Annotated in this window: 50 protein-coding genes and 1 pseudogene (1 of these 51 running past the window's edge); 37 read left to right on the forward strand and 14 right to left on the reverse strand. The window is 69.5% G+C overall.

Translation table 11 applies throughout. From position 1 onward, the window contains the following. The first annotated feature begins 311 nt into the window (after nt 1–311). From B116_RS27935 to B116_RS0120665, 5 genes are all read left to right on the forward strand, one after another. Nucleotides 312–1,706 (forward strand): Tat pathway signal protein, encoded by a 1,395-nt coding sequence (locus B116_RS27935; protein ID WP_188116052.1) that lies wholly within the window; start codon nt 312–314, stop codon nt 1,704–1,706. A 36-nt stretch (nt 1,707–1,742) separates the two neighbouring features. After that, the gene (locus B116_RS26990) at nt 1,743–2,234 is read left to right on the forward strand and encodes an SAM-dependent methyltransferase (protein ID WP_082312856.1); all 492 of its coding nucleotides are present in this window, start codon (nt 1,743–1,745) and stop codon (nt 2,232–2,234) included. A gap of 389 nt (nt 2,235–2,623) precedes the next feature. After that, complete coding sequence (locus B116_RS0120655; RefSeq protein WP_018720232.1) at nt 2,624–3,859, forward strand: MFS transporter; 1,236 nt, start codon at nt 2,624–2,626, stop codon at nt 3,857–3,859. 13 nt (nt 3,860–3,872) lie between these two features. Further along, nucleotides 3,873–4,613, forward strand: coding sequence for a MerR family transcriptional regulator (locus B116_RS0120660; protein ID WP_018720233.1), 741 nt, complete (start codon nt 3,873–3,875; stop codon nt 4,611–4,613). Next, nucleotides 4,610–4,801, forward strand: coding sequence for a hypothetical protein (locus tag B116_RS0120665; RefSeq protein ID WP_027661195.1), 192 nt, complete (start codon nt 4,610–4,612; stop codon nt 4,799–4,801). The genes B116_RS0120660 and B116_RS0120665 overlap by 4 nt, the downstream gene beginning before the upstream one ends. A 48-nt stretch (nt 4,802–4,849) precedes the next feature. Here the strand turns inward: B116_RS0120665 and B116_RS0120670 are convergent, their stop codons facing one another. Then, nucleotides 4,850–5,026, reverse strand: coding sequence for a thiazolylpeptide-type bacteriocin (locus B116_RS0120670; protein WP_018215603.1), 177 nt, complete (start codon nt 5,024–5,026; stop codon nt 4,850–4,852). 152 nt (nt 5,027–5,178) lie between these two features. Between B116_RS0120670 and B116_RS0120675 the strand changes: the two genes are divergently transcribed. Continuing rightward, nucleotides 5,179–6,459, forward strand: a complete 1,281-nt coding sequence (locus tag B116_RS0120675) for an amidohydrolase (RefSeq protein WP_027661196.1) — start codon at nt 5,179–5,181, stop codon at nt 6,457–6,459. A gap of 36 nt (nt 6,460–6,495) precedes the next feature. On the opposite strand, the gene B116_RS0120680 is transcribed toward B116_RS0120675, so the two are convergent. Both B116_RS0120680 and B116_RS0120685 read right to left on the reverse strand, forming a co-directional pair. Further along, complete coding sequence (locus tag B116_RS0120680; RefSeq protein WP_027661197.1) at nt 6,496–6,996, reverse strand: DUF421 domain-containing protein; 501 nt, start codon at nt 6,994–6,996, stop codon at nt 6,496–6,498. A 41-nt stretch (nt 6,997–7,037) separates the two neighbouring features. Then, on the reverse strand, nt 7,038–7,568 hold the full coding sequence (locus B116_RS0120685; RefSeq protein ID WP_027661198.1) for a MarR family winged helix-turn-helix transcriptional regulator: 531 nt from the start codon (nt 7,566–7,568) through the stop codon (nt 7,038–7,040). A gap of 39 nt (nt 7,569–7,607) precedes the next feature. Between B116_RS0120685 and B116_RS0120690 the strand changes: the two genes are divergently transcribed. From B116_RS0120690 to B116_RS0120715, 6 genes are all read left to right on the forward strand, one after another. After that, nucleotides 7,608–8,414: a potassium channel family protein gene (locus B116_RS0120690; protein WP_027661199.1), complete on the forward strand. Its 807-nt coding sequence runs from the start codon at nt 7,608–7,610 to the stop codon at nt 8,412–8,414. A 110-nt stretch (nt 8,415–8,524) separates the two neighbouring features. Continuing rightward, nucleotides 8,525–8,935 (forward strand): DUF1622 domain-containing protein, encoded by a 411-nt coding sequence (locus B116_RS0120695; RefSeq protein ID WP_018720239.1) that lies wholly within the window; start codon nt 8,525–8,527, stop codon nt 8,933–8,935. Beyond that, nucleotides 8,932–9,222: a hypothetical protein gene (locus tag B116_RS0120700; RefSeq protein ID WP_018720240.1), complete on the forward strand. Its 291-nt coding sequence runs from the start codon at nt 8,932–8,934 to the stop codon at nt 9,220–9,222. The genes B116_RS0120695 and B116_RS0120700 overlap by 4 nt, the downstream gene beginning before the upstream one ends. Before the next feature lie 67 nt (nt 9,223–9,289). Next, complete coding sequence (locus B116_RS0120705) at nt 9,290–11,188, forward strand: AMP-dependent synthetase/ligase (protein ID WP_050591899.1); 1,899 nt, start codon at nt 9,290–9,292, stop codon at nt 11,186–11,188. A gap of 145 nt (nt 11,189–11,333) precedes the next feature. Beyond that, a complete protein-coding gene (locus tag B116_RS0120710) occupies nt 11,334–12,191 on the forward strand; it encodes a slipin family protein (RefSeq protein WP_027661201.1) in 858 nt (285 codons plus the stop codon). 116 nt (nt 12,192–12,307) lie between these two features. Then, nucleotides 12,308–13,552 carry an MFS transporter gene (locus tag B116_RS0120715; RefSeq protein WP_018720243.1) on the forward strand — a complete coding sequence of 415 codons (1,245 nt, stop codon included), beginning with the start codon at nt 12,308–12,310 and terminating at the stop codon, nt 13,550–13,552. Nucleotides 13,553–13,638: 86 nt separating this feature from the next. Here the strand turns inward: B116_RS0120715 and B116_RS0120720 are convergent, their stop codons facing one another. Beyond that, nucleotides 13,639–14,847 carry an MFS transporter gene (locus B116_RS0120720; protein WP_027661202.1) on the reverse strand — a complete coding sequence of 403 codons (1,209 nt, stop codon included), beginning with the start codon at nt 14,845–14,847 and terminating at the stop codon, nt 13,639–13,641. 283 nt (nt 14,848–15,130) lie between these two features. Here B116_RS0120720 and B116_RS0120725 point away from each other — a divergent pair, with 283 nt between their 5' ends. Next, on the forward strand, nt 15,131–16,390 hold the full coding sequence (locus B116_RS0120725; protein WP_027661203.1) for a lycopene cyclase family protein: 1,260 nt from the start codon (nt 15,131–15,133) through the stop codon (nt 16,388–16,390). A gap of 34 nt (nt 16,391–16,424) precedes the next feature. Here B116_RS0120725 and B116_RS0120730 read toward each other — a convergent pair whose 3' ends face one another. Both B116_RS0120730 and B116_RS0120735 read right to left on the reverse strand, forming a co-directional pair. After that, on the reverse strand, nt 16,425–16,652 hold the full coding sequence (locus tag B116_RS0120730) for a hypothetical protein (RefSeq protein WP_018720246.1): 228 nt from the start codon (nt 16,650–16,652) through the stop codon (nt 16,425–16,427). A gap of 83 nt (nt 16,653–16,735) precedes the next feature. After that, nucleotides 16,736–17,605 (reverse strand): pentapeptide repeat-containing protein, encoded by an 870-nt coding sequence (locus tag B116_RS0120735; protein ID WP_027661204.1) that lies wholly within the window; start codon nt 17,603–17,605, stop codon nt 16,736–16,738. Nucleotides 17,606–17,840: 235 nt separating this feature from the next. Here B116_RS0120735 and B116_RS0120740 point away from each other — a divergent pair, with 235 nt between their 5' ends. The 6 genes from B116_RS0120740 to B116_RS0120770 all read left to right on the forward strand — a co-directional run bounded on the left by B116_RS0120740 (nt 17,841) and on the right by B116_RS0120770 (nt 25,719). After that, nucleotides 17,841–20,636 carry a WD40/YVTN/BNR-like repeat-containing protein gene (locus B116_RS0120740; protein ID WP_027661205.1) on the forward strand — a complete coding sequence of 932 codons (2,796 nt, stop codon included), beginning with the start codon at nt 17,841–17,843 and terminating at the stop codon, nt 20,634–20,636. A gap of 25 nt (nt 20,637–20,661) precedes the next feature. Further along, nucleotides 20,662–21,522: a carbohydrate ABC transporter permease gene (locus B116_RS0120745; protein ID WP_027661206.1), complete on the forward strand. Its 861-nt coding sequence runs from the start codon at nt 20,662–20,664 to the stop codon at nt 21,520–21,522. Next, a complete protein-coding gene (locus B116_RS0120750) occupies nt 21,519–22,844 on the forward strand; it encodes an ABC transporter substrate-binding protein (RefSeq protein ID WP_027661207.1) in 1,326 nt (441 codons plus the stop codon). Before B116_RS0120745 ends, B116_RS0120750 begins: the two co-directional genes overlap by 4 nt. Beyond that, entirely contained in the window at nt 22,841–23,896 is a 1,056-nt protein-coding gene (locus B116_RS0120755; RefSeq protein ID WP_027661208.1) for an ABC transporter ATP-binding protein, read from the forward strand. The genes B116_RS0120750 and B116_RS0120755 overlap by 4 nt, the downstream gene beginning before the upstream one ends. 68 nt (nt 23,897–23,964) lie before the next feature. Next, nucleotides 23,965–24,834, forward strand: coding sequence for a carbohydrate ABC transporter permease (locus B116_RS0120760; protein WP_018720252.1), 870 nt, complete (start codon nt 23,965–23,967; stop codon nt 24,832–24,834). Nucleotides 24,835–25,107: 273 nt separating this feature from the next. Beyond that, the gene (locus B116_RS0120770) at nt 25,108–25,719 is read left to right on the forward strand and encodes a YdcF family protein (protein ID WP_223874635.1); all 612 of its coding nucleotides are present in this window, start codon (nt 25,108–25,110) and stop codon (nt 25,717–25,719) included. Between the two features lie 6 nt (nt 25,720–25,725). Here the strand turns inward: B116_RS0120770 and B116_RS0120775 are convergent, their stop codons facing one another. Together B116_RS0120775 and B116_RS0120780 are read right to left on the reverse strand one after the other, a co-directional pair. Further along, on the reverse strand, nt 25,726–26,298 hold the full coding sequence (locus B116_RS0120775; protein WP_018720254.1) for a flavoprotein: 573 nt from the start codon (nt 26,296–26,298) through the stop codon (nt 25,726–25,728). Further along, nucleotides 26,295–27,632, reverse strand: a complete 1,338-nt coding sequence (locus B116_RS0120780) for a hypothetical protein (protein ID WP_018720255.1) — start codon at nt 27,630–27,632, stop codon at nt 26,295–26,297. Before B116_RS0120780 ends, B116_RS0120775 begins: the two co-directional genes overlap by 4 nt. 320 nt (nt 27,633–27,952) lie before the next feature. Here B116_RS0120780 and amcA (B116_RS29055) point away from each other — a divergent pair, with 320 nt between their 5' ends. The 6 genes from amcA (B116_RS29055) (at nt 27,953) to B116_RS28455 (ending at nt 32,047) form a co-directional block, all read left to right on the forward strand. Then, complete coding sequence (gene amcA, locus B116_RS29055) at nt 27,953–28,216, forward strand: multiple cyclophane-containing RiPP AmcA (protein ID WP_397540835.1); 264 nt, start codon at nt 27,953–27,955, stop codon at nt 28,214–28,216. Between the two features lie 349 nt (nt 28,217–28,565). Next, the gene (gene amcB, locus B116_RS0120790) at nt 28,566–29,702 is read left to right on the forward strand and encodes a cyclophane-forming radical SAM peptide maturase AmcB (RefSeq protein ID WP_018720257.1); all 1,137 of its coding nucleotides are present in this window, start codon (nt 28,566–28,568) and stop codon (nt 29,700–29,702) included. Then, nucleotides 29,699–29,881 (forward strand): multiple cyclophane-containing RiPP AmcA, encoded by a 183-nt coding sequence (amcA, locus tag B116_RS0120795; RefSeq protein WP_018720258.1) that lies wholly within the window; start codon nt 29,699–29,701, stop codon nt 29,879–29,881. The genes amcB and amcA (B116_RS0120795) overlap by 4 nt, the downstream gene beginning before the upstream one ends. Before the next feature lie 88 nt (nt 29,882–29,969). Next, nucleotides 29,970–30,632 (forward strand): pentapeptide repeat-containing protein, encoded by a 663-nt coding sequence (locus B116_RS0120800; protein WP_018720259.1) that lies wholly within the window; start codon nt 29,970–29,972, stop codon nt 30,630–30,632. A 102-nt stretch (nt 30,633–30,734) separates the two neighbouring features. Continuing rightward, on the forward strand, nt 30,735–31,367 hold the full coding sequence (locus B116_RS0120805; RefSeq protein WP_188116053.1) for a hypothetical protein: 633 nt from the start codon (nt 30,735–30,737) through the stop codon (nt 31,365–31,367). Between the two features lie 278 nt (nt 31,368–31,645). Continuing rightward, nucleotides 31,646–32,047: a helix-turn-helix domain-containing protein gene (locus B116_RS28455; RefSeq protein WP_223874630.1), complete on the forward strand. Its 402-nt coding sequence runs from the start codon at nt 31,646–31,648 to the stop codon at nt 32,045–32,047. Nucleotides 32,048–32,150: 103 nt separating this feature from the next. Here the strand turns inward: B116_RS28455 and B116_RS0120815 are convergent, their stop codons facing one another. Then, nucleotides 32,151–32,525 carry a RusA family crossover junction endodeoxyribonuclease gene (locus B116_RS0120815; RefSeq protein WP_018720262.1) on the reverse strand — a complete coding sequence of 125 codons (375 nt, stop codon included), beginning with the start codon at nt 32,523–32,525 and terminating at the stop codon, nt 32,151–32,153. Between the two features lie 103 nt (nt 32,526–32,628). On the opposite strand from B116_RS0120815, the gene B116_RS0120820 reads away from it, so the two are divergent. Both B116_RS0120820 and B116_RS0120825 read left to right on the forward strand, forming a co-directional pair. Then, complete coding sequence (locus B116_RS0120820) at nt 32,629–32,991, forward strand: cyclic-phosphate processing receiver domain-containing protein (protein ID WP_027661210.1); 363 nt, start codon at nt 32,629–32,631, stop codon at nt 32,989–32,991. Nucleotides 32,992–33,101: 110 nt separating this feature from the next. Further along, nucleotides 33,102–33,680, forward strand: coding sequence for a hypothetical protein (locus B116_RS0120825; RefSeq protein ID WP_018720264.1), 579 nt, complete (start codon nt 33,102–33,104; stop codon nt 33,678–33,680). Nucleotides 33,681–33,853: 173 nt separating this feature from the next. On the opposite strand, the gene B116_RS0120830 is transcribed toward B116_RS0120825, so the two are convergent. Next, nucleotides 33,854–34,549, reverse strand: a complete 696-nt coding sequence (locus B116_RS0120830; RefSeq protein WP_027661211.1) for a hypothetical protein — start codon at nt 34,547–34,549, stop codon at nt 33,854–33,856. A gap of 1,246 nt (nt 34,550–35,795) precedes the next feature. On the opposite strand from B116_RS0120830, the gene B116_RS0120835 reads away from it, so the two are divergent. The 4 genes from B116_RS0120835 (at nt 35,796) to B116_RS0120855 (ending at nt 39,861) form a co-directional block, all read left to right on the forward strand. Next, nucleotides 35,796–36,686 carry a replication-relaxation family protein gene (locus tag B116_RS0120835; RefSeq protein WP_018720267.1) on the forward strand — a complete coding sequence of 297 codons (891 nt, stop codon included), beginning with the start codon at nt 35,796–35,798 and terminating at the stop codon, nt 36,684–36,686. A 390-nt stretch (nt 36,687–37,076) separates the two neighbouring features. Then, nucleotides 37,077–37,997, forward strand: a complete 921-nt coding sequence (locus tag B116_RS25565; protein WP_155255774.1) for a DUF2637 domain-containing protein — start codon at nt 37,077–37,079, stop codon at nt 37,995–37,997. Continuing rightward, nucleotides 37,994–38,395 carry a hypothetical protein gene (locus tag B116_RS27665; protein WP_018720269.1) on the forward strand — a complete coding sequence of 134 codons (402 nt, stop codon included), beginning with the start codon at nt 37,994–37,996 and terminating at the stop codon, nt 38,393–38,395. The genes B116_RS25565 and B116_RS27665 overlap by 4 nt, the downstream gene beginning before the upstream one ends. Next, nucleotides 38,392–39,861, forward strand: a complete 1,470-nt coding sequence (locus tag B116_RS0120855; protein ID WP_018720270.1) for a tyrosine-type recombinase/integrase — start codon at nt 38,392–38,394, stop codon at nt 39,859–39,861. The genes B116_RS27665 and B116_RS0120855 overlap by 4 nt, the downstream gene beginning before the upstream one ends. A 182-nt stretch (nt 39,862–40,043) precedes the next feature. Here B116_RS0120855 and B116_RS25990 read toward each other — a convergent pair whose 3' ends face one another. Next, the gene (locus B116_RS25990; protein ID WP_188116054.1) at nt 40,044–41,210 is read right to left on the reverse strand and encodes an aspartyl/asparaginyl beta-hydroxylase domain-containing protein; all 1,167 of its coding nucleotides are present in this window, start codon (nt 41,208–41,210) and stop codon (nt 40,044–40,046) included. A 145-nt stretch (nt 41,211–41,355) separates the two neighbouring features. Then, nucleotides 41,356–45,651, reverse strand: a complete 4,296-nt coding sequence (locus B116_RS0120865) for a type I polyketide synthase (protein WP_027661212.1) — start codon at nt 45,649–45,651, stop codon at nt 41,356–41,358. 368 nt (nt 45,652–46,019) lie between these two features. Between B116_RS0120865 and B116_RS0120870 the strand changes: the two genes are divergently transcribed. Genes B116_RS0120870 through B116_RS0120885 form a run of 4 tightly spaced genes read left to right on the forward strand, consistent with a single transcriptional unit; the run spans nt 46,020 to nt 54,095 of the window. Further along, entirely contained in the window at nt 46,020–47,030 is a 1,011-nt protein-coding gene (locus B116_RS0120870; protein WP_026321361.1) for a radical SAM protein, read from the forward strand. Between the two features lie 36 nt (nt 47,031–47,066). Then, entirely contained in the window at nt 47,067–51,851 is a 4,785-nt protein-coding gene (locus tag B116_RS25580) for a non-ribosomal peptide synthetase (RefSeq protein ID WP_033667754.1), read from the forward strand. Next, nucleotides 51,848–53,341: a condensation domain-containing protein gene (locus B116_RS0120880; protein WP_018720276.1), complete on the forward strand. Its 1,494-nt coding sequence runs from the start codon at nt 51,848–51,850 to the stop codon at nt 53,339–53,341. Before B116_RS25580 ends, B116_RS0120880 begins: the two co-directional genes overlap by 4 nt. Further along, nucleotides 53,325–54,095, forward strand: coding sequence for a phytanoyl-CoA dioxygenase family protein (locus B116_RS0120885; RefSeq protein WP_018720277.1), 771 nt, complete (start codon nt 53,325–53,327; stop codon nt 54,093–54,095). Before B116_RS0120880 ends, B116_RS0120885 begins: the two co-directional genes overlap by 17 nt. Nucleotides 54,096–54,159: 64 nt before the next feature. Here the strand turns inward: B116_RS0120885 and aspS are convergent, their stop codons facing one another. Then, nucleotides 54,160–55,935: an aspartate--tRNA ligase gene (aspS, locus tag B116_RS0120890; protein WP_018720278.1), complete on the reverse strand. Its 1,776-nt coding sequence runs from the start codon at nt 55,933–55,935 to the stop codon at nt 54,160–54,162. A gap of 494 nt (nt 55,936–56,429) precedes the next feature. Here aspS and B116_RS29060 point away from each other — a divergent pair. Together B116_RS29060 and B116_RS27940 are read left to right on the forward strand one after the other, a co-directional pair. Then, nucleotides 56,430–56,639: pseudogene (locus tag B116_RS29060) on the forward strand (DUF6444 domain-containing protein); the annotation flags it as partial. A 58-nt stretch (nt 56,640–56,697) separates the two neighbouring features. Then, on the forward strand, nt 56,698–57,267 hold the full coding sequence (locus B116_RS27940; protein ID WP_188116055.1) for an IS66 family transposase: 570 nt from the start codon (nt 56,698–56,700) through the stop codon (nt 57,265–57,267). Between the two features lie 43 nt (nt 57,268–57,310). Here the strand turns inward: B116_RS27940 and B116_RS0120900 are convergent, their stop codons facing one another. Beyond that, a protein-coding gene (locus B116_RS0120900) for an ISL3 family transposase (RefSeq protein ID WP_188116025.1) crosses the window boundary here: on the reverse strand, nt 57,311–57,671 show its final stretch. It continues 1,148 nt past the right edge of the window; the window shows 361 of its 1,509 coding nt (coding positions 1,149–1,509); its start codon lies beyond the right edge, outside the window; its stop codon occupies nt 57,311–57,313.

Consider the following 57,671-nt stretch of genomic DNA (forward strand, 5'->3'; position numbering starts at 1 on the left):
GTTGCCATCTGTACACCTCCCAGGTGGCGGGCGCGCGCCGTTGCAGCAGCACGGCAACCCGCGTCCAACGGCGCGCGCCTCACTCTCACCCGCCACCACGGCGATCGATACGACACGAAGCAGCGGGGGTCATCAACTGTTCCGTTGAGCACTCCTGATAGGACGAGTCGTGTCTGCTGACGCTTGACGATCCTTCCGGAGTGATCGGCGGTACCTATAGCGAACCGCGAATCATGCTCTGTGGGTATGCTCTCGAGCATCGAGAACCGGTGAACGTGGTGAAAGATCATCAGTGTTGCGGGAGGCGAACTGTGGCGCGCAACAGCGTTGGCAACGCCAAGCTCGTGGCGGCGATTGCCGAAGCCGGCCTGTCCCATGCCCAAATTGCAAGGGTCGTCGCACAGGTTGCTATCGAGAGTGGAGTCACGGAGTGCGCTGGCATCGGCCGTTCCCATGTCTCGCACTGGGTCCGAGGCACGATGCCCTCGGGACGGGCGCCGCTGATCTTGGTCGAAGCTCTGTCCAGGAAGCTCCAACGCGTCGTAACCCTCGAAGAGATCGGGCTACCACCTCAACCGTCGCTCTCTCTGGACGGGCTTGACTGGCACGCCGATACGCTGGTCGGGCTAACGGATCTGGGGAGAGTGGACGTGGACGCTGAGCGTAGACGGGTGCTGGCCACCGCCGCCTACTCACTTGCCGCGCTGACCCTGCCGAGCGGGTCGCGGTGGAGCGAGATGGTGAATCGGGGGCGTGCACGTGGTGGCGCCGAGGGGCACGCGGTAGGGCGGAGCGACGTCGAAGCCGTTCGAGACATGGTGTCGCTGTTCTCCCATGTGGATCAACGCCGTGGTGGGGGTCATGCACGCACCGCTGTTGTTCAGTACCTCACGGCTGATGTGTCCGTGCTTCTCCGGGGCCGGTATGCGGACGAGCAGGTGCGCCGAGACATGTTTACGGCGGCAAGCGAACTAGCGTATCTTTCGGGATGGATGGGGTTCGACAACGGGGAACACGCGTTAGCCCAACGCTATTTCAGCTCCGCTGTCAAGCTTGCGGCCGAGGCCGGTGATCCAGCAATGGCGGCGCATGTCCTCCGCGCAATGGCCCATCAGGCGGTAGACCTGGGGCATCGCAGAGAGGCGCTCGAGCTTTCCACTGCCTCTGTTGATCGAACGCGGTACCTCGCCGCTAGTCCACGTGAACGGTCCTTGCTCGGTGTCGTTCATGCTCGTGCTCTCGCCGCTAATCGAGAAGCCAAAGCTGCAGCCGAGGCGCTATTGCGGGCGGAGAGCGATCTTGCTACGGCCTCTCAAGGGGACGACGAGCCGGGGCGGGTCTTCTTTTTCGGTCAGGCAAGTCTCGGTCATGAGACGGCCTGCGCGCTGCGTGACACCGGAGATCTCAGAGCTGCGACCAGCCAATTTCGCCTGAGCGTACGTACCCGCAAGGCGTCATCCTTCACCCGTACGCACGCGGTCACGCTTGGCTACCTCGGAATGGTGCAGGCTCGGCAGGGGGACCTAGAAGAAGCATGTGCTACCTGGTCAAGATCGCTTGACGCTATGGAGGGTGTTCGTTCTGGTAGGGCTCGACAAGTCGCAGCTGAGATGAGGGCCACACTCTCGCCATTTCGGCAAGCGAGGAACGGCGCTGTTGCTGAAGTCGATGCCCGCGCGGAACGCTATCTAGCCATCTTCTCGTAAGGTGCAGAATTTGCAGATCGGGACAGGGAGGGTCGAATGGGCGAGGCTTTTACCGTGGAACCAATCGCACACGTCGTGGGAGGAAGGACCGAACCGACTGACGACTACTGGGGAGGGGTAAGGGCGATTGTTCGAATCGACGAGAAGCGCTTCACCCCGGAATCTGCCAAAGGGCTTGACGCGTTCTCTCACCTCGAAGTCGTTTTTCGCTTCCATCTTACGGACCCAACGGACCTTAACCTTGGCGCCCGCCGGCCACGAGACAACCCAGACTGGCCGGAAGTGGGTATCTTTGGTCACCGAAACATGAGACGGATCAACTGGCTTGGCGTGTCGCGCTGCCGTCTGCTCAAAGTGGATGGCCTAGACCTTCACGTTGAGGGGCTCGATGCGGTTGACAGCACGCCGGTGCTTGATATCAAGCCATGGTTTGTTGAGTTCGGTCCCCGTGGCGAGGTGTGTCAAGCGCACTGGACGACCGACATGCTCGGTGATTACTTCGCCGCGCAGCCAACCCGTACGGAATAGGGCATCGGTAGCATTGACCCTCGGCGTTCTGGGGGCAGTGGATCGGAGAGCGCTCTCGCCACAGTCATGGCATTTTGATTTAGCCCATTGGCGCTTGCGCTGATGCTGGCAAGTAGCGTGTGGGCTACTGACTGCCCGCCACCGATTGATGATGTCCAGGAGCACGGCATCCCAGTGCGAGCACTATGTGACGAGTTGGCAGGCGCCAATGAGTCAGAGCGAGCCAGGCGTGCTGTCATTCGGAGGGGAATTGGTTGATCGGGGGTGATGAAGGAAGGCCCAGGTCCGCGCCCGGGTCTGCTGGCACGCCGGCCGCAGGGGTAGCGCCACTTCCCCGATGGATGCTGTGGAGTTGACCCCGACGCAGCGTCATGGTTTGCGATGGTCGTATGAGCAAGGTGTCCTGGGCCTATTTGACCTCCTACGTCCTATCCATGCTGGGGAACTCCATTGCCGGGGTGGTCCTGCCGTTGCTGGTCCTGCAGATCACCGGCAGCGTGCTCGCCACCGGTGCGGTCGCCGTTGCCTCGGCGCTGCCCGCAGCCGCCGCGGGGCTGGTCATGGGCGTGGTGATCGACCGGATCAACCGGCGTACGGCCGCTGTGCTCACCGATGTGATCTCCGCGCTCTCGATTGCCGCGCTTCCCTTGGTCGATGCCGCCGTCGGGCTCGCGCTCGGCTGGTTCGTGCTGTTCGCGGTGATTGGCTCGTTCGGCGACGTGCCGGGGCTGACCGCCCGGGAAGCGATGATCCCGGGCATCATCCGGACCGGGCGGATGAGCACCGAGCGGTTGTTGGGGCTGCGCGAGGCGCTCGGCGCAATGGTCATGCTGATCGGGCCGGCGGTCGGGGCGGTGCTGATCGCGGCGTTTGACGGAGCCGCCGTGCTGTGGGTGACCGCGGCGACCTCGGCCGCGGCCGCGGCGGTCACGATGCTCATCCCGCGTGAGGCCGGCGTGGTCCCGGCTGCTGTGATCCCGGCAGACGAGGCCGTGCCGCAGCGGGTGATGCTGCGTGACGGCTGGCATACCCTGCGCCGTTCGCCGTTCCTGCTGGCCACCACCCTGATCAGTGCCGGTGTGGTGGTGGTTCTGGCCGGCTTTCAGGCGCTGGTCCTGCCGGTATACTTCACTCTGCAGCAGCGGCCTGAGCTGCTCGGACTGGTGCTCAGCTCGCTCGCTATCGGACTGCTGATCGGCGGCGGGACGTACGCCGCGGCGGGCAGCCGGGGCCGGCGGCGTACCTGGTTCCTGACCGGAGTGCTGATCATGATCGCCGGCTTCAGCGCTATGGCGACGCTGGCGAGCCCGTGGATAGTGCTCGGCGCCGCGGCTCTGGTCGGGCTCGGCAACGGGCTGTTCGGCAGCCTGATCGGCGTGCTCATGGTCGAGCGAATTCCGGACGCGATGCGCGGTCGGGTGATGAGCCTCCAGAACTCGCTGCTCACCCTCGCCCCGGCACTCGGTATGGGCGGCGCCGCACTGCTGGTCGCGGAGTTCAGCGCTCGGACCGGCGCGATCGTCCTCGCCCTCATCTGGCTCATCACCGGCGTGGCCGCGATCGGCGCACGGGCACTGCGCGACCTGGAACCAAGGCCGGCACCCGAGGCCGAACTAGTAAGTTGACCTGGAGGAACGGATGAACAGTGGCGAAATCGCCCGGCTGGCCGGAGTCAGCGTCCGCACCCTGCGGCACTACCACCAGGTTGGGGTTCTTCCCGAGCCGGCACGGCGGGCGAACGGCTATCGCGAGTACACGGTGCACGACCTGGTGCTGCTGCTGCGCATCCGGCGGCTGGCCGAGGTCGGTATCCCCCTCGACGAAATTCCGCCGATACTGGGGGCCAGCGACCGGGCCCACGCTGTCCTCGACGAGCTCGACCGCGAACTGGCCGACCAGATCGATCGGCTCACCGCCCGCCGCAAGGTGATCGCCCAGCTTCGCGCCGCCGGAGCCGCCGCGGACACGCCGTCGGAACTGGCCGGCCTGCTCGCGAGCATTGGCAGCAGCGGCGGTCCGGACCTGCCGCCAGAGCTACTCAAACACGACCGCGAGGTAATCCTGCTGTTGCACCACCTTCTGGACGACAAGGGGCGGGCCGCGTTGATCGGGCTACTCAGTCAGGCCACCGAGCCGGACCGGCTGGCGGCCACCACCGCGCTGGCCGCCCGGTTCGCCGCGCTCGGGCCGGACACCGACGATGAGGAGATCGACCGGCTGGTCGTCGACTACCACCTCGCCCTGGGCCAGCTGAGCGCCGACGGGTGGACGGAATTGGATCCGCGGACCCATGCGCTGCTCCTGTCGTACCAGGAAACGGCTTTCAATGACGCCCAGCGTGAGCTTCTCGCCCGGCTGGCCAGTGTCGATCAGTCGTGACCGACTGCGCGACACCCTCGCACACCATCGTCACCCGGGCTGACCTGGGCGTGGGACGGACCAGCACCGGCTCGCTACTTTTTCGCGCCGCCCTGGCCGCATCGGTGGAGACCGCCGTAGCCGTCCGCGACGGCCTCACCGTGCGACGGGACCCGCCCTCCTACTCGAAGATCAATGCCTGGTCGTAGGACGTCGGGCCACCCCCACGGGGTGACCCGACGTCGTACTGCTGTTGCTCAGGCCGAGCAACTGGTGGTGGAGGTGGTGCTGCTGCAGGTCGAGGTGGTGGCCGACGAGGAGCAGGAGGCGAGGATCGCCTCGGACGCGTCGGCGTAGTCGGAGATCGCGAAGGTCTCCGACTCCAGCTCCATGATCTCTTCGGCGAGGGCGTTGAGGTCGGTGTCGTGCTCCATGGTGACTCCTCCCGATTGACGTCCGGCCGGCGTGTCCGGTCGGCCCACCGCAAGCACACCCCAGGGCGCTTACCGATCGCCTGGTGTCGGCATCACACACCGCTGTCGCCCGATGTCAGTGACATGACAGCGGCGTCGGCTTGGCTGACCTCATGGCATTCGTAGCAGTCGATGCTGCCGATTCGGCCGGCCCGCCGGTCGGTCGGGAGATTTTTGCCGCCGCGGCCCGGCTCTACCGTGACCTGCACGCACATCCGGAGCTCTCCGGTGCGGAGGAGCGCACCGCAGCACGCTTCGCGGCTGCGCTACGGGGGATCGGGTACCAGGTCACGACCGGCGTCGGTGGGCATGGCGTGGTCGGCGTCCTGCGCAACGGTGCCGGCCCGACCGTCCTGATCCGGGCAGAACTCGACGCGCTTCCGGTCGCCGAGGAGACCGGCCTGCCCTATGCCAGCACCGCTACCGGCGTAGCCACCGACGGCCGGACCGTGCCGGTCATGCACGCCTGCGGACACGACCTGCACCTGGCCGCGGCGGCCGGCGCCGCCGCCCACCTGGCCCAAGCTCGGGACGGCTGGCGGGGGACGCTGTTGATCCTGGGACAGCCGGCCGAGGAGACCCTGCAGGGTGCGGCGGCCCTGCTCGATGACGGTCTCTACGACCGGTTCGGCCGACCGGACCTGCTCCTGGCCCAGCATGCCGCACCGCTACCGGCGGGCATGGTCGCCCACGGGGCCGGTGCGATGACGGCCGGCTGCGTCACCCTGGAGATCATCGTGTCCGGGCGGGGCGGGCACGCGGCCACCCCGCAGCTCTGCGTGGATCCGGTGGTGCTCGCCGCGGGCATCGTCCTGCGGCTGCAGGCACTGGTGGCGCGGCAGGCCAACCGGGATGACCCGGTGGTGCTCACCGTCGGGACTCTGCGCGCCGGTCACCACGCGGCGGTCATCGCCGACCGGGCGACGCTCGGGGTGACGATCCGGGCCCGGCGCGAGCGGACGCTGGACCAGGTGCTGGAGAGCGTGACCCGAACGGTTCGGGCCGCCTGCGCGGCCGCCGACACCCCACGTGAGCCGACGGTACGCGTCGTTGCGCGTACCCCCGCCTATGTGGGGGATCCGGCCGTGACCGCCCGGGTACGGGCCGCCCACCTCGGGGTGTTCGGGACGGCGCGGGTCAGCGGGTGGCCCCCCTCCCTGGCGGCGGAGGACTTTCCGCTGCTGACCGCCGGGGGGATACCGAGCAGCTACTGGATGCTCGGCACCGTGGGACCACGCCAGTGGCGGACGGCACCCGGCGCGAACGCGGCCGAGAAGCTGGGTAACCTGCCGACGAATCACAGCCCGAGGTTCGCCCCGAACGTTGAGCTGGCACTGCCGACTGGGGTGGCGGCTCTCATGGCCGCTGCCCGAACGCTGTTCGCCGTTGACTGACCCGGGCCCTGTCCTGGTGCCCGCTGCTCGGGCCGGTCAGGGCGGTTGCTTGTCGGGGCGGCGGGTGATCACGCTGAACTGGCCGTCGGACTCCATCCGCATCTCCCGGACCTCAGCGAGGCTGTCGATGCCCTGCTCGCGCAGCTGCCCGTACAACTCGTCTTCGGTGACCAACTCCCGGCGCATGTTGCGGTGCAGCATCCGGCCGTCGCGGACCAGGGCCAGTGGTTTCGGTCGGATCAGCCGGGCGGCGGGTTGCCAGCGGTAGGCGACGGCGTCGAGCAGGTACGCCCAACCGATGATCACCGCGACCAGCAGCACCCCATCGGCGAGCGAGGTGTAGCCGTTCGCCATGCCGTTCTGTGCCGCGTCGGCGATCAGCACGATGACCAGCAGGTCGGTCATTCCGGTGGTGCCGCTCTCCCGCTTCAGTAGGACCCGGAGCAGGAAGAACAGCGTCAGGTACATCACGCTGCCCCGGACGATGATCTCCAACAGCGGAGTGTCCGGCGTGAAGACCGCCCGCCAGTCGACCACGGCAGCGGCTACCCGACGGCGGCTAGGTCATGCCGGTGAGCTCAGCTCGCTGCTCCGACACACCGTTCCCAGTCCTGCCGCCACTGCCGTTCATCCGGTTCGCCGGCGGCGGCGACGAGCGCCTCCAGCGCGCCGATCAGCCCGACGTCGAGCGCGGTGCCGGTCACCGCGACCAGCCGCCGGATCTCGGTGCTACGGCGTCGAACGACCTCGCCGACCAGATCCCGGCCCGCGACGGTCAGGCTGAGCCAGGACACCCGGCGGTCGCTCTCGCCGGTCCGTCGGGCCACCAGCCCGCGTCGGGCCAGACGATCACAGGCGCGGGTGACGGTGGAGGGGTGGACGCGCAGGGTCGTGGCGAGATCAACGACCCGGGCCGGCCCCTGGGAGACGAGGAGGACCAGGATTCGGTACTGCGACATCGTGAGGTCAACATCGAGGGCATCGAGCGTGCGGACGGTGACGCCGACCAGCGAGCGGCACAGCGCTGCTAGCGCGTCTACCAGGGGTTCGTCCACCTGAGGCTCGTCCACCGCCGTCGACGACCCCGTTGGCTCCACGTAGAGTCGCATCGGCCCATAGTTGCACGGATACGTGCACCACGGTCGGGGGTGATCATGGGAAACACCGGCTCCATCGGCCGGCGGGAGCAGCGGGTCGCGAGCTGGGAGCGGCTGACCGCGCTGCCGCTGACCGTTTTCTCCCTGGTGTTCCTGGCCGCATACGCTGCGCCGATTCTGGATCCGCAACTTAGCTCGGCATGGACCACGGTCTGTCAGGTGACCACGTTCACCACCTGGCTGGTGTTCTGGCTCGACATGGCTGTCCGGTTCATCCTGCATACGCAGCGGCGACGCTTCCTCCGGGAGCACCTGTTCGACCTCGCCGTGCTGCTCCTGCCGATGCTCCGTCCGCTGCGGGCACTGCGGTTGGTGACGGTGGTGCTCTCGCTCAGCCGGCGGACCGAGGCCTGGGTCCGCGGCCGGCTCAGCATCTACGTGGCCGCGACCACCGTGTTGTTGGTGGGGGTCGCCTCCCTGGCGGTCCTTGACGCCGAGCGGGCGGCGCCTGACCCGTCCATCACCAACTACCCCGATGCCCTCTGGTGGGCGGCCGTGACCATCACGACCGTCGGCTACGGCGACTTCTATCCGGTCACCCCGGAGGGGCGACTGGTGGCGGTCGGCCTGATGATCGGCGGCATCGGGCTGATCGGTTTCGTGACCGGCTCGCTCGCCACCTGGATCGTTGACCGGGTGTCCGGCCAGGACCGGCAACCGGCAGCGACCGCCGAGGACGTCGCGGCGCTGCGCCAGGAGATCGTGGCGCTGCGCCAGCAGCTCGACCCGTCGGCCGGCGCCGTCTCCGCCGACCCGGTGACCCCGCCGGTGCAGCCGGCACGCACGACCCACACCTGACGGGTGACCGACGGCGGATGAATCCGCCCGCGGGGGCGGATTCGCCGACGGCGACGCGATCGGGTGTCGTCCCGGGATGCTGGTGTTCGTGGCGGCGTGGAGCCGCTGGTATGGATGACATGTCCGACCAGCATTGGATGTTGGAGGCGGTGGACCTCCTGGTACGGGTGGTCGAGGCCGCCGGCATCCTTATTATCTTTGCCGGCGCGATGATGGCGTTCGTCCGGTTCGTGGTCGTAGGGTTGCGGCACCGGCAGAGCCGGGCGTTCGTGCCGATCCGGCTAACTCTCGGGCGGTTCCTGACCCTCGGGCTGGAGTTTCAACTCGCCTCGGACATCATGCGCACCGCTGTCGCACCGACCCTGCTGGATATCGCCGAGCTGGCGGCGGTAGCGGCGATCCGGACCGCGCTGAACTTCTTCCTCGCCCGTGAGATCAAGCAGGAGCGCCGGGAGATCGCCGAGGTCGGTTCGCCCGGGCGCGGCGACTCGAACCGGGTGGGTCCGGAGCCGGCCTCGTGAGCACCCTGGTCGACTACGCCGTCCTGGCCTGTATGGCCGCGGGCATCGGGTCGGCCGCGGTGGTTCTCCTGGTGTCCAGGAACGCAGTCTTGGCCCTACGCGTCGGCCTTGATCTGTGGTTGGCCGCCAGCCTGCTGCGGATCGCGGAGCCGCCGGTGGGGGAGCACCTGCTCTACGTGGTGGCGATCATGGTGATCCGCCAGCTGATCCGCGTGGCCCTGGTCACCGGTTGGAGTCAGCGCCGGCCAGTCGATCCGCCAGCGGCGCCCCGCTCATCCGTTCCCTAGCACGTGAGTGCCGTGCCCGGGCCAGTTTGCCGGTAGTTCCGTCGCCGGTGCCGTCGCCGGTCGCACGATGGGTGGTACGAGCGCCGGCACGTCAGGTGTCGGTGGTGACGCTACCGGGGGTAGCAAGGTGCAGGAGGTCGTGGTCTCGCCGGTGGAGGAGATCGGCGGAGTGCTGCCGGGGCTGGCCGAGCAGGTCTGGACCAACGCCCGGGAGGACCCGGAGGCGGTGCAGTTCATCCGGCCCGCGCCGGTGTCCCGCGCCTGGCCTGCGCGCCGGTCGGTGCGCGGTGGGGACGTGCCGGTGACGTGCGCCCAGTTCCGGGACGACGTGCTCAGCCTCGCCCGTGGCTTCCTCGCGGCCGGGGTGGGGCACGGTGACCGGGTCGGGCTGGTCAGCCGCACCCGGTACGAGTGGACCCTGGTCGACTACGCCCTCTGGGCGATCGGGGCGGTGCCGGTGCCGGTCTTCGAGACGGCCAGCGCGGACCAACTCGGGTGGGTCCTGTCGGATGCGGGCGTGGTGGGCTGCGTGGTGGAGACGTCTGATCAGGCTGAGTTGGTCGCCGGCCGGCGTTCGGATTTGCCGGCGCTGCGCGACGTGTGGCAGATCGACGCCGGCGACTTGATCAATCTTGCCGGCCAGGGGCGTACGGTTGACGACGCGGTGGTTGACGGCCGGCGCCGCCGGGTGACCGGTGGTGACATGGCCACGATCGTCTACACCAGCGGCACGACGGGTCGGCCAAAGGGCTGTGTGCTGACCCACCGCTCCATCCACTGTGATGTGACCGCCGCGGTCTCGGTGCTGCCGCAGCTGCTGCACGCCGGGGCGGCCACGGTGCTGTTCCTGCCCCTGGCCCACGCGTTCGCCCGGATGATCCAGGTCGGGGTGGTGCAGACCCGGACCACCATGGTGCACAGCGCCGACATCGCCGGCGTGCTGGAGCAACTGCGCCGGCACCGGCCGACGTTCGTCCTGGCGGTGCCCCGGGTCTTCGAGAAGCTGCACAGTCGGGCGAAGCAGAAGGCCGAGGAGAGCCACCGGGGCTGGCTGTTCCGGCTCGCCGAGCGGGTGGCGGTGCGGTACAGCCATGGCCTCGATCGTTCCTGGGGCCCGAACCCCCTGCTTCGGCTCGCCCGAGGCGGGTTCGACCTGCTGGTGTACCGGAAGCTGCGGGCCGCCCTGGGCGGTCGCTGCTCCGCGGCGATTGTCGGCGGCGCGCCGCTCGGCGAATGGCTGGGGCACTTCTTCCGCGGTGCGGGCCTGCTGGTGCTGGAGGGGTACGGGCTCACCGAGACCTCCCCGGCGTTGACGGCGAACACGCCGACGACCCAACGGATCGGCACGGTCGGTCGACCCCTGCCCGGCGTGAAGATCAAGATCGCCGACGATGGCGAGATCCTCGCCCGCGGCGACCCGGTCTTCCCCGGGTACTGGAACAACGCGGAGGCTACCCGGGCGGTGTTCACCCAGGACGGGTGGATGCGGACCGGCGACCTCGGCGAGCTCGACTCCGACGGGTTCCTGCGGATCACCGGGCGGCAGAAGGAGATCATCGTTACCGCCTCCGGGCAGAACCTCGCGCCCGCGCCGCTCGAGGAGGCGATCCGGGCGCACCCGTTGGTCAGCCAGTGCATGCTGATCGGTGACGATCGCCCGTACGTCGTCGCGCTGGTCACCATCGACCCGTCCGCCTGGGAACGCTGGCGCTCCGAGCACGGCCGCTCGGACGACGCGACCGTGGCCGAGCTGCGGGACGACCCGGAGCTGTGCGGCGAGATCCAGGCGGCCGTTGACCGTGCGAACGCGACCGTCTCCCGCGCCGAGCAGGTCAAGACCTTCCGCATCCTGCCCCGGGATCTCACTGAGGCCGAGGGTGAACTCACCCCCATTCTCAAGATCAAGAAAAGTGTGGTCGAGGAACACTTCAGCGAGGACGTCGACGCCCTGTACCAGGGCCACTGAGCTGGGCGGGGCGCTCGCGTCCATGCCCTGAGCAGGGCCCGCTGAACCGGGTGGGTGCTGGCGTCCGTTCGGCCCGGGCGGTGCTGGTGTCCGTCAGGGCGAGGGCCGCGACGGGGAGCCGTGGCGGTGTACCGGAAGGGGTGCCATGGCAGCCGGTGTCATCGGCGTGGTGATCGTGCTGGTCGTTCTGGCGCTGCTCGGCGCCCTGAGCCTGCGGATCGTGCAGCAGTACGAACGCGGGGTGGTCTTCCGCTTCGGACGGGTGTTGTTCCCCGTCCGGGAACCCGGCCTGCGGCTGATCATTCCAATCGTGGACCGCATGGTCCGGGTGAGTATGCAGACCACGGTGATCGACGTGCCGGCGCAGGGGGCGATCACGCGGGACAACGTGACCCTCAAGGTTGACGCGGTGGTCTACTTCCGGGTCGTGGACCCGGTGAAGGCCCTAGTGAACGTGGAGAAGTATCCGGCGGCGGTGCTGCAGATCTCGCAGACCGCGCTGCGCTCGGTGATCGGCAAGGTGGACCTGGACACCCTCCTCGCCGACCGGGACAAGGTCAACGCCGATCTCAAGTCGGTGATCGACGACCCGACCGAGGAGCCGTGGGGGCTGAACATCGAGCGGGTCGAGGTCAAGGACGTCTCGTTGCCGGAGGGAATGAAGCGGTCGATGTCTCGGCAGGCCGAGGCCGAGCGGGACCGGCGGGCCCGGGTCATCGCCGCCGACGGCGAGTACCAGGCGTCCCAGCGGCTCGCCGACGCCTCCCAGACGATGGCGGACACCCCGGGCGCGTACCAGCTGCGGCTGCTCCAGACCGTGTCGGATGTGGCGGCGGAGAAGAACAGCACCCTGGTGATGCCCTTCCCGGTGGAGCTGCTGCGCTTCTTCGACAAGTACGCGCGGGGCGCCCCGACCGACCAGGACGAGGCGGTGGCGGAGCAGGCAGCCGCGGTGGCCGGTGACGGGCACCGCCGTGACGGCGGGCCGCGTCCAGCCCGGTGAACGGCTACCATCGGCCGCATGACCTGGCGACATTGATCCACCGCTGAGTGCCCTTCCCGTGGGCCACCGCGGTCGCCGTACCTCCGGCGTCCGTACTCACCTCACGGGAAGAAACGATGACCTCCGACACGACCCCACTGCGAGGTGGCCCGCACCCGGGCCCGACCGCCGCGCCCGACCGGCGGGTCCGGTCACTCGCGGCAGCCCTCTACGGGTACGCGTTCCTGCGCGACCTCGTCCTGCTCTACCCCGTCTACCCGCTGCTGTTCACCGACACCGGTCTGACGGTGTGGCAGATCTCGACCCTGTTCGTCATCTGGTCGGCCAGTTCGATCGTGCTGGAGGTCCCCTCCGGGGCGTTGGCCGACGCCGTCTCCCGGCGGCTGCTGCTCTGCCTCGCGCCGCTGGTGACCGCCGCCGGCTTCGCGCTCTGGACACTCGTGCCCTCGTACCCGGCCTTCGCGGTGGGTTTCCTGCTCTGGGGAGCCGGCGGCGCACTCGCCTCCGGTGCGTTGGAGGCCCTGGTCTACACCGGCCTGGAGCGGCTCGGCGCGGCCAGCCGGTACGCCCGTGTCATCGGCCGGGCCCGCACCGCGGAAACCCTCGGCGTGTTGGCCTCCCTCGTGTTGGCGGCGCCGGTACTCGCCCTCGGTGGCTACCCCGCTCTCGGCGTGGCGAGCGTCCTGGCCTGCCTGATGGCCGCCGCCGTCGCCACCCGCCTACCGGAGCACCGCGAGCCGGGCGCCGGGCCGGGCGCAGACCCCGACGACGGTGGACACGGCTGGTGGGCCTCCCTGCGGGGCGGGCTGGCCGAGGCGCACGCCGACCGGACGGTGCGCGCGGCGGTGCTGCTGGTCGCCGCCGTCGCCGCCGGATGGGGGGCGCTCGACGAGTACCTTCCGCTGTTGGCCCGAGACGTCGGGGCGAGCGGGCCGGCCGTGCCGTTGCTGCTCGTACTCACCTGGGTTGGTGTCGCCGTCGGCGGCCTGCTCGCCCCGGCGGGGGAGCGGCTGGGTCGTCGCGGGTACGCCGGCCTGATCGGTGGGTCCGCCGGGGCGCTCGCCGCCGGCGCGCTGATCGGTCATCCGGTCGGGTTCCTGCTGGTGGGCGTCGCCTTCTGCGGCTTCCAACTGGCCACTGTGCTCGCCGACGTCCGGCTCCAGGCGCGGATCGTCGGCCCGGACCGCGCCACCGTCACCTCGCTCGCCGGGATGGCGACCGACACGACGATCATCGCGTGCTACGTCGGGTACGGCCTGCTCGCCACCGTCGCCGGCAACCGGGTCGCGTTCGCGGTGGCGGTGGCGCCCTACCTTGTCGTGGCGCTGCTGGTGGCCGTCGTACGACCAGTCCGTCGATGATCCAGGCCGTGGAGGTGACCGCGTACGCGCGCGGGCGCCCCGCTCCGACCAGGAAGGCCCGGGTGGAGCGGGGCGCCCCGTACGCGTCAGGCGGCTGATGCCGTACGCAGCGGTCGCCAGGCGGTGACAGTGATGAGCGCCAGTACGGCGGCGGCGATCCAGAACGGTGTGGTGAGTCCCCACGCGCCGGCGAGCAGGCCGCCGAGGAGTGAACCGAGGGCCGCGCCGCCGAGATCGAGCAGCGAGTAGACGCTGCCGACCCGGCCGAGCAGGTGTGCGGGCACGACGCGCTGGCGCAGGGTCACCACGATGACGCCCCAGACCATGGTGTGTACTCCGAAGATGATCAGAATGGCGGCGGCGACGAGCGGGGTTGTGGTGATCGCCAGGGTGACGTGGGTGACGAACTCGACGACGAGGCCCGCGCGGAGCAGCGTGCCGGCATCGACGATCCGTTGTAGCCGCGGCGCGAGGACAGTACCGACCAGCCCGCCGACGGCGAAGGTGGTCAGGAGGAAGCCGAAGCTGAGGTCGGACAGGCCCAGCCGCTGCCGGGCGTAGAGGACCAGGGTGGCGAAGGCGGCGCAGAACGCGAGGTTCGCCAGCCCCATACTCACCGCGAGCGTACGCAGCAGTCGATGTCCGAACAGCCAGCGGACACCGTCGGTGATCTCCGTCCGCAGGCTCCGGCGCGGTGCCGCTGGCGGGAGCGCGGGGATCGGCCGGATCGTCGCCATCAGCGCCGCGGCCACGGCGAAGGTCAGGGCGTTGACGCCGAACGGCACGGCGGCGGCGATCACGAACAGCCACGCCCCGAGCGGCTTGGCGACGAACTGGTTGGCGATGGTGAAGGTGGCCATCAGGCGGGCGTTGGCGCTGGCCAACTGGTCCGGTGCCACGATGGCGGGCAGGAACGCGCCGGCGGCGGTGTCGGCCAGGGTCTCCCCGGTACCGAGGAGGAAGAACACCGCGTAGACCAGAGCGACCGTGGCGGTGTCGGTGCTGACGGCGAGGGTCAGCGCGGTGAGTGCCGCGGCGCGCAGCGTGTTGACGGCCACCACCAGCTTGCGGCGGTCCAGCCGGTCCACGTAGGCGCCGCTGATCAGAGCGAACAGCAGCCAGGGCAGTTGTTGGACGAAGACAGCGCCACCGATGAGCGCCGGATTGGTGGTGATGGAGGCGACCAGCAGTGGACCGGCCGCCATGGTGACTCCGTCACCGACATTGGCTACGGCCGAGGCGGTCCACAGTGTGGTGAAGTCCGCGCCGAGACGCGCGGAGACAAGGGCACGCAAAATAGCTCCTCGAGCAAGGGGGAAACGGTCGTCGCGGGAGCGACCGCTTCGCGGCGAGGAGCGCTACACCGTGGGGTGCGAGCCCGACGGTGGGGCCGGCTAACGCGCGGCGTGCTCTCGCGGCGAAGCGGTGACCGTGACCTTGCCCTGGCGCATGCCAACTCCTAACTGTCGATCGTGGCCAGGATAGCCGCGGTCGGGGCGGATGCGAGAACCGCTCGGCTGGTCCGGCGATGCCGGGTGAACTCGGTTCCGCCGGTCCGGCCGGTGGTCCCGGCCGTGGGTGTGGCAGCGTGTACGGGTGCCCACCGTTGACGTTGACCTCGCCCTGGTCGGAGGTGGCGGTGCGGGCTCCCTCGTGCTCGCCGCCCTGGACCGGCGGGGTGTGCGGGGTCTGCGGGTGGCGGTGATCGATCCGGTGCACCGTCGGGGGCCGGACCGGACCTGGGCGTTCTGGGGCCGACCCGACGATGGGCTCGACCCGCTGTTGACGGCGAGTTGGTCGCAGGTGGAGGTGACGACCCCCGGGCGGCACCGCGTACTCGACCTCGCCCCGCTGCGGTACGCGATGCTGCGTTCGGCTCCCGTCTACGACCGGGCCACCACCGCCGAGCGGCGACTCGGTGCGGTCCGCGTCGTCGCCCCGGCCGAGGCGCTCGAGGACGACGGCGACCGGGTCACGGTCCGCGCCGGCGAATCGACGCTGCGGGCGTCCTGGGTGCTCGACTCCCGGCCGCGCCCGCCCCGGCGGGCCGGGCGCACCAACTGGCTGCAGCACTTCCGTGGCTGGTGGCTCGAGGCCGACCGGCCGCTCTTCGACCCGGGTCGGGCGGTGTTGATGGACTTCCGCACGCCGCAGCCGGAGCGGGGGGTCTCGTTCGGGTATGTGCTGCCGGTCACCGACCGGTACGCGTTGGTCGAGTACACGGAGTTCACCCCCGGCCTGCTCACCGATTCCGGCTATGACGCGGCGTTGGCCGGGTACCGGGACCGGCTCGGGCTGGACCCGGCCCGGCTGCGAGTGCGGGAGGTGGAGAACGGGGTGATCCCGATGACCGATGGCCCGTTCGACCCGCGGCCCTCGCCCCGGGTGGTCCGCCTCGGGACGGGCGGTGGCGCCACCCGGCCCTCCACCGGCTTCACGTTCGCCGCCATGCACCGGCAGGCGGGGCAGATCGCCGCGGCGCTTGCCGAAGGGCAGGCTCCGGTGCCGGCACCCGCGTACCCCCGACGGCACCGGTGGCTGGACGCGGTCGCGCTGCGGGCGCTGGACCGCGGCCCGCTGGCGGGCCCCGACTTCTTCGACCGGCTCTTTGACCGCAACCCGGCCGAGCGGGTGCTGCGTTTCCTCGACGGGACCACCAGCCCGGCCGAGGAGGTCGCGCTGATGGGCACCACCCCGCTGGCGCCGATGCTCGCCGCCACCGCCGGTGACGCCGCCGCCCGGCTGCGGGACCGGCTCCTGCCGTGGCGGCGTCCCGCCGGCGGGCTGATCCCGCCACCGGTCACCGGCGCGACGCGACGCCCTCAGCCGGACGAGTGACCTACCCCGCTGGACGAGTGCCGCGGTGACCGGTTCACTCCCGGTTCGGGTCGACGGCCCCGGAAACGTCAGCCACGTCGTAGCCGGCCCGACTGATCTCCCGCGCCGATCGTCGGTCTTCGGCGGGCAGGTCGGCGAAATCGTCGCCGACGTCCTCGGTCTGCGGCAGCGACTCGCCCGGCGGCCGAAGCGACGCCTCCATCGCCGTGGCGCCGTCCGGTTCGTCCGTGTCGGCCAGGTCGAAGCGGTGTTGCTCGGTCATGGCGCACTCCCGCCCGTCGGCTCGCGGTGACCGCCCCGGCCACCGCACCTGCCGCGGCGACCGAAGGTCGGCTTACCCCCCGATCACCTACCCGGACGCCGTCCGGAGAAACGCAGGGAGCGGCCGCGGGCGCGCGGCGGGGCTGCCCAGTGCGCGGGTCGGCTGCGCCGCGGTGGAAGACCGGTGGCTTGGTCGCCGCGGGCCGCATCCAGCTGTGACTGGTGCACGAAGAGAGCGCCCGACAGGTCCGCGCCACGTAGGTCGGCCCCGCGTAGGTCCGCGCCGGTGAGGTCCGCGCCGGTCAGGTCGACTCCGCGCAGGTCGGCGCCGACCAACTGGGCGCCGCGCAGGCTCGCTCGACGCAGGTCGATGCGGCGCAGGTCGGCGCCGAGTAGGGCGGCGCCGCGTCGGTCAACACCGGGCCGGCCACCCCGGGCCCGGGCATGGTCAGCGGCTTGGGCCAGCAGCGGAACGACCCTGCTCCGATGTGCGTCAATGGCCAGCGACCGCAGCGACTCCGGGTCGCCGCCGGCGAGCCGGTCGGTGGCGGCGAGCACCTCGGCCAGCGCGGCCCGCAGTGGTGCGGGCAACTCCATCGTCAGCGCCTCGGTCAGATGCCAGAGCAGTTCGTGGAGCGGCCGTACCACGGTGAAGGTGTCGAACATCGCCTGGGCGGTGGGCTGGTCGTCCCGCCAGTCTCGCCCCCCGAAAGTCACCTGGCTCACCCGCTGACCGGCACCGAAGCAGTCGAAGACGGTGCAGCCGGGGAAGCCGCGGCTCCGCAGCTCGGTGTGGATTCCGCAGCGGAAGTCCGGGCGTAGGTTCGGACAGGGACGCCCGGCCGGCTTGTCGATCGCGAAGTCGGACGAGGCGGCGAAGGCGGGCGCCACGCAGCAGAGCCCTACGCATCGGGAGCAGTCGGCACGCAGCTCCTCCGGACCGACCGCTGTCATGTGACCGATTCTCCTGCCGTGGCGCTCGATGCGAACTCCCTATTCTTCCACGGCATCGGACGTGCACCAGTTTGCGACGGCAGCGAGGTGGAGTTAAACCATAATCATCGATTGAGTGGGGGCAGGGGATTGTGCTGCCGGACCTCCTCTGCCATCCTCCTGGATGGACGCTGCCAGTGACGGTTGCCAATCCCGGAGGCCGCGCTGCGGCGACGCCTTCTTCGGGAGGAACCTTGTGAAGCGCAGACGTCGCCAGCTACTCGCAGGACTAGCGGTCATCGCCCTCGCCGCGACGACGGGGGTCGCCGGAATCCACCTCGCCGGCACCGAAGTGCCGGCCGCCGCCGCGGCGACCGGGGACGGCGAGCTACCGAACGCCCTCGGGGCCCACCTGGAGCAGATGCGTCGGTCGATACCGGGCAACGACGGCATGTCGCTGGACGGTCCGGGCGGCGCCGCGCAGCAGGAGTTCCTCAAGCGGGCGTACCCGGCCAACGAGGTAAGCCTCGCCGAGGTCGACCGCTCGAAGGCGGCGTTCGCGGCGGCCGAGCGGCGGGGCGGGGGCGGCCAACGGTGGACCAACGCCGGGCCGAGCGAGGCGGTGTACCCGTTCACCGAGTACCGCAACGCCTTCAACTACGTTCCCAACGAGTACGTCGCCGGTGGCCGGGTGACCTCCCTCGACATCAGCCCCGACTGCAACCGGTGGCTCTGCCGGGCGTACGCCACGCCCGCCGGTGGTGGCGTCTGGGGCACCCTCAACATCCTCGCCGCCGAGCCGAAGTGGTTCTACCTGGGCGGTCCGCTCGGTATCAACGCGGCCGGCTCAGTCAAGATCGACCGCAACGACCGGACCGGGCTCACCATCTACGTCGGTACCGGTGAGGCGAACATCTGTGGCTCCGGATGCGTCGCCGGTGTCGGTCTCTACCGGTCCACCAACGGCGGCCTGACCTGGCAGGGCCCGCTCGGCAAGGAAGTGCTCGCCGGCAAGGGCATCGCCGAGATCACCATCGAGCCGGACGACCCGAAGACCATCTACGTCGCCACCACCACCGCGCTGCGCGGCATGTCCAGCGCCTGCTGCGACGGCGTGACGCGACCGGTGCCCGACGCGGAGAAGTGGGGTCTCTACAAGACCACCGACGGTGGCAAGAACTGGAACTTCATCCACAACGGTTCGGCCGCCGCCACCGACTGCACCGGCGACGCCGACGAGTTCGGCAACAACGCGCTCTGCTCGCCGCGCGGTGTCCGCTACGTCAAGCTCGACCCGAACAACTCCGACATCGTGTACGCGTCGTCGTACGCCCGTGGTGTCTGGCGCTCCCCGGACGCCGGAGCCAGCTGGACGCAGATCAAGCCGTCGCTCAACCCGGACCTGTTCCAGACCCGGGCCGCCATCGACGTCACCGCGCTGCCGGACGGCAAGACCCGGATGTACGTCTACGAGGGGAACTTCGGCAACCCGTACTCGCGGTTGCTGCGCAGCGACGACGTGGCCGGCGGAACCCCCACGTTCACCGATCTGACCAGCTCGAACCCGGCAGATCCGGGGTACGCCACGTACAACCAGTGCACCGGCCAGTGCTGGTACGACATGTTCGTGCACACCCCGCCGGGACATCCGGACATCGTCTACACCGGTGGCTCCTACGTCTACGGTGAGACGGTCGCGCACAAGCGGGCCGTCGTCCTCTCCACCGACGCCGGGGTCAGCGGCACCGACATGACCTTCGACGGCACCGACGAGCTGCACCCGAACGGTCTGCATCCGGACCAGCACGCGATCGTGACCCACCCGCGGGACCCGTATCAGTTCTTCGAGGCCAACGACGGCGGGATCATGCGTTCCAGCGGCGAGTTCGTCGACCGATCCGCCTGGTGTGACAGCCCGGACCGTAACCTGACCACGGCGGCCCAGCAGGATCGCTGCAAGCAGATGCTCTCCCGGATTCCGAGCAAGCTGGAGGGCATCAACAAGGGCATGAACACGTTGCAGTTCATCAGCCTGTCGGTCAGCCCGCACGACGTGAACCTGCTTCAGGGCGGCACCCAGGACAACGGGACCTGGGAGAACAACGGCGAGCGGCGGCGCTGGACGAACACGATGATCGGTGACGGCGGTGCCTCCGGCTTCGACGTCGACAAGCCCGAGTTCCGCTTCCACACCTTCTTCAACGCGTCACCGGAGGTGAACTTCGCCGGCGGCGACATCGCCGAGTGGATCTGGACCGCGGATCCGATCTACGGCCAGCCGGGCACCCTCTTCTACGCGCCGGTGATCAGCGACCCGGTGGTCTCCGGCACGATGTTCGCCGGTACCGGCCGCTCGGTGTACCGGACGAAGACCTTCGGCCTGGGCGACCGGAGCATCGAGGAGGCCAACCGGATCTGCAACACCTGGACCGGCACCTTCGAGGAGCAGTGCGGGGACTGGGAGGCGCTGGGGGCCACGCCGCTCACCGACGAGGCGTGGGGGGACCGGGCCGGCGGCGCGGTCTCGGTGGTCCAGCGGGTCGACACCGACTCCGCCACCGCCTACGCGGCCACCAGCACGGGTCGGGTCTTCGTCAGCCACAACGTTGACGCCGAGTCGGCCGCCGAGGTGACCTGGACCCGGATCGACAACCCGGGCACCCCGAACCGATTCGTCACCAGTGTCCACATCGATCCCAGCGACCCGAACCGGGCCTGGGTCTCCTACAGCGGCTTCAACTCGAACACGCCGGAGACGCTTGGGCACGCCTTCGAGGTGACGACCGCCGGCACGACGGCGACCTGGACCGACCGCTCGTACGACTTCGGTGATCAGCCGATCACCGACCTGGTCCGGGACGATGTCACCGGTGACCTGTACGCCTCGACCGACTTCGGCGTGTTGCGGCTGGCCGAGGGGCGGACCAGCTGGACCAAGGCCGGCGGTGGCATGCCGAATGTGGAAGTCGCCGGGCTCACCATCGTGCCGGGCGAGCGGGTCCTCTACGCGGCCTCGCACGGCCTCGGCGCGTGGCAGCTCAACCTGAAGTAGGTCGATTATTCACACCACCAACCGGGTGGGGGGCCGCGGCAGCGGCCCCCCACCGCTGTCCGGGAGGATCGGCCGGGTCTGGCGTGCCCTGGGCGCGCTCTTCGTCCTGCTCGTCTTCGTCCCGCCGCTGCTGCTGCTGGTCTCGGGTTCGCTCACCGAGCCCGGGCTGCCGCCGTCCCCCACCCCACAGCTGATCCCCGATCCGGTCTCCACCGCCGGCTACCGACAGGCCCTGGAAATCGGCGGGGTGCTGCGCGCCGCGCTCAACTCGCTGCTGGTCGCGGTCGTCGCCGTGCCGCTGAGTGTGCTGGTCGCCGCGCTGGCCGGCTTCGCGTTGGCCCGGCTCACACCCCGGCGCGCCGGCCTCATCGTCGTGGCCTCCCTGGTAGCCCTGATGGTGCCGGCCACCGCACTGCTGGTACCCCGGTTCACGATCTTCCGCGCACTCGGGCTGACCGATACGCTGGTGCCCTTGATCGCTCCGGCGCTGTTGGGTACCTCCCCGCTCTACGTCCTGGTCTACTACCTGGCCTTCCGGGCGCTGCCGCGGGACCTCTACGACGCCTGTCTGGTGGAGGACATGACTCCGATGGGCATCTGGTGGCGGGTCGCGCTCCCGTTGGTGCGTCCGGTCACCGCCGCGATCACCGCTCTTACCTTCGTGCTGACCTGGTCGAACTTCCTCGATCCACTGATCTATGTGTACGACCGTGACCTGTTCACCCTGCCCTTGGCGCTGCGTTCGCTGTCGGTGCTGGACCCGACGAACTTCCCGGTGTTCCTGGCCGGGGCGGTTCTGGCGACCGGCCCGGCCGTGCTGGTCTTCGGGTTCGTCCAGCGCCGATTTTTCCACCACGATGACCAGACAGGACGGAACCGGCCATGAGAAGACCCAAGGCGTTGCTGGCGACGCTGCTCGCGACCGTGCTCCTCGCCGCCGGCTGCGCAGGAGGACCCGGGGCCGCCGCCGACGGGCCGGTGCGGCTGCTGGTCTTCGGCGCCCCCGAGGAGTTGGCCGCGTACCGCACGCTGATCGAGGCGTACGGTCAGGCACGGCCCGGTAACGAGGTGCAGCTCATCGAGGCGAGCGACCGCAAGGACCTGCTGGCCCGGCTCGCCACCTCGGTCGCCGGGGGAGCCCCACCGGACCTGTTCCTGATGAACTACCGCTTCTATGGCCAGTTCGCCGCGAAGAACGTGGTGGAGCCCTTGGACGAGCGGATCGCCGCCTCCGAGAAGGTGAACCCCGCTGACTACTACCCGGTGGCGATGGAGGCCTTCACCTGGGGCGGCAAGCAGCTCTGCCTGCCGCAGAACATCTCCAGTCTCGCCGTCTACTACAACCGCACCCTCTTCGCCAAATACCAGGTTCCCGAGCCGAAGGCGGGCTGGACCTGGAACGACATGGTCGGCACCGCCATCGCGATGACCCGGGACGACCGTGGTGTGGTGGTCAAGGGCACCGAGAGCGAGGGGGCTGCTGCCCGTCCGGCCGTGCACGGGCTCGGCGTCGAGCCGTCGATCATCCGGGTCGCCCCGTTCACCTGGTCCGCCGGCGGTGAGATCGTCGATGACCCGGACCGACCGACCCGACTCACCCTGGACACCCCGATCGGCCGGGAGGCGCTGAAGAACCTGGTCGACCTCCGCCAGGCATACGGGGTGGTGCCCACCGACGAGGAGGTCGAGGCGGAAAATGACGAGTCCCGCTTCGCCAACGGCCGACTCGCCATGCTGATGTCCTCGCGGCGCTCCACCACCACCTTCCGCTCGATCACCGGCTTCGAGTGGGACGTCGCCCCGCTGCCGGTCTACCAGGACCAGGTCGGGGTGCTGCACTCGGACGCGTACTGCATGACCCGGGGTGCCAAGCGCAAGGACGCGGCGTGGCGGTTCCTGGAGTTCGCCATCTCCGCCGAGGGGCAGCAGATCATCGCCGCCACCGGGCGGACGGTGCCGTCGCACATCGGTGTCTCGCAGTCCCCGGTGTTCCTCGACTCGTCCCAGCCACCACGTAACGCGACGGTCTTCCTCGACACGATTCCCACCCTCCGGACGTTGCCGACCATCTCCACCTGGCCGGAGGTCGAGGATGTGACCGCCGGGATCCTGGAGAACGCGCTGTACCGGGGTGACCGGTTGGACGAGGTCATCCGCGCCCTGGATGAGCAGACCCGCCCGCTGTTCGCCCGTGGGGAGCACGGGTGAGCGATGCCGGTCTGACCCACGATGCCGGACTGACTCTGGACGGAGTGAGTGCCGCCTACCGGGGCGTTACCGTTCTGCAGCAGATGCGGTTGACCGCGGCCCGGGGAGAACTCCTGGTGGTGCTCGGCCCCTCCGGCGCCGGGAAGTCGACGCTGTTGCGGGTGGTGGCCGGACTGGAGCCGGTCACCACCGGGCGAGTCTGGATCGCCGGCCGGGACGTCACCGCCGACCGTCCGGGCCGGCGCAACGTGTCGATGGTCTTCCAGTCGTACGCGCTCTTCCCCCACCTGACCGTCGCCGAGAACATCGCGTTCGGCCTGGTGGTGCGGGATGTTCCGAAGGCGGCGGCCCGGGAACGGGCCCGGGCCGCCGCCGAGCAGGTCGGCGCGGCGCACCTGCTCGGCCGGCGACCCGGGCAGCTCTCCGGCGGTGAGCGACAGCGGGTCGCGTTGGCCCGGGCGTTGGTGCGGGAGCCAGACGTCTTCCTCCTCGACGAACCGCTGTCCAACCTCGACCTTTCGCTGCGGGTGCAGATGCGGGCCGAACTGCGGGCGCTGCACGACCGGCTCGGCGCCACGATGGTGCACGTCACGCACGATCAAACCGAGGCGCTGGTGCTGGCCGATCGGATCGCGGTGCTGCGCGATGGCCAGGTGGAGCAGGTCGGGACGCCGGACGAGATCTGGCACACCCCGGCGAGCCGGTTCGTGGCGGGCTTTGTCGGCTCCCCAGCGATGAACGTGCTTCCCAGCTCCGGCCCGATCCAGCCGTCCGGTGCCCCGCCGGCGGGGATGGCCGGCGACCGGGAGATCGGCTTCCGCCCGGAGGCGGTGGTGTTGGGGGCGGCCGACGGCGTGGCGGCGACCGTTGACCGGGTGGAGGTGGTTGGCACGGACGCCTACGCCTACCTCACCCTCCGCGCCGGGAGCCCGGTGGTGGCCCGGGTGCCGGCCGCCCACCGGCCCGCGCGCGGGGATGCGGTCCGAGTCGGGGTTCGCTGGGCCGACACGCACCTCTTCGACGCCGCCACCGGGCTCCGGTGTGCCTCTTGAGAGTGAGCAGGGAGCGGTCGCGCGCCGGGGTAGGCCCGGCGGCGCGTGGGCACCGGCAGGTGGCGGTGATGCTGGCGCCGTATCTGGTCGGTCTGGTCGGTTTGGTGTTGTTCCCCGCCGCGGTCACACTCGCCCTGGCCTTCACCGAGTACGACCTGGTCAATCCGCCGAGCTGGGCCGGGTTGGCGAACGTCTCCGAGCTGGTGACGGACCCGGTGTTCCGAGTCGCGCTGACCAACTCGCTGGTGTTCGCGCTGGTGGCCGTGCCGCTTCGGGTGCTACTCGCACTGGGCTTGGCGCTGCTGCTGCATCGCCGGTCGTTCGGGGTTCGTCCGGCGCGGGTCGCGGCGCTGCTGCCGACCGCGGTACCCGAGATCGCCTATGGCCTGCTCTGGCTCTGGCTTTTCAACCCCTTGTACGGCCCGATCAACCAGCTGTTGCGCGTCGGCGGTGAGAACGGGTTGACCGTGCTCGGTCGTACCCCGCCGCAGTGGCTTACTGACCCCACCGACGCCCGCGCCGCGATCATCCTGATGAGCGTCTTCACCATGGGCGAGACCTTCGTGGTGCTGCTCGCCGCCCGGTGGGCCCTGCCAACGGACGTCTATGAGGTGGCGGCCCTGGAGGACGCGACAGGTTGGGACGTCTTCCGCCGGGTCACCCTGCCGTTGATGGCGCCGGTGTTGGCCCTGCTGGTGGTGCGGGATCTGATCGCCAGCCTGCACTTCTCCTTCGTGCCGGCGTTCGTGGTGACCGACGGCGGCCCACCGCCGTATGCCACCACCTACCTGTCGTTGTTCATCTACCGCACGGGCTTCGAGTATCTGCGCTACGGCTATGCCGCCGCCGCGACGTTGGTGATGATGCTGCTGACGGTGGCGGCGGTGGTGCTGCAGTGGCGGCTGTTCCGCCGCTACCGGGCCTTCTACCGGCTGTGATCATTCAGAGCCGGTCGGTTCCGTGGCTTCCGTCGGACTCTTAATCCGCGGGTTCGGGGTTCGAGTCCCTGGCGGCGCACCAGCAGCAAGGCTCTGACCTGGGATCCCCGGGTCGGAGCCTTTCTCGTTTCCCCGTCGGTGGTGCGGTGCTCGATGGGTGCTCGGGAGCCGTTGGACCGTCACGGCTGCCGGTGGGACGGGTGGCGTGCCGGTGGACGTTCGGGGGTGGCGGTGTCGGTAGTGATTCCGGATCGGATCCGGGCTGACGTGGAGATGTTGTGGCGTTACCACGACCTGGATCACGAGCTGAGCCCCTGTGACGTGGGCATCGGGCTCGGCAGCCACGACCTCGGGGTGGCGGTCATCGCGACCCGCCTGTTCCACGAGGGTCTGTTCCCGTGGGTTGTCTTCACCGGTGCGAACGCCCCGACGACGATCGAGCGGTTCCCGCGTGGTGAGGCGGTGCACTACCGGGAGTACGCGGTCGAGCATGGCGTTCCGACGGAGTCCATCCTCGTAGAGCCGCAGGCGACGAACACGGCCCAGAACCTCGACTACTCGCGCCGACTGCTGGCGGAACGCCAGATCCCGGTGCGGTCGGTGTTGCTCATGTCCCGTCCCTACCAACAGCGTCGGGCCTACGCCACCTGCAAGCTGATGTGGCCGGAGGTCGACGTGGTGTGCGCGTCGAATCCTCTTGAGCTGGACGACTACGTGCGCAGCATCGGCGACCCTCGGCGGGTGGTGGACATGCTGGTGGGTGACACGCAGCGGATCGAGGTGTATGCCGAGCGCGGGTTCGCGGTTCCACAGGAGGTGCCGGACGAGGTACGAGCGGCGTTCGACCGTCTGGTGGCGGCGGGCTACACGAGCCGGCTGATCTGAGCCGGGCTACCGGTGTTGGGCCTGCGTCTGCGCTTCGTGGGCGTGTCTGGCGGCCGTCTCGAACGCTGTCGTCCAGGGGAAGACGCGCTGTCGGTCGTTGCCGCTGCCGGGTGGGTGTGGTTCCCACTTGTGTGCGGGGCCGAGTAGGACGTGGATTCCTTCGTCGCGGAGGTTGGCTACCGCCCGGCGGAAGGGGAGTCGGGAGGCGAGTGCGGCGTTGACGAACGGCACGACGACGGTGGGTACGTGTCGTCCGATGAGTTCGGCGACGGAGGTCATGGCGTAGTTGTCGGCGAGGCCGAGGGCGATCTTGTTGATGGAGTTGTAGGTCGCTGGTGCGATGACCACAGCGCTGGCGGCGGGAAGTGAGCGCCGGCCGCCAGGGGATGCCCGGTAACTGGATCGCACAGGGGTGCCGGCCAGTTCCTCGATGGCCGGTAGGTTGAGGAAGTCCATGGCGCTGGGTGTGGCGGTGACCGCCGCCGTCCAGGACCGGTTCAGGGCGGTGCTGATCAGTTTGGTCACGTCGGCGGCGGGGCCGGCGCCGCAGACGACGATCTGTAGGTGGCCGTTGGTCACAGCGGGATTCCAGCGGTCTGGGCGAAGTCGGCGACGGCCCTGCGGACTTGGCCTTTGGCGAGGAGTGCGAGGTCGCCGGCGATGCGCTGGACGGCCGGGCGGCAGCGGATCTCCTCGGGCGCTACGTCGTAGGCGGTGCGCAGCGCGTCGAGGCCCTGTTCGTGGCGGCCCCACTGGGTGTAGGCGCGGGCGACGTCGACGTACAGCGAGGCTCTGCGTTCGGCGAGCGTGATCTTGTCCAGGGGCACCGTGCGGGCGAGCGTGATGGCGGTTCCCGCGTCACCGAGGGCCAGGGCGATATTGACGCGGTGCAGCAGGACGTTGGTGGCGCCGAAGCCGGTCCACCGGTCGTTGCCGTCGTAGCCGAGTCGGGATGCGGCGCGGGTGGCCTCGTCGAGCATGGCGTGTGCGGTGCCCCGGTCGTCCTTGCGGGCGGCGGCGACCGCGCCGCGGAGCACGAGCGCGCCGTACACGGCGACCGCGTCGGTCGAGTCGAGGCGGGTGTCCCGGTCGAGGACGCCGGCGGCGTGCCCAGCGAGGGTCACGGCCTGGTCGTCGTGGCCGTTGCTCATGAGGGCGTGGGTCATGATCCGTGCGCTCGCGGCGACGGCCACCGGGTCCTGACTCGCAGTCGCGGCACGGGTGCTGCGCTCGGCCGCGACCAGGGCCATCCCTCGGTCGCCCATCTTGAGTAGGACGCTCCCGACGACGTGGTACAGGTCGGTGGCCAGAACGTCTGCCCGTGCGCGTTGCTCGTCTTCGGCGTTGGCTCTGGCTGGTTCGAGGGCTGGTAGCAGCGTGACGAGATCGTCGAGGACGCGTTCGTACCGGCAAGCCTGGTAGTCGCGTTTCAACGTGGCCACCGAGCGGGAGAGCTGCTGGACGGACAACGCCGCCGTAGGCGGATGCCGTGGCGAGACGAGCGCGTCGAGCAACGCCGAGACACCTGGGCCTGCGGCGACGCCGGCCGCGCTCGCGCGTAGAAGGTCTCTCCGTCGCACGTCACCATCCGAGCCCGAGCCGCTGTGCCTGTCGTCTCCAGTATCGGTGTCCGAGCCGGTGCGTGTCGGTGTGGTGCTCCCGGGTGCACCGTTGGTGCCGGTCCTCAGCAGGGCCTCGAAGCGTTCCCGGACGTCGGATGTGGCGCGGGTCAACACGGTGTCCAGCGCGGCCTGCATGTCGGCGCGCGGAAGGACCGTGTCGCCCTGGCTGCTCCACTTGGCTACCGTCCGTCGCGCTACGCCGAGGTGCTCGGCGAAGGCGGTGACGCTCATCCGCAACGCCTGCCGCAGCGCGGTCGCCTCCCGGCCGGTCCAGGTCGTTACCGGAGCCATCGCATGTCCTCCCCGATAGGGGCTGTTCACCTGACTGCCGATGGTAGTGGCACGAGGGGTGACAACAGGTGCACCGCCAGTGCACCGCCAGGACATTCCGCTCGATCCTCTCCCGGGCCAATCTGAAGGTGCCGACGCGGTCCTCTCCCCGAGCGTGTCGGCGGACTCAGCAGCCTCGCGCAGGGAGCTTCACATGGATGTGCCGATCAGCGACGTGCTGGAACGCGACCCGACGCACCGGCAGATGGCGTCGCCGGGCCATCCGCCGCCTGCGGGGCTGACTCCCCGTCCGCGTACCGCCGAGAGGGCTGCGTGGGTGGGTGGGCGGCGGTCTGCTCCCAGCCGTCGTCCCGCTGCGGTGGGCTCGCGTCTTCGGGCGCGGGCCCACCGTCTCGGGGAACCCGCCTCAGTGGGGGATCGGGCGTGACCGTGTACATGTCCCGCTCTGTTGCGGCCAGCCGGGCGGCGCGACGGTCCGGGCGCAGCCCTCGGCTCCGGTGGCGGCTGTGGCGGATCCGCCGTTGTTGACCCATGTGTGGCGTCGGTTCTTCGAGCAGCGGTCCCGGCCGGGGTTCCGTCGATGAGCATCGAGCGACCAGTACCCGGCCAGGATGTTGAAAGGCGCTGCCGGGTGGAGGGTGAGCATCTGCCAGCCCGCCCGCAGTGGCTGTGCCGGAACTGCGGCCACCCGTGGCCCTGTGTCCAGGCGAAGAGAAGGCTGCTGGCCGAGTACGAGGGCAGCCGGGTCGGGTTGTCTCTGTATCTGGCGGCCTGCCTGCACACGGCCATCGACGACCTGCGGAACCTCAGTCCCCCGCAGCTGTGTGGCTACGCGGGGTTGTTCGACCGTTTCCTTGGCTGGGCCAGGCACCGCGTCGGTCCCCGGCGGCAGGCCGCGACCCGTTTCCCACCGCTGTCCGAGGAGAGGGTGTCATGACCGGTATCGGTGTCATCACCGCCGTGGATCGGCCGGCGATCGCCGGTGTGTTCCATACGTTGGTGGTGCAGCCGACGAGCTTCTGCAATCTCGACTGCGTCTACTGCTACCTGCCCGACCGTCGGTCGCGTCGCCTGATGCCCGTGCCGGTGGCGCGGGCCTGCGCCACCTCGATCGAGCGGCAGGGCAGTGGCCAGCCGGTGAGCGTCGTATGGCATGGTGGCGAGCCGACCGCGACGCCGATCAGCCACTTCCAGGGTCTGCTCGCTCCTTTCGAGTCGCTGCGGCGCGCAGGTCGGGTGCGTCACGAGGTCCAAACCAACGCCACGCTGATCAACCAGCGGTGGTGCGATGTGTTCGCCGCCTACGGGTTCACGGTCGGTGTCAGTGTCGACGGCCCGGGTGCCCTGAACCGCAACCGCCTCGACCACGCGGGCAGGTCCACCATCGGGCGCACGGTGCGCGGGATCCGGGTTCTGGCGGAGGCGGGTCTGGAGTACTCGGTGATCTGTGTCGTCACCCCGGAGACCATCGACCACGCCGACGATCTCGTGGACTTCTTCACCGACCTGCCGGGATGCCAGTCCGTGGGCTTCAACATCGAGGAGCAGGAAGGCGCCGCCCGGCAACCGGTGACGGAGGGGTCCGCGTACCGGTTCTGGCGGCGGCTCGTGCAACGCCGTGCCGCCGGTAGCCGGCTGCGTATCCGTGACCTGGACCGTCTGGCCGACTACCTCACCGCCGCCCGCGGCGAGGGCGTCGACCACACACCCCATGAGCCGATTCCCACGGTGTCCTGGGACGGCCGGGTCGTGCTCCTGTCACCGGAGCTGCTCGGCATCACCGACCCCGACTACGGGGACTTCGTCGCTGGGAACGTGGTCGAGGAACCGATCAGCGTGATGCTCGCCCAGGCCGGTGGTCTGCGTTACGTGACCGGGTTCGTCACCGCGCTCAACGACTGCGCCGACCGGTGCGGGTTCTACGACTTCTGCCGTGGCGGACAGGCCGGCAACCGCTACTTCGAACACGGCACCTTCACCGCCCGCGAGACCAGCTTCTGCCGTACCACCCGACAGGCCCTCGTCCGCGCCACCGCAGACCATCTCACCCCGACCGGAGGACCAGCATGACCAACGCCCTCGCCGCACTGATCAACGCCGCGCCGGAACGCCTCGACCGTCTCGGTGTCGAATCGCCCCGGGCGGTAGCGTCGATCGACGCGGCGAAGTTCGACAACCGGCCCACTTGGGACAACCGGGGCAGCTTCGACAGTCGGCCCGGCTGGGACAACTGGAACAAGAAGAAGTGACCCGCTGACAGCGGACCCGACACCCGGCGCGCGGGCGGGCCGGCCGCCCCGCGCCGCGCCGCCCTCAACAGAGACAGGTAGGAGACAGATGCGGACCACCACCGTCGGCGACCTACGGATCCTGCTCCCGGATCTCGACATTGACGACCTCGACAGCGTCAGCGACCCGACCGACGACCTCAGCGACGCCACCATCGAGAACGCCTCCTGGCGTGGCGTCACCCTGGACGACGTCACCGTCCGTGGTAGCCGGCTCATCGGTGCCGACGTGAGCGAAAGCAACTGGGAGGCCGGGTCCCTCTTCGGCTGCGAGATCACCCGTACCGACTTCTCCGGTGCCACCCTGTCCGGCGTCAATATCGAGCGCTGTGCCGTCAGCGGGTCCCGGTTCACCGGCACCCGACTCACCGATATCCGGCTCAAGGACGTGCTGTTCGAGGGATGCCGCTTCGACTACGCCACTCTCACCCGGGTCACCGCCGCCAGAGCCGTGGCCTTCGTGGACTGCGTCCTCACCGACGCCACCTGGTCGTCCTGCCGCCTACCCGACACCGTCCTGCGGTCCTGCCAGCTCGCCCGCCTGGAACTCGACTCCTGCCACCTCAATGGCACCGACCTCCGGGGTAACACGCTGCACGACCTGAAGACCGGTCTCGGCAACCTGCGCGGGGTCACCCTCGACGAGGACCAGCTACCCGACCTCACCCACCTGGCCGTTCAGGATCTCAACCTGACCGTGCGGAAGCGGTGACGAAGCCGATCTTCACCTTAGACGGTTGCCGCGTTCGCCCGTCCCGTGCGGCTGACGCCGATGGCGTACGAGAGTAAACGACCACATCAGGAGAACGACGTCGTGGCCTATCGGCGAGGGCCGAACAATCTGCTTCGCGCGGCTCGGCTGGCGCTGCGGTCTCCGTCGGGGTCGGGGCGGCCGCTGTCCCGGCAGGAGCTGGCCGACGCGGTCAACGCCCACGCCCGCGCGCACACGGGCTGCCGTAGCGCCGTGGATGCCCGCTACATCGGCAAGCTCGAGCGCGGGGAGCACCGGTGGCCGTTCGAGCCGTACCGCACGGCGTTGCGGAAGGTCCTGGGCAAAGCGACCAACGCCGACCTCGGGTTCTTCATCATCAAGGGACACGCCCAGGACCCTGAGGTGACCCCGGAGGAACCAGGGCCAGGTGGCTGGACATCACCGGCTCCCGGCGCCGACCCTGGTCGCCCGGTATCGGTAGCGGCGACGGCCGGTCCGGTCATGGTGGACCGAGCGTCGGTGCGGGTGACGGTGAGCGTTCACGCCGAGACTGTCACGGCACTGGTCCGTCACGACGACGCGACCGGCGGTGTCGTGGTCCTCGCGGGGTCCGTCGAAGTGATGATCGAACCATCGGATGTCTCGCGGGGCCGCCTCGTGGCTGTATCCGGTGTGCCGTCGGCCGGGGCCGGCCTTCGCCAGGTGTACCGGCTTCCCGATCGGCGGGCCCGATGACGAACGTGCGGCTCACCCGGCCGGTTATGGGCGGCCGGTGTCCGTCGGGTCTACGCTTCCAGGACGGATCAGCCAGCAGCAGGTGACCGAGGCGCGCAGGGACCTCGGTCGGCGGTTGGCAGGCCGCCTGGCGCGCCGAGCAGAGGCTGACGCAGACGCAGCTCGCCAAGAGCATCTGTTGCTCCCGCAGCTCGGTCGCCAACGCCGAGATCGGACGGGACACCAGCGTTCGCCGGTTCTGGCAGGACGCCGACCGGGCGGTCGACCCACGAGGGGCGTTGCTGGCCGCGTTCGACCAGTCGGCCGCGCTGGTACGGAACTTCCACACCCAGCAGGCGCAGGCGCGGGACGAGGAATGCCAGCGGCGCGCTGGCCGGCCCGACTCCCGGTCCACTAAAGCGGCGACGAGTGACTGCGGGTGCGGGACGGTGGTCGTCGGCCGGTGGACCGGACGGGAGACCCGCGCGTTACGTGAGGCGCTCCGGATGACCGTCCACGACTTCGTCCAGCACCTCGGGGCGGCGCCCGTGACGGTTTCTGGCTGGGAACACCGCCACACATCCACACCGCCACCGACCATGGCCACACAAGCCGCCCTGGACGAAACGCTCACCCTCGCCGACAGCAACGCCAAAGCCCGGTTCCTGCTGATCCTCGACACCCCGAACCACCACACGTAGGCCTGTGGTGAGAGGGCGGCAGGGCACGAGCGCCACGTCGCGTGATGCGGCAAGGCTTCCCCGCCGCGCCCAGCCATCGGCAGTAAGTGCGTGCGTCCCCGCGCTACTGAACCAAGCGCCTTACCTCGATCCGGGCGCCGGGCGTTTCGTCGCTGCGAACGGTGCGCTTGGTCGCCTCGAGATGGTCGACGCGGTCGTCGGCCGCTTGCGCTGGTCCGCGCCATTCTCGAAGCCCGAAGACGCCTTCCATCGCATCCAACGTCGGCTTGATCAGGTTGTCGAGGTCCCACACCTCGTTGGCGTTGCGCGCTTCAGGCGTACGAAACTCGACGAGAACCGAGAAGCGCTCCGCCCAGGGCCCCAAGCCACTCCTGGTGAATGCCTCGCGGACTGCGGCTTTCCACGCAGGCTCGGCTGCCGACGAGTAGCTTGCCGGCCGGCCCACCACCTTCACGATGACGAGCGTCTCGATCCTCATGACAGACCATGATGGCCGCCGCAGCCCCTGCAACGAAAGGCTCCCGCTCTCGTCGCGACGAATCCGGATGTCAGATGATGACGGTGCCAGGCATCATTATCGTGTGGACGCCCGTCGAACGATCGTCCTGGCAGATGATCTCCGCTCGTTCGTGGACGGCCGTGGCGCGGAGGTGGCCCGCACCAGCGCCGCCGGAGTTGAACTCCTCGATCGGTATCGCGGCCGGCACCTGGATGAGCTGTGGCTGGACCACGACCTCGGTGGAAACGACACGATCTGGCCGGTCGTGGAGGTGCTGGAGCGGGCTGCCTTCGACAACTGCCCCTTCGACGTCGGCGTCATCAACGTCCACTCCGCCAATCCGGCCGGTGCCGCGAAGATGGCCCAGGTCCTCCGACGCTGGGGGTATCGGGTCCGCGTCGCGTCGGGCTCCACGAACGTCGGCTACCTCGACGGCCTCGTGTGAGCTGACCGACTCGATTGCACTGCCTGAGGGTTGTGATACCTGGGGCGGCAGATCCGAGCGCCGGTGGGAGGTGCCGAGCTGATGCTGCGACGAGGTTGAATAATCCGCAGGTGGATGTTGCCGATCTGCTCGCCCGGGCTGCGGCCATGGTCCCCGCTGATGTCGTCAACGGGGCCGGCGTGACGGTGGTGGACGTCCGCGAGTACCTCGACCACGACGAGTGGGAGGTCGCGCTCGACATCCTTGCGGACCTCGACACGGGTTGGCGACCGCCGACCGCTTGGTGGGATCTGCTGATCGACAGCGCCGAGCTGATGGGGCTCTCTGATGCCGCCGCGTGGTGCCGCTGGGGTCGGTGGGAGAGCATCCACGGGATCGTCCGCGCAGAGTTGCGACTCCTGTCGCCCGCCGAAGGTGGCCGGCGAACGCCGATCCCGGGCAAGGGCGTCCTCCGACCGCTGTGGGATGTCGGCAGACGCACGGCCGCGGGCGACCCCGACCTGCTCGTGGCACGCATCTGGGTGGAGTCGGCGCCGGCGTTGCCACCCGGCGCTACCGGGTCGGTCCGCCTTGGCCCGCTGTCCCCAGCCCTCTGGAGGTACCTGCAACCGGGCATGACGATCACGATGCACGAGGGTCGGCCCATGGTAGGAACGGCCCCTATGATCGAGGCGTCGAACGCGCGCTGACATCGGCACGACCGAAGGCGTGCTCGATCGGGTTTGTGGTGTCGCCGCGCAGCATGCGTTGTCTACGGCAGATCGGTTGCTGGCGGATAGATCGCCAGGTAGACAACCGCGTAACTTGGTCCATTCGTGGCCGCAAGGCTCGCCACAAGGACCCGCTGTTCCACTCTTCTCGTTCAGGGACGTGGACGGTGGCAGGTGCCTCCCGGCTCGACCTGATGGGAACACAGCGCGCACCACAGCGCCGGTACGGTCTCGTGGATTGTTGCCCCGAAGACGACCGGGTTCGCGTCGGCAGCCTGCGCCGGTGCCCGGGTGAAGTAGCGGATGGTCCACACGTCTCGGTCGTGTGGCCAGGCGCTGAGCTGGGCCTGAACCGCGACACCGACGTCGTTGTCCAACCACCAGGACTCGGTCGGGCCAGTCGCTTCGGGCACGCGCTGCGGTAGACGCCGCTCGTCCACTACCGGGACCACCTCGCGCGGCGTGTGACAGGTGAAGGTCCGATGGAACCAGCCGCTGACCGTCAAGAGCATGGCGTGGCTTTCCAGACGCTGTTCGACGGAGCGGTCGATCACGCGGTAGGACCACTGGCCGGGTCCCATAGCGGTGCGGCCGTCAGCAAGGATGTCGATGCCCCAGGTCCAGTCGCCGTCCACGATTCCGGTGAAGGCCAGCCCGAGCGGGCCGCGATGAACCACCGCATCACCATCAAGGCCGTACTCCATGCCGTTGGAGCTGATGACCGGGTACCAGAGCCCCCCGAAGCGCTCCTCGAACCCGATCATCGCCTCGATTAACTCGTCGGGTGCCGCCTCGATCCGGTCATCGACGCGGAGGGCGGCCAACGAGCGGATGTCGGTAGCGGCCATGCGCGGCATCCGGCGGCGGGACCGGGGGGCGAGCACTGCTCGAGCACGGCCAGACAAGCTCGGATCATCAAGAACGTATACCCGGCAATCTATCACCGGAGCTCACCCGCGAACCCGCTCACGGACTGCCCGATCGGGCCGAGGTCGAAGGCGTGCCGCTTGAGCACGCCTCGCGCTGTAGGTGGGGTGCTGTCGGGGCGGGGCGCGTTCACCGCTCTGCCCATGCTGTTGCTGGCGAGCCCGGCATATGGTGTCGGCGGCTGGAAGAACGGCGACGTGGCTCTGATCGGTCTGTCGGCGAGAGCGTCGTCTCATGATGTGAGACATCCGATCCGGCTGGTCAAAGTTTTTCTGCCTGTTTCGGCCGGGAATCCGTCCAACTGGAGACAAGTGCGGGTCAGCGGGTGCTACTGCGTCCAGCTGGGTCCAGAAACGTCATGATCGACTGCTGGTGATGCTGGTTGACATGGGTCTGCCTGCGGAGGCGTACTGGTACACAGACGACCAAGTGACGGTCTGCCCGCCGGGTCCGATCGATCGGTGTGGTGACGCTCCTGTGGGAGCGTCGCCGGTCGTTCGAGGCTCGGGAGTGGGCGGGCCGTCGATGGTTTCGAGTGACAGGGGGTTCGCCATGAAGGGTCTCTCTCCGGCGGGTTGAGTCGACGCCCTACCGGACGGTCGTGATGTCGGCGGCTCCCGGAGTATCTGTCCCAGGCTGAGACGATCCCACTGCCGGCGCGGCGCTATGCCGTCCTGCTCGCCGCATCTGTTACCGCTGTCCCCGCTGCCGCGGCTGCCTTTCTGGTGGTCGTGTCGGTCGTTGCTGCCCTCATCCGTCCTCGGGTCGGCCGGTGCGCCGGTCGGCGTGTTCGTTGGCAACTCCACAGTGCACATGTTCGCGGTCTTTCGGTGCCTGCGGCATACACCTACGGCGTCCCGACGTTCGATGTTCTCTCATCCTCTTCGATCAAGGAGTTGCGGTGTTCCTCGTGCATCTCGTCTCTGCGCTCCGGCTTGGTGCCGGTAGCGGTGACAGATCCCGTCTCAGTCCCCGTTGCGGGGTCCGGGTTGGCGTCCGTGTTGAGGTCAGTCTTCAACCGGACGCCGGAACGGACCCCCCGTTCCGCCTTACACCGCAGGCCTGGCCGGCTGTCGACGCGGTCGGCTTGTCCTGCGACAGACCCTGCCTGGTCTCGGGTCTCCCCCTGGGGCTGGCATTCCGTACCGGAAAGGGAGGTGGTAGCCGGTGGATGATCCGGTTCTTCGGGTCCAGTCCCAGCTGACCGGCCGTGACCGCGTGCTGCTGGGCTGGTTGTACGACCATGGGGTGTTGACTTCGTTCCAGATCGCGCACGCCTTGTTCCCGTCTCTCGATTTCTGCCAACGCCGGTTGCGGACGTTGTATCGGTTGCGGTTGGTGGGGCGGTTCCGGCCGCAGCGCGCCGACGGCGGCTCGTACCCGTACCACTACGTCATCGACCAGCTCGGCGCCGAGGTCGTGGCCGCCGGCCGCGACGAACGGCCGCCCCGGCGTGATCACGCCCGGGTAGAGCGGCGGCGCTGGACGTCCAGCCGCACGTTGGAGCATCGGCTCGGGGTGAACAGCTTCTTCACCGACCTCGCCGGCTACGCCCGCACCCACCCGGATGTCCGGCTGGGGGAGTGGGTGTCCGAGGCGGGCTGCCAGCAGTCGGGAGTGTTCACCCGGCCGGGGGATCCAGCTCTCGTACGCGCTTACCAGCCCCGGGTGCGCCCTGACGGCTACGGCCTCTGGGCTTCGGGCGGCACCGTGGTGCCCTTCTTCGTGGAGTTCGACACCGGTGGTGAGCCGCTGTCGGTGTTGGTCCGCAAGTTGGTCGGTTACCGGGAGTGGTTCGGCACGGTGGGGCGGGTGTGGCCGGTGTTGTTCTGGCTGCACTCTGCTGCCCGGGAGCGGAATCTGCGCCGGGTGTTGGCGCAGACGCCGCCGTTGGTGCCGGTGGCTACCGGTGCCCGTGACCACGCCGCCACGGTGGGCCTGTGCCCAGCGGAGGCGGTGTGGGCTGTGGCCGGTGGAGGCGGACAACGGTCCACGCTCGCCGACCTGGCGGCGTGGGTCGTCGACGACCGTGACCCGGCCGGGGAGGCGACGGCGTGAACCTCGACAGATCACCGAACCCGTTCCCCACATGGTTCGCGTACGACACCGCCGCGGGGTGGTTCTCTCACCGGTCTGTCAGCAGCTCATCGGAGGCGGCTGACCGGCCGGTGACAGACCCGGACAGCCTCAGCCTTGACGGGGCAGAGGTATCGTCCCGTCCCCCGGATGGCCGGTCCGCAGTCCACGACGGGATCGGTCCGCTGACGGTTCCGGACCGGCGTGTCGGGACCGTCCGTCGGCTCGTCCGGTCCGCGCGCCGTGTGGGCGGATCGGTTGTGCGTGCGTCCTGGTCCGGGGAGGTGGTCCGCCACGACACCGGCACCACCAGGTGACCCGGACACGGGTCCGGCACGTAACCGGGCTGAAGGCTTCCTCCAGGTCGTGATCATGCTCGCTATCGGTGGGGCGGCTGGTGCGGCCAGCTTCACCCACGTCCGCGACGTGGCCGCCGCTCACGGCCAGCCGGGGTGGCTGGCCTGGGCGGACGCGATCGTGCTGGAGCTGATGTCCGTCGCCTCCGGCCTGGAACTCCGCCGCCGTAAGCGGGCCGGGGTGTCGGTCGTGTTCCCGGCGACGGTGCTGGCCTGCGCGGTGACGCTGTCGCTCGCGGCGCAGGTCGTGGAGGCCGAGCCGTCACCGATCGGCTGGATCGCCGCCGCCGTGCCCGCGCTCGGGTTCCTGGTCATGGTCAAGATCGCTCTCGGCTACGCCGACACCACACCCCAAGCCGCGCCCGCGCCCGCGCCCGCCGACGCCGACGCCGACGCGGCCACTGCCCAGTCGGCGGGCCAGTCCACCACCGCCAACCCGGTCCAGCCGGGCGGGGACCGCGACAGCCGGTCCACCCCACCGGATGCGGACCGACTCCTGCGCGCGCAGGCCGTCCACGACTCCAGCAATTTCCACGATCACCATGAGCCGGACCGTCCCGGTCCTGGTGGACCGGTCCACCAACGCCAGCTGTCACGGCGCGGACGGTCCACGCACCTCACCGACACCCACGAGTTGCTCGCCGTCGCCAGACGCGCCTACGACCGGCTCGCCGCTGACGGTCAACCGTTGACCCGTGCCGCGCTGGCAGCCGCGCTGCGCTCGACCGGACACACCGTGTCCAACACCAGAGCATCGCAGCTGTTGAAGATCCTCAAAGCCGACCAGCCCCTGGCGTCTTCGTCTCGTGACCGGCGGGCCGGGGGACCGGCCAGTGACAGCGCATCACCGACAACCCCGACACCCGCAGCTTCTATGCCGACGACCTCGCTCGCCTCCAATGAGCGTCAACCGCAGTCAGGAGACCCCACACCATGAACGCCACCACCACCTCGACCCGCGACACCCGATCGCCTCGCCCACACCCGCCGGCCGGTACGCCGTGGACCGCCGAGCGGATCCGCGCGCTCGGCGCTGCCACCACCCTGCCCACCGCCGCCGCGGTCCTCGGCATGAGCCGGTCCCAGGCCTACCGCCTCGCCGCCACCGATACCTTCCCCGCACCGGTGATCCGGGCCGGCACCCGCATCATCGTGCCGGTCGCCGGACTTCTACGGCTCCTCCTCCTCGACCCGTCCACCACCCCGGACCCCGACGACGGGCGGGGACTTGATCCCACCCCGGTGCCGAGCGTGGATGCAACGACCCCGCCACCAGCGGACTACACCCACCACCGCTGGCGGCGCCACCCCGAGCATCCAGGAGACCATGAGTGAAGGGATCCACCTTCAAACGCTGCGGCTGCCGCGACAGCGTCACGGGCCGCCGCCTGGGACGTTCCTGCCCGCAGCTTCGCCGGCCCGGCGGCGGCTGGTCCCGCAACCACGGCCACTGGCACTGGCAGATCGAAATCCCCGCCCGCGCTGACGGCACCCGCCGCCCGCTACGGCACGGCCCCTACGACACCCAGGCCGACGCCGACGCGATTCTCGATCGCATCCGGGCCGCGCTCGCCGTGCCCGACCCCACCGACCCGCACGTCACCGTCAAGACCGGCGACCTCATCGAAACCGCCGTCAAGACCGGCGCACCCATCCCCACCCCCGATCAGATCCGCCGGGCGCTGCACCTGGACATCACCCCCACCGAACTCCCGACGATGGAGGTGTATCTGACCGACTGGCTCGCCGGACGCAAGAACATCAAGAAAGGCACCCTGCGCTCCTACGAAGGACACATCCGGCTGCACCTGATCCCGTACCTCGGCCACCTGCGTATCGACCGGCTCCGCCCCGGCCACATCGACGCCATGTACGACGCCATCGACGAACGCAACACCACCATCGCCACCCTCCGCGCCAGCCGAGACCAAGCTAAACGCGACCAGGTCAAAGGCCAGCGCATCGCCGGCACTGCGACACAGCACCGCATCCACGCCACCCTGCGCAAAGCCCTCAACGACGCGATACGCCGCCACCGCTACATCGACACCAACCCAGCCCTGATGGTCGAACTACCACCAGCCCGGCCACCCAAGCCGACCATCTGGACCGACCAACGCGTCAAGACGTGGCGCGACACCGGCAAGACCCCCAGCCCCGTCATGATCTGGACCCCCGAATACACCGGCCAGTTCCTCGACCACACCCACGACGCAGGCGACCGGCTCTACGCCCTCTACCACCTCATCACCTTCACCGGCCTCCGCCGAGGCGAAGCCTGCGGCCTGCACTGGGACGACCTCGACCTCGACGCCCGAACGCTCACCGTCCGCTGGCAACTCGTCCAACACGGCTGGGCCACCGCCATCGACACCCCCAAAACCACCGACAGCGAAGCCACCGTCGCACTCGACACCGAAACCATCGCTGTACTGCGCGCCCACCGCGCACGCCACCACCGCGAACGCCTCGCCGCCGGCACCGCCTGGACCAGGACCGGACTGGTCTTCACCACCCCGACCGGCGGCCGGCTACACCCCGCCGACGTCACCGATCATTTCCACCACCTCGCCGCTCAAGCCGGACTACCACCCATCCGCCTGCACGACCTGCGTCACGGCGCCGCCACCATGGGACTCGCCGCCGGCGTCCAGATGAAGATCATCTCCAACCGACTCCGCCACTCCAGCCCACACTTCACCGCCAAGTTCTACGGCGACGTCCTACCCGAGCTATCCCACGCCGCCGCCGAAGTAACCGCCGCCGTCGTCCCACGTCGCGGCGGGACGAGGCCGGCGTAATCCATGGGCTGACACCGTAGCCAATGCCGCTGGGCCAGCCGGTGTTCGTGCCTGATGGCCCAGCGCTATACCACCGACTTGACCTTCGGGAAGCGGCAAGCGCGGGTCCAAACCCCATGCCTGGGGGCTCCGCCTAAAAACTTTGGCCTGTATGGTGTACCCCTGGCGTGAGTCGGGCGCGGTCATGGCTTCGGTCCTGCGGCGGCGACGCGGGCGCGGTGTTCGCTGCGGATGGCGGCGATCTCCTTGCGGATGCTGGTCAGCGCGTCGATCTCGGCGCTGTTCAGATCTGGGTGCCACAGGTCGATCAGCAAGATGTCCCGTGGCTGGTCGCTGTGGTTCCACGCTTCATGCAGGTACGACGGGGAGAACACGAGCGTCTGCCCGTCGCGCCAGGTTCGCATTTCGCCTCCCACACGGATGCCCGCGTCGGCGGGTATGGACAGCCCGAGATGCAGGGTCTGCTGGTAGTCGTTCTCGTCGTAGTGCTGTTGCAGTGCCGCTCCCGGCCCGAGACGCAGGATGACCGCCTCGCCGGAGATCCGGTGGCCGAGGGCACCGAGCATCGCCCGGGTGGACAGACACGTGGCCGGGAGCGCGCCGGTGACCTTGCCGTCGTCATAGATTTGGATGGCCGTCCATGCGCCGGGATCCTTCAGCTGTACCTTGCTGACGATGTAGTCGTGCTGCAGGTACGTCTCCGGCGGCCGTGCCGCGACCAGCCCGGTCAGCTCCTCGTGGACGCGGGCGGTGTGCGGCCGGCAGACGTTCAGGACCTCGGCCAGCGCGGGCAGCGATTCGACGTCAGGCCAGGGTGTGGTGTCCAGGCCGGGTGTGATGAACATGGCGGGCCGCGCCGCAGTCGTGGTGCGTGGTGCCGCCCTGTCACCGATGAGCACTTCGACGCCTTGCACCACGCGGAAGATGGCGTCGCCGTGGGCGATGCAAAGTTGTTCCACAAGGGACAACAGGCGCTGCCGGCCGCGCCGCCGGATCAGTCGGCGCCGGCCCCGGTCGGTGCGGTTTTGCGGCACGAAGACGCACGTCGGCCCAGGCGGCACCACGAGGTGGTCGTCGAGCAGGTTGCCGAACTCGTCCGGGTGGAGACCCTGCCCGGCGACGACCTGCCGTCTTGCGCTTGGGCCGGCATCGAGGACTGCGGCCCATTCCAGTCCCGCTGCGACCGCCTGGCGGGCGGTTGTCTCTGCGGCGTCGGCCGTCACGTCGGCGACGATGATGCCGTCGCGGGTCAACCGGTCGGCGACAGCGGCCAGGTTTTGCAGCGGTGCTGTGGCGCCGTCCATGATGACGAGCTCGCAGGCCGATGTGCCGGGGACGGTGGCGCCCACCAGCACGGTCTCGGCTGCCGGAACCGGTGACCGACCCGGCGTCAGGAGACCTACCCGGCTGGAGGTCAGTTCCTCCTCCGTCATGAGATCGGCGACAAGGTGGTCCAAGACCATGGCGGGCCTCCGTCCGTCTGTCAAGGCGTTGCTAGATGCGACCGGAGACCAGGACGTCGTGCTCGCCGGGTGTCTCCGGGGCTGCCGAGCCAGTCGCCTGCGCACGGACCAGGCCGACCAGGCCGGTCACCGTGCGATTGGCCATCACCTCACGCAATGTGACCCTGACACTCAGATCCCGCTCGAGACGGCTGCGGATCCGCATGGCGGTGAGCGAGTCGCCGCCCTGTTTGTAGAGGTCCGCATCGTCGTGAGGGGGCGGCCGGCCGACGACCTCGGCCCAGATCTGCCGCACCGACGATGCGGCGTCGCCGGTCTGGAGGGACGCAGGCGTTGCACTCCGAGCATGCGGTCCGTCGTCGTCTGGCGAGACTGTGGCGGACGCCGGGTCGAGCTCCTCCACCCAGGTCCGATGACGCGGCACGAGATCGCCTTTGGCAACCACCACGTGGTAGTGGGTGGCGTCGAGCACCGCCTGCAGGGCCGCCCATGGTTCTCCTCCGCAGAGGGCGTATTGCTCCAGTGCGTCGCGGTCGCGATCGGGAGGATCTTCCGGCAGCCGCCATCCGTCCCAGCCGACGGACGTCCAGCGCAGCTTGTCAAGGTCGTGCGCCTGGCGTGCCAGCGCGTCCAGCCCGGCGTTGGCCGCCGCGTAGGCGGCGAGGCTCGGACCGCCCAGCAGCGCCGCGTTGGAGGAGAAGGTGACACAGCGGGTTTCGGGATGGCTGCGTACCCACTCCAGCAGATGCTGGGCGCCGGACACTTTCGCGTCCCACTGCTCGATGCACGCTGCTCGGATGCCGGCGTCTGCGAGGTCGCCGATCGGGGCATTCGCGGAGTCGGCGTGGGGCTCGCCCGCGAGGTGCAGGATCGTCATCCTGCCCGGCCCGGCCCGGTGGGCGATGTCGAGGGCGTCGAAGGTCGCGGTGCGGTCCCGCAGGTCGGCCTGCAGGATGGTGACATCGGCGCCGGCGGCTCGCATCGCGGTCAGCGCCGCGGCCGCCGGTGTCGTCACGCCGTCGGGCTGACCAGAGCGGCAGACGATGAACAGGTCACGGCAGCCGTGTTCGGCCAGCCACCGGCCGACCCATCGGCCGAACCTGCCCAGGCCACCTGTGATGACATAGCTGCCGACCGGCAGCGGGTGCGGGCCGCCGTGCACGACGCCGACCTCCTCGACGACAGGTCTCCAGATGCTCCGCCGCCGCACACCCAGCAGCGTCCCTGGCCGTTGCGCTGTCACGACACGATCCACGACCTCCACGTCGGCCGGCCACGCGTCGAGGTCGAGACAGGTGACATCCAGGTCCGACTGTTCCTGCGCCACGACCAGCGCCGCGGCGGCCACAGCGGCGGCGGCCGGACCGGCGGGTTCGTCGCCGACGATGTCGAACGCGCCACGGGTGAGCACGACGAGCCGCGGCGGCGGTCCGCTCTGCTGCGTAGTGGCCGCCGCCAGTGCCAGGAAGCTCGCCGCCGCGGTGGGGCCGTCCGGTTCGTCCATCTGCCGGGTGTCGATCAGGACGTCGCACGGAGTCGGTGCGGCTTCGGATTCGGTTACGGTGACCGTGTGGCCGTGCTGCCGGAGGCTTCTCGCCAAGGCTTGGCCGAGTGCGCCACTGGCCGTGCGCAGGACGATTCTGCGGTGGGGTCGCCCGCCGTCGAGGCGGGTGCGCTTCCAGCTGCGGCTCCACAGCGCCACCCGGGACGGCTGGGCCGCAGCCGGCGGCGTCCCTCCGGGTGCGTGGACGGAGCGGGCGAGCGGGGCAACGGGCAGGGGGACCTGGCGGGAGGCACGGCGCGGCAGGGCCGTCCAGTCGACCTGGACTCCGTACCGCCACAGCAGTCCCAACGCTTCGACGAAGGCGTCGGTGTGTGAGACGTCGTCGCTCTGCCGTGCCGCCGTCACGACGGCCTGCGCCTGTTCTCCGACGGTCTCGCGGATGGCACCCGCCAGGCCGGTCGACGGCCCGACCTCGAGCAGCACGGTGTCCGGTCGCTCGGCGACCGCTGTCCGCAGGCATTCGTCGAAGCGCACGGGCTCCCGGAAATGCCGCACCCAGTGACGCGGGTCGGCGGCGGTACGCTCGTCGACGCGGGCCGGCCCGACCGTGCTGAGCAGCTCGCGGATGGGTCGCTGCAGGACCAGACGCGACGCCGCGTCGTCGATGCCGTCCAGCACCGGATCGAGCAGCGAGCAGTGCACCGCGCTGATGAGATCCAGCCTGTGGACCGGGATGTCGTCCTTCGCCAGTTCGTCCAGGAACCGTTGCAACGGCTCCGGTCGCCCGGACACCACAGAGCGGCAGGGCGAGTTGACCAGCGCGAGCTCGACATCCGGCGGAAGCCGGCGGGCGAGGTCGTCCGCGCCGAGACCGACGACCGCGGCACCGCTCGGGACGACGGCTCGCACAGCGTGCTCGCGGGCCATCGCCAGGTCCAGGGCGTCCGTCGTGCCGATAAGCCCAGCCGCTGCGGCTGCGGTGATCTCACCGAGGCTCTGGCCGAGCACCATGTCACCGCCTGCGCCGAATGCGTCGAGCGCAGCGTGCACGGCAAGTCCCTGCGCCACGATCGCGGCGAGCACACCATGCGGGTTGCGCCGGCTTCCGGACATGACGGCCGGCAGGTCTACGTCCCAGCGGGACAGCAGGTGCTGCGCCGCAGCGCGGAGGGTGCTGTCCACGACCGGCAGGTGTGTGCGGAGTTCGCCGAGGGTGCCCGGGACGGGTCTGCCGTAGCCGGGGAAGACGACGACGAGCCTCGGGGCGCCGGTCACCGGCTGCAGCGGCGGGGCAGGCGATCGCAGGGATCGGACGAGTTCCTCGCGATGCGTGCCGAGCACCACCCGTCGATACGGCTCCTCGCTGCGGGCGGTCTGTAAGGTGTACGCGACGGCAGCCGGGTCGGCGCCGGAAGACTCAAGTTCGGTCGCGACGGCGATCGCATATGGCGTGAGCGCATCGGGACGTCGTGCCGACAACGTCAATGCAAACGGCACGCCGTCCGGCCCAGGCACGTCGCCGGCGACGGGTGGTGCCTGTTCCAGGACCACGTGCGCATTGGTGCCGCCGAGACCGAGCGAATGCACGCTCGCCCTCCGGGGGACGTCGACGTCGTCCCAGTCGAGGGTCTCGGCGGAGACGACGAACGCGGAGTCGGCGAGCCCGGAGTGCGGGTTCGGCGCGGTGTAGTGCAACGTGGCTGGGATGCGTCCGTGCTCGACCGCCAGGCAGGCCTTGATGAAGCCGGCGACGCCGGCGGCGGCGTCCAGATGGCCGATGCCGGATTTCACCGAGCCCAGGACGACCGGCCGGTCCCCGCTGCGGCGGGCCGTCCACACCCGCGACAGCGCCTCGATCTCCAGCGGGTCACCGAGCGGGGTCGCCGTTCCGTGACCTTCGACGTAGCCGATGTCACTCGGGCGCAGACCGGCCACGTCGAGTGCGATCCGAGCCACCTCCGCCTGCCCGGGCACACCTGGCGCGGTGAAGCTCGACTTGCGTGCGCCGTCGTTGTTGATCGCGGATCCACGGATGACAGCATGGATGTGGCTGCCGTTGTCGAGGGCGTCCGCCAGACGGCTCAGCACGACGACGCCGGCCCCGTCGCCGCTGACGATGCCGGTGCCGGACTTGTCGTACGGCCGGCACCGGCCGTCGACGCAGTAGACACCCTCCGGCTCGTAGAGGTGCCCGCGGTGCAACGGATGGCGGATGGCGACGCCACCGGCGACCGCAGCGTCACACTCGTGGGTTAGCAGGCTCTGCACAGCGATGTGAATGGCCACCAGGGACGTCGAGCAGGCCGTTCGGACGGTGAACGCAGGTCCCTGCAAATTGAGCAGGAAAGCGACGCGGGTGGCGAAGTAGTCCGAACTTGTGGTGAGGTCGGCGGCCAGCGAGTTGCCCTGGCCCCGCCAGGAGTCCTGAGCGGTGCTGTAGGTGGTGTCGCTGCATCCGGCGAAGACGCCGACGGAAGCGTTGCCGCTCGCGCGCACCCCCGACGACTCCAGCGCGGTCCAGGCGCACTCAACGAAGACGCGGTGCTGCGGGTCGAGTGCGCGCGCTGTCTCCGGCGTGATGCCGAAGTGCAGCTCGTCGAATGCATACGGGTCAGGAATCGGAGCGCAAGCAGGCACGAACGACGGATGCTGCAGCAGGCCTTCGCCGATCCCGGAATGTCGTAGTTCGCTGACGTCGAATCGCTGGACGGCATCGACGCCGGCGCAGAGATTGCGCCAATAGGTCGCCAGATCCGGCGCGGCAGGAAAGCGACACGCCATACCGACGACGGCTATCGCATTGTCGGCGTCGACATTTGTCATCGGCCGCGTCCCCTATCATTCTACAGGCGCGATGTCGTTCATCGATCCTACACCGCGGGCCTATTGGCTTCAAGTATCATAGGCGTTTGCCATTTCGGCTAGAGCTATGCTAATGGACCTGAATGAATTAAAAAATCACTTGGAGCTGCTGGACAGGTGCGAGCTGACTGTGTCAGTGTTGGCAAGGCAGAAGCGGACAGGTCACACGGGGGATCGCGTCGGCGTCGTGTTCCCATGCACGCGTCGAGGCCGGTACCACCGGCCGGACCTGGCCTGCGGTCGGCGACATGTCCCGCGCGCCCGAAGCAGTGACAGGACGAGCGGCGGCGAGACACCCGGCGGCGGCACGGAATCCTTTGGAGGCGTGGATGACCGCCCAGATAGAGAAGTTCATCTGGGATTTGACCTATGCCTGCCCGTTGCGGTGCATCCACTGCTACTCGGAGTCGGGTCGGCGTGCCGCGCGGATGCTGAGCCGCGACGACGCGATGCGCGTCGTGGACGTCGTGTGCGAGACGCGTCCGCAGCGGATGTCCATCAGCGGCGGTGAGCCGTTGCTCGCCCCGTGGTGGAGAGAGGCGGTCGGACGCCTGCACGATGCCGGCATCGCCGTCACGGTTTTCACCAGTGGCTGGGTCATGGACGAGCAGACGGCAGAAGACCTGGCGGCGTCCGTCGCGACCGTCGCGGTGAGTGTGGACGGGCCAGACGCTCGGATCCACGACGCTGTCCGCGGCCGGAACGGTGCGTTCGCCAAGGCCATGACCGCCTTGGAACTGCTCGACCGCGTCAAGGAGAAGCGCGCAGGGGGCGGCGGTTTTTGCTGTTCACTCGGCATCGACTACACCGTGACCCGTTCGGGCATGCGTGGCCTGGAGAACTTCGTGGAGGCGATGACCACGCGGTTCCCCGCCGTGGATTTCATCCGCTTCGGTGCGGTAATCCCATCCGGTCTGGCGGCCGAAGAGGAGCTCGAGCGGGACGAACTGCTCACCTACGACCAGCTCGTCGAACTCACCGATTCGCAGCAGCGGCTCGCCGCGCATGTGCGCAGCGCCGCGGAGGTTTCGGTGACGGACGTCCGCTACTTCCTGCCGGGCAGCTCCGCCAGTGACGCAGGCGAGGCGATCGCTTCGATCGAGGCCGACGGGCAGATGCGTGCCTTCCCGATCTACGAGGCGAAGGTGGGCAACGTCCTCGAGGAACCGCTCGACGTGCTGTGGGCGAGGGTTCTGGCATGGCGCCGGGAGCCGTTCGTGGTCGAGCAACTGCGGTCCATCCGGACCGTGGCGGACTGGGCCAGGGCGGCGAGAGCCCTGGACCGCCGGTACGGCTCACCCGACGACCAGGTACGCATCTCGCGACGAGCCCGTAACTGACGCCGGCCTAGCAGGACCGGTTGGGGGTTGCCGTACATGGACGGGACGCTGTCCGCGCATATCGACGCCGCGCTGCGCCGCAGAGCCGGCCGGACCGCGGTGGTGGCCGGCGGAGTGGTGCTCTCCGGTGACGCATTGCTCCGACGCTCGGACGAGTTGGCCATCGCGATCGGGTCACACGGGGTGCGGCCGGGAGACGTGGTCGCGGTGATGGCCGACCGGTCTGTCGACACGCTCGCCGCGATCCTCGCGATCCTTCGCCTCGAGTGCGCGTATCTGCCGCTGGAGCCGGACGTTCCGGCAGCATGGCAGCATCATCTGATCGATCTGAGTGGGGCGGGGTGCGTCGTGCGTGCCGCCGGCAGCACCGTCGTCGAACTCGGCGCTGCGCTCAGCGGCAGACCGGTGGCGGTGGTACGCGCGGAGTATCCCGCCGGCGCGCGGCGTCTGGCATATGTGATGGGCACGTCCGGCACCACGGGGACGCCGAAGGCGGTTCCGGTCACCGAGGCGAGCCTCCTGCAGTACTGCACCGCATTCGCGGGGCGGGTCGGAGGCGAGACCGAGTTCGCCGGCCTGCGGATGGCCAGCGTCACGACGTTGGCTGCGGACCTCGGCAACACCATGATCTTCCCTGCACTGCTATTCGGTGGTGAGCTGCACCTGGTCCCGCGGAACACCGCACGGGAGCCGCAGCGGTTCGCTCGGTACATGCGACAACACCGCATCGACGCGTTGAAGATCGTGCCGACGCACCTTCGCGCGCTGCTGCAGTCGGGGCTCGCCGTACTGCCCCTGCGGCTGCTGGTCGTCGGTGGCGAGCCGTTCGACCTGGACCTCCTCGAACGCCTGGAGGTGGCCGAACCCACATGCGCCGTCTTCAACCACTACGGCCCGACGGAGACCACCATCGGCGTGACGATGCGGCAGGTCGACACAAGCCCCGGAGCTTCCGCCCGGCTGCGGGCGGAAGGGCGGCACGCCGTACCTGTCGGTACGGCACTCGGCGCAACGCAACTGCACGTCGTGGATGCGGCGCTCGACCCTTGCCCTGCCGGACAGGTCGGCGAACTGCTCATCGGCGGCCCCGGCGTAGCAGACGGCTACCTGGGCGACCCGTCGGAGACCGACCGGCGTTTCGTGATCACCCGATGGAGCCGGGAACGGGTGTTCCGCTCGGGCGACCGTGCCCGCCGGATGGCTGACGGCGAGGTCGAATTGCTGGGTCGCATCGACCGCCAGCTCAAGATCCGCGGCCACCGAGTGGAGCCGGCCGCCGTGGAGTCGATGCTGCGCGCCCATCCCGCAGTGAACGACGCCTACGTCGCGATGCGCGACCTCGGTGACCTCGGCCCGGCACTTGTCGCCTGGACCAGCCCGGCGAGTGACGCCGGCGAGGCCGCGTTACGGCAGTTCCTGCGTGACCGACTGCCGGCTGCGACGGTGCCGTCCCGGATCGTCCCGCTGGTGGCCCTGCCACGCACAGCCAACGGGAAGGTGGACGAGCGGGCGCTGCCGAACCCGCTCGCCGGGCTGAGACCGCCGCCACCGACCGGCGGCGAGGATTTGGTCCGGCAGGTCTTCGCCGAGGTGCTGTCACTGCCGTACGAGGAGACCGGCGATGACTTCTTCCGCCTAGGCGGGCATTCGCTGGCGGCGCTTCGCGCCCTGACACGCTTGCACGACGAGCACGGGCTTCAAGTGCCGGCCGAGGCGTTCTTCGCCGACGCGCACCCGGCAGCGGTGCTGCGTGCCGCCCGACCGGCACCGCCGCGCGACGCGGGAACGGCGGCAGGGCCGCCCTCACCCGGATTGTCGCCGCAGGTTCGGTCGCTCTGGACACACCTGCAGCTCAACCCTGGCGACACAGCGTATGAGGTCCCGCTGCGGCTGCACGTCACCGGCCCGACCTCCGCCGGGCAGATCCGCGCGGCCCTCACTCGGTTCGTGGCGCGGCACGCGGCGCTGCGTACCCGTATCGTCGTCGTGGACGGTGAGCCGGCGCCCGCGCTCGACCCAACACCCGCGGTGACACTACGGTTCGACGAGCACACGATGCTCGACGTGGAAGCAGGTCCGCTGATGCGGGCCACGGTGAACCACATCGGCGGCAGCGAGCACCGCGTGGATCTGCTGGTGCACCACATCGCGTTCGACGGTGTCTCGCAGTCGGTCCTCGTCCGCGAGCTGGCCGCTGATCTGTCGCACGAGCCGCTGCGGCTGCCTGCGGCCGCTCCGGCGAGCCCCCGCCCGGTCGCCCGAGGGCTGCCGCTGGGAACCGGGGCCTCGGCGCAATTCGGACTCGAGCCGGCGGCGCCGTCCAGTGACGCACCGGCGCGGTGCCACGTGCGGGACCTGGCTGCCGAGCTGTGGCGGCTGGTCGAGTCGCGGGCGATCGAGTTCGGTACGACACCGTTCGCGCTGCTCGCGGCCGCTTGGGCGACCGTGCTGTCCAAACAGGCCGGCGAGCCGGCGGTGACCATCGGCACGCCGGCCGACCTGCGTGAGGGACGGGCCGGCGACTGGCAACCGGTGGGCTATCACGTGAACGTCGTGGTACTGGAGCTGCACATCGAGGAACGGGACACCGTCCGGGACCTGATCACCCTGGCGCGCAGCGCCGTCGGCCGGGCACTCGCTGGCCGGGCCCGGCCGTACGCCGATCTGGTCGCTGACCAGCGGGCCGCGACCAGCACCGCACCGACCCGGACCCTGTTGACGGTGGAGCGCACCGAGCGGGCAGCCGCAGCCAGGGTAGAGGTCCGGCAGGAGCCCGTTCACGCGCCGAGGCCCATGCTCGGCGTCGACTGCTGTGTGGTGATCGACGGCGACCACGTCACGGTCCAGGTACACCACCGCACCGACGTGTGCCCGCCCTGGCGGGCCGCCGTACTCGCCGAGCAGCTCGAACACGTCCTTGACCAGTTCGTGGCCGACCCGGGAAGGCAGATCGCCCGGATCGCGCTGACGCCCGCCGCTTGGGCGGCACGCCTGCAGACCTGGTCGTCCGGCGGGACGGCACAGCCGATCGAGCGGTGGGGAGTGCACGGTTTTCTCACTCACGCGCAGGAGGGTCCGGCCGCCACGGCACTGCTGTGGCCGGGCGGCCGGTGGACGCGGCAGCGCCTCGCCACCGAGGTGGAGCGGGCGACACAGACGCTCGCCGGCCATGGGGTCGGACCGGGACATGTCGTGGTGCTCGATGCGGCTCCGTCACCGGCGGCGGTGATCACCTGGTTCGCCGCCGGCCTGCTTGGCGCGGCGGCGCTGGGAATCGACCCGGCGTGGCCGGCGCCACGTCGCAGGTCCGCTGTCGAACTTGCCCGGCCGACCGCGGTGGTCAGTTCCCCGGACGGCCTGCAGTTGGTGATCGAGCGGCAGCCCTCCGGGCCGCAGCGCCATCCGGAGGAACTCGCCTACCTGGTGCTGACATCCGGATCGACGGGTACGCCCAAGATGGCGGCGATCCAGCGAAGTGCACTCGTCAACGAGCTGTCCTGGTTCGCCACGGAGTTCCCGGTCGGCCCGGACGACTGCGTGCTCGCACACACCTCACCCGGGTTCGACGTCGCGGTCTGGGAGATGCTCGGCCCGCTGGCCTGGGGCGCCCGGCTGGTGTTCCCATCCGTCAGCCGCCGCAACGACATCCCGCACCTTGCCGCGCTGATCAGCGAGAACGCCGTGACCGTCGTGCAGACGGTACCGAGTCTGCTGGAGGCACTCCTGGACGAGGACGACGTTGTCCGGTCGCCACCACGCCTGATCCTGTGCGGTGGCGAGGAAATGCCACCACGGCTGGCCGCCGAGGTCCTCGACCGCCTTCCCGGCGTCACGCTCGTCAACATGTACGGGCCGAGCGAAACCGCCATCGACGCCACGTTCTGCCGGGTCGACCGGGAAACGGCCGCCGGTCGACGCATCCCTGTCGGCAGGCCGATTGCGGGTGTGCGCACCTACGTGCTCGACGGGCAGTTGCGCCTGCAGCCGCCGGGGGCGTTCGGTCAGCTCGCGGTCGCCGGCGCGGCGGTCGGCTCGGGCTACCTCGGCGACGCTGCGGCGACGGCTCAGCGGTTCGTGCCCGATCCGCACGGCGCGGAGCCCGGCGCGCGCCTCTACCTGACCGGTGACCGGGCACGCTGGGACGGCACAGGTCGGCTCGAGTTCGGAGGCCGCCTGGACAACCAGGTGAAGGTACGGGGGAACCGGGTGGAACTCGAGGAGGTCGAGGCCGTCATCCGCGCCCTGCCGATGGTCGACGATGCCGTCGTGGTCCTCGTGGAGCCGGGCACCCGGCACGCACGGCTGGCCGCGCTCGTGGTGCCACAGCACGGTGCGCAACTGTCGATCCGGCAGCTGCACGAACATGCGTCCCGCGTCCTGCCGTCATACATGGTGCCGAGTTCCTTCGGCATCCTCCAGGCACTGCCGAGGCTGGCCAACGGCAAGGTGGCGCGTCACGCGCTGCCCCTCGACGTGCTCCAGGCACCCGTGTACGGCGTGCGGTGGCGCACACAGCTGGAGGGTGTGGTGGCGGGTGTGTGGACGACACTGCTGAACCACCCGGTCGCCGCTGCCGACCTGTCGTTCTTCGCGGCGGGCGGCACGTCGTTATTGATCCCGAAGTTGCGGCAACTCCTGGCGAACGAGGTGGGGGTCATGCTCTCCGTACCGGAACTGTTCGAGCACCCGACGGTCCACGCCCAATCGCGGCTGCTGGAGCAACGCCTGGCGGGCACAGACGCTGAGACACCGGTCGTGTCGCAGCGTGGTCTGCTGCGCCGGAAGGCTCTGGCGGCCCGGCAGCACCGGAACCGCTTATGACTGCCGACGACCGAGGCGTTGCCAGCTTGATCGGCCGGTTGGTGGCCGCCGGGACGAATCTGGCGGCCGAGGGTGCGGACCTGGTATACGACGGCCCCGCGCATTCGCTGAACGCTGACGTTCTCGACGCGCTGCGGGTGCACAAGCGCGACATCCTCGCCGTGCTCATCGCCAACCGGTCGCGCGGCGTCGTCTCTCTGGCGGCAACGACCCGCGAACAGCAGCGCATGGAGCTGCGCAGCCGGATGGACCGCAACCCGGCGACGTACAACACGTGTGTCCGGGTCGATCTGCACGGTTCCGTGTGCCCGGACCGGCTCGGCCGGGCCGTCTCTGCCCTGCACGATCGGCACGAGGCCTTCCGGACCCGGTTCGTGTGGTACGGCGAGCACCTGCTGCAGGAGGTGCACGCGCCGTCCGGTCCGGTGCTACAGGTGATGACGCGGGACGTGCTGGCCGGCGCGTCGGACGACGACATCCAACGGTGGTGCGCACGGCGTGGCGCTGCCGGGTTCGACCTCGCCACGCAGCCGCCGGCGCGTTGGTGCTACGCCCCGGTCGAGCAGAACCACGCCGTGCTGGTGGCTGGTCTGCATCACATCGTCTGTGACGGATGGAGCGTCGACATCATGATCAGCGAACTGGTCGAGCTCTACCGGCACACCCCCGGCGACGACCGAAGCGGCCGGCCTGTTGCCGTGGCGGCGACCCCCCGGGGCTTCGCCGCCTGGGAGCGCGGCTGGCTGGTCCCTGAGCGTGTCGAGCAGGCGCGGTTGTTCTGGGCCGAGGAACTCCGCGGGACGGCGCTCTCCCCGGTGCTGACCCGCGCCGCTGCCGGACGTGGTGTGGGCGGCGACGCCGATTGCCTCGTCCGGGTGGTCCCGCCGGCTGTCGCCGCCGGGATCGAGGCATTGGCCCGTAGCCGCGCGGTCACCGAATTCTCGCTGTACTTCGCGGCCTTCGCCATGCTGCTAAGTGAAGAAACCCGGCGATCCGACCTGGCCGTGGTAATCGCCGTCGCAAACCGTACCCAGCCGGCCCACGAGACAGTCGTCGGCCTGTGCCGCAACGCGGTGCCGATCCGCTGTTCGGTGCGCGACGGCGACACGATCGACGTGGTGGCCGGCGGCATCAGCGAACGGGTGGCGCGAGCGCTGGAACACCAGACGTTCCCGATCGGCATGATCGCCGAGGACGGCTCCGAGCTGTCGCGCGACGCGGACCTCCGCAGGCTGCCGTTCACCTTCGGTGTCGAGGCGAACGACTACACACCGGTCGGGTGCGGAGCGCTCCACGTCCGGCTGCGCGATGTCTACCTCGGTGCCGCCCGAGCTGAATTCTCCCTGCTCGTACGACGCAGAGGGAAGCATCTGGAGGCGTTCTTCGAATATGCGACCCCGGCCCTGTCGTGTGACGACGTGGCTGTGATGGCCGACCGGTACATCGACATCCTCACCGATGCGGGAGACATGCATGACCATCCGAGATGAGCTGTCGGCGGAAGAGATCGGCTGCTTTCGCCGCAGCGGCTACACCGTCGTCCGCGGTCTGCTGACCGACCCGGAACTCTCCCGCCTGCGGGACGCCTTCGACAGCCTGGACACGACCGACCAGTTGCGGGTCGACGACTTCGCGAAGCGACTCGTGGTGACCCGCAATCTCTGGCAGCACATACCGGGTCTCGAGACGATCGTGCGGCGGCTCGGGCTGCTCGCAGGCCGGCTGATGGGCGCCGACGAGGTACGGCTCCTCGACGACCTCGCCCTGGTCAAGCCACCCCGGGAGGTCGGCGGGCAACCGACCGTCTGGCATCAGGACGCCCCGAACTTCCCGTTCGACCGACGGGGCTTCCTGACTTTCTGGATCGCCGTCGACGACATTTCCCTCGACCAGGGACCGCTGACGCTGCTTCCTGGTTCGCACCGGCTGGGGCTGCTCGGCTCCGTCGACGGCGGGGGAGAGGAGACCACGCTGGCGACGTTTCTGACGGAGGACGACCAACCGTACGTCGGCGAACCGACGACGACCGCACTGGCCGCCGGCGATGCGACGGTGCACGACGGGAGCCTGCTGCACTCGGCGGGCGCGAATCGGACGTCTTGGGCCCGTCGCGGCTGGGGTGTCCGGTTTATTCCCGCGTCCACCCTCTACACGGGTGCGTCTCATCAGCTGTTCGACGACCTGAACCTGAAGCCGTTCGAACGGTTCGAGCACGAAAACTTCCCGCTGATCCGGGTCAGCTGAGGCATGTCGGCTGGCGCTCGGGCCGCCGCGAGACGGCCCGAGCGCCCGGCTCGGGAGGGTCGGGCTACCTCTGGGCCGCGGGCTTCGCGTCGACGCCGGCTTCCCTGCGCTGCGTCGCGGAGATCGGCGTCGGCGCCGCGGTCAGCGGGTCGTAGCCGCCGCCGCTCTTCGGGAATGCGACGACCTCACGGATCGACTCCGTGCGGACGAGCTGCATGACGACGCGGTCCCAGCCGAACGCGATGCCGCCGTGCGGCGGAGCGCCGTACTTGAACGCGTCGAGCAGAAACCCGAACCGCTCCTGGGCTTCCTCAGGGCCGATCCCCATGACGCTGAACGCCCGCTGTTGCATGTCGGCACGGTGGATACGGATCGACCCGCCGCCGATCTCCGCACCGTTGCACACGATGTCGTAGGCGTAGGCCAGGGCGTTGCCGGGGTCGTCCTCGAAGCGGTCGGCCCACTCGGGCTTCGGCGAGGTGAACGCGTGGTGCAGCGCGGTCCAGCGGCCACCGCCGACGGCGACGTCGTTGGCGCCGAGCGAAGCGGTGGACTCGAACATCGGGAAGTCGACGACCCACACGAACGACCACGCGTTCTCGTCGATGAGCCCGGCCCGGCGACCGATCTCGACCCGCACCGCGCCGAGCAACGAGCGGCTCTGGTCGGGCTCGCCGGCGCCGAAGAAGATGCAGTCGCCGGGGTTTGCGCCGACGGCCTTGACCAAGCCCTCACGCTCCGCCTCGGCGAGGTTCTTGGCGATACCGCCGCCCAGTGTGCCGTCCCGGCCGACGAGGACGTAGGCAAGTCCCTTGGCGCCGCGCTGCTTGGCCCAGTCCTGCCAGCCGTCCAGCTCCCGGCGTGACTGCGACGCCCCGGACGGCATGATGATCGCACCGACGTAGGGTGTCTGGAACACCCGGAACGGTGTGTCCTTGAAGAACTCCGTCAGGTCTGTCAGCTGTAGATCGAAGCGCAGGTCCGGCTTGTCGGAACCATACTTGGCCATGGCGTCCGCGTAGGTAATGCGCGGGAACGGCCGGGGAATCTCGTAGCCGACGGTGCCTTTCCACACGGCGGTGAGAATCTTCTCGCCGAGCGCGATGATGTCGTCCTGATCGACGAAACTCATCTCGATGTCGAGCTGGGTGAACTCCGGCTGCCGATCGGCGCGGAAGTCCTCGTCGCGATAGCAGCGGACGATCTGGAAATACCGCTCCATGCCGGCGACCATGAGCAACTGTTTGAACAGCTGCGGGGACTGCGGCAGCGCATACCAGGAGCCCGGCTGTAGACGCGCCGGGACCAAGAACTCACGAGCACCCTCCGGTGTCGACCGGGTCAGCGTCGGGGTCTCGACCTCCACGAACCGCTCGGCGTGCAGCACCTCTCGGGCGATGCGGTTGACCTCGCTGCGTAGCCGCAGATTGTTGGCCGGGCCGGAGCGGCGGAGGTCCAGGTAGCGGTGCCTCAGCCGGGTGTCCTCACCGATCTCGATGTGGTCGTCAATCTGGAACGGCAGCGCGACCGACTCGTTGAGCACCTCGAGCTCGGTCGCATAGACTTCGATCGTGCCGGTGGCGAGGTCGGCGTTGGCGCTACCCTCGGGCCGCTTGGTCACCACGCCGACGACCTTGACCACGAACTCCGAGCGCAGCCTGTGTGCACGCTCAGCCATCTCGCCCTCGCGGAAGACGATCTGCACCACGCCGCTGGCCTCACGCAGGTCGATGAAGATGACCCCGCCATGATCGCGCCGACGAGCAACCCATCCGGTTAGGGTGACAGTCTGCCCGGCGTGCGCGGCTCGGAGTGACCCGGCCTCGTGCGTTCGCAACACAGTGGTGGCTCCTCTGGCTGACGCTGGATGCTGGCGTCCACCATAGCCAACGATACCGTGCGTGTTGACGGACACCCGGGTCGTCACCGGTTGCGTCGACCGGCTCCGAGTGGTTGTGCGGGTCGAAGATTGTCGATGAAGATTCGGTGCTCCCACTCGGCCTGAGCTGATGTCCCAGCAGACGTTGCTCCCGTCCCGGGCGGCGATGGTGGTCGAACGGCCGAGGGTCGCCCAGGTGGCCAACGCTGCTGGGCGCCATGCATCGACCCCGGCAGTTCACCGAGCCGGGAGCCGCCCCACTCGATCGCCCGAGCCGACAGACACCCGGACTGGGCGCCGGTCAGAACCTCTCCGTCCCGAAGTGGAACCGGACTGCCTCATCTGGGTTCACCACGATGAAGCTGGCTTGTGACTGATCAGGTGCTCGTCAGCGTTTGGCTTGACCTGCGTCGCCGGGTCTGGATCATGGTGGGGTGTCCGGAACGCCGTCGATCGTGGAGCTGTTGGAGCGGCTTGTCCGGTTGGAGGCGCGGATCGTCGAGTTGGAGCGGGACAACGCCGGGCTCCGGGCGGAGAACGCGGATCTGCGGGCTCGGCTCGGGCAGGATTCGTCGAACTCGTCGCGGCCGCCGTCGTCGGACGGCCTGGCCAAGCCGGCGCCGAAGTTGCTGCGTGGGCGGTCGGGTCGGCGTCCGGGTAGGCAGCCTGGTTATGAGTGTCGTACGTTGCGGCAGGTCGCTGATCCGCACGAGCGGATCGCGCATGAGCCGGCCACGTGCGGCGGATGCGGGTGGTGGGCTGGCTGCGGCGCCGGTGACCGGGGTGGCCGCCCAGCAGGTGTTCGACCTGCCGGACATCAGGGTGCGGGTTACCGAGCATCGGATCGTGTCGCGGCGGTGCCGGTGCGGGCGGGTCACCGCCGGTCGGGCTCCGGACGGGGTGGACGCCCCGGTGCAGTACGGGCCACGAGCCACCGCGGCCGCAGTGTGCCTGCAGCAGGCGTTGTTCGGGGCGCAGGCCCGCACCGCCCGGGCGATGGCGGATCTGTTCGTGGTGCCGATATCGGCCGGCGCGGTCGCCGCCGCGCACGCCCGCGCCGGGATCTACGCCGGGCAGATCATGGCCTCCATGGCCGGGATCGCCGTGCGCGACGCGTGGGCGCCGTATGACACCTACACCTCGGCCGGACACCAGTTGCGCTGCGCGCACCTGCTCCGTGAGCTTGCCGCCGCTGGCGAGGTGGCATCGGCGGCGGTGTGGCCCGGGCAGGCGACCGACGCGCTGCGGGCGCTCAAAACCGCCGCTGACACGGCCGCGCTGGGGACTGCGTAGTTTTCGGCTCTGTCTCACATTCGGTGGTGATGGAGGGTGCTGGTCAGCCGAGCAGGATTCGATGGCGCAGGAGAGCGAAGCCCGCTCGTCCGTACATTTGTCGTTTGATCAGTTTGGTTTTGGTGTTGACGCCTTCGGTGCCGCCGTTGTTGAAGGGGTGGGTCAGGGCGGCGTTGACGGCGTCGCGGTCCAGGCCGAGGCCGCGGATGAAGGTGTGCAGGTGGGGTAGGTCCGTGGCCTTGACCTCGGCGATCCACGTGTCGAGATGGTCGTCGTTACCGGCTGCGGGTGTGAGGAGCGCGGCGAACGAGCCGATGAAGCCGGCCAGCGCGGTCATCTGCGGGCAGGCGCTGGTGAGGGCGTGGACGAGCGTGCGCTGATGGTCTGTGAGCTTCTCGGGTGGG

It is taken from the genome of Salinispora fenicalii (assembly GCF_000514815.1).
Lineage (GTDB): Bacteria > Actinomycetota > Actinomycetes > Mycobacteriales > Micromonosporaceae > Micromonospora > Micromonospora fenicalii.

Coding starts and splice junctions, on each gene's coding strand:
- B116_RS0120800 (WP_018720259.1), top strand. CDS start 29,970: ATGCGGACCACCACCGTCGGCGACCTACGGATCCTGCTCCCGGATCTC.
- B116_RS0120695 (WP_018720239.1), top strand. CDS start 8,525: ATGGATGACATGTCCGACCAGCATTGGATGTTGGAGGCGGTGGACCTC.
- B116_RS0120710 (WP_027661201.1), top strand. CDS start 11,334: ATGGCAGCCGGTGTCATCGGCGTGGTGATCGTGCTGGTCGTTCTGGCG.
- B116_RS0120670 (WP_018215603.1), bottom strand. CDS start 5,026: ATGGAGCACGACACCGACCTCAACGCCCTCGCCGAAGAGATCATGGAG.
- B116_RS0120885 (WP_018720277.1), top strand. CDS start 53,325: ATGACCATCCGAGATGAGCTGTCGGCGGAAGAGATCGGCTGCTTTCGC.
- B116_RS0120760 (WP_018720252.1), top strand. CDS start 23,965: ATGCTGGCGCCGTATCTGGTCGGTCTGGTCGGTTTGGTGTTGTTCCCC.
- B116_RS0120815 (WP_018720262.1), bottom strand. CDS start 32,525: ATGAGGATCGAGACGCTCGTCATCGTGAAGGTGGTGGGCCGGCCGGCA.
- B116_RS0120715 (WP_018720243.1), top strand. CDS start 12,308: ATGACCTCCGACACGACCCCACTGCGAGGTGGCCCGCACCCGGGCCCG.
- B116_RS0120685 (WP_027661198.1), bottom strand. CDS start 7,568: ATGCGACTCTACGTGGAGCCAACGGGGTCGTCGACGGCGGTGGACGAG.
- B116_RS0120830 (WP_027661211.1), bottom strand. CDS start 34,549: ATGGCCGCTACCGACATCCGCTCGTTGGCCGCCCTCCGCGTCGATGAC.
- B116_RS25580 (WP_033667754.1), top strand. CDS start 47,067: ATGGACGGGACGCTGTCCGCGCATATCGACGCCGCGCTGCGCCGCAGA.
- B116_RS0120865 (WP_027661212.1), bottom strand. CDS start 45,651: ATGACAAATGTCGACGCCGACAATGCGATAGCCGTCGTCGGTATGGCG.
- B116_RS26990 (WP_082312856.1), top strand. CDS start 1,743: ATGGGCGAGGCTTTTACCGTGGAACCAATCGCACACGTCGTGGGAGGA.
- B116_RS0120655 (WP_018720232.1), top strand. CDS start 2,624: ATGAGCAAGGTGTCCTGGGCCTATTTGACCTCCTACGTCCTATCCATG.
- amcA (WP_018720258.1), top strand. CDS start 29,699: ATGACCAACGCCCTCGCCGCACTGATCAACGCCGCGCCGGAACGCCTC.
- B116_RS0120660 (WP_018720233.1), top strand. CDS start 3,873: ATGAACAGTGGCGAAATCGCCCGGCTGGCCGGAGTCAGCGTCCGCACC.
- amcB (WP_018720257.1), top strand. CDS start 28,566: ATGACCGGTATCGGTGTCATCACCGCCGTGGATCGGCCGGCGATCGCC.
- B116_RS0120735 (WP_027661204.1), bottom strand. CDS start 17,605: ATGACAGCGGTCGGTCCGGAGGAGCTGCGTGCCGACTGCTCCCGATGC.
- B116_RS27940 (WP_188116055.1), top strand. CDS start 56,698: ATGAGCCGGCCACGTGCGGCGGATGCGGGTGGTGGGCTGGCTGCGGCG.
- B116_RS0120780 (WP_018720255.1), bottom strand. CDS start 27,632: ATGGCTCCGGTAACGACCTGGACCGGCCGGGAGGCGACCGCGCTGCGG.
- B116_RS0120730 (WP_018720246.1), bottom strand. CDS start 16,652: ATGACCGAGCAACACCGCTTCGACCTGGCCGACACGGACGAACCGGAC.
- B116_RS0120750 (WP_027661207.1), top strand. CDS start 21,519: ATGAGAAGACCCAAGGCGTTGCTGGCGACGCTGCTCGCGACCGTGCTC.
- B116_RS27665 (WP_018720269.1), top strand. CDS start 37,994: ATGAACGCCACCACCACCTCGACCCGCGACACCCGATCGCCTCGCCCA.
- B116_RS0120770 (WP_223874635.1), top strand. CDS start 25,108: ATGTTGTGGCGTTACCACGACCTGGATCACGAGCTGAGCCCCTGTGAC.
- B116_RS0120705 (WP_050591899.1), top strand. CDS start 9,290: ATGGGTGGTACGAGCGCCGGCACGTCAGGTGTCGGTGGTGACGCTACC.
- B116_RS0120870 (WP_026321361.1), top strand. CDS start 46,020: ATGACCGCCCAGATAGAGAAGTTCATCTGGGATTTGACCTATGCCTGC.
- B116_RS25565 (WP_155255774.1), top strand. CDS start 37,077: ATGCTCGCTATCGGTGGGGCGGCTGGTGCGGCCAGCTTCACCCACGTC.
- B116_RS0120880 (WP_018720276.1), top strand. CDS start 51,848: ATGACTGCCGACGACCGAGGCGTTGCCAGCTTGATCGGCCGGTTGGTG.
- B116_RS0120675 (WP_027661196.1), top strand. CDS start 5,179: ATGGCATTCGTAGCAGTCGATGCTGCCGATTCGGCCGGCCCGCCGGTC.